This window comes from Devosia sp. LjRoot16 (assembly GCF_964252795.1).
Taxonomy (GTDB): domain Bacteria; phylum Pseudomonadota; class Alphaproteobacteria; order Rhizobiales; family Devosiaceae; genus Devosia_A.
On sequence record NZ_CAXUPH020000002.1, the window covers coordinates 727,451 to 785,121 of the forward strand.

The 57,671-nt window shown below is 64.3% G+C and carries 47 protein-coding genes (2 of these 47 running past the window's edge); 28 read left to right on the plus strand and 19 right to left on the minus strand.

The window, feature by feature from the left end; all coding sequences use genetic code 11:
- From ACSQ23_RS13985 to ACSQ23_RS14010, 6 genes are all read right to left on the minus strand, one after another.
- On the minus strand, positions 1-492 hold the 5' portion of the coding sequence (locus tag ACSQ23_RS13985; protein ID WP_436090979.1) for an aminoglycoside phosphotransferase family protein. 372 nt of this gene lie to the left of the window's left edge; the window shows 492 of its 864 coding nt (coding positions 1-492); its start codon is at positions 490-492; its stop codon lies off the left edge, out of view.
- Positions 493-672: 180 nt separating this feature from the next.
- On the minus strand, positions 673-2,043 hold the full coding sequence (locus tag ACSQ23_RS13990; protein WP_156384582.1) for an alpha-glucosidase/alpha-galactosidase: 1,371 nt from the start codon (positions 2,041-2,043) through the stop codon (positions 673-675).
- A gap of 27 nt (positions 2,044-2,070) precedes the next feature.
- Complete coding sequence (locus tag ACSQ23_RS13995; RefSeq protein ID WP_082533307.1) at positions 2,071-3,741, minus strand: ABC transporter ATP-binding protein; 1,671 nt, start codon at positions 3,739-3,741, stop codon at positions 2,071-2,073.
- A 9-nt stretch (positions 3,742-3,750) separates the two neighbouring features.
- Positions 3,751-4,974, minus strand: coding sequence for an ABC transporter permease (locus ACSQ23_RS14000; protein WP_436090980.1), 1,224 nt, complete (start codon positions 4,972-4,974; stop codon positions 3,751-3,753).
- The gene (locus ACSQ23_RS14005) at positions 4,971-5,984 is read right to left on the minus strand and encodes an ABC transporter permease (RefSeq protein ID WP_055879882.1); all 1,014 of its coding nucleotides are present in this window, start codon (positions 5,982-5,984) and stop codon (positions 4,971-4,973) included. Before ACSQ23_RS14005 ends, ACSQ23_RS14000 begins: the two co-directional genes overlap by 4 nt.
- Positions 5,985-6,061: 77 nt before the next feature.
- Entirely contained in the window at positions 6,062-8,149 is a 2,088-nt protein-coding gene (locus tag ACSQ23_RS14010; RefSeq protein ID WP_055879042.1) for an ABC transporter substrate-binding protein, read from the minus strand.
- Positions 8,150-8,310: 161 nt separating this feature from the next.
- On the opposite strand from ACSQ23_RS14010, the gene ACSQ23_RS14015 reads away from it, so the two are divergent.
- Entirely contained in the window at positions 8,311-9,237 is a 927-nt protein-coding gene (locus tag ACSQ23_RS14015) for a helix-turn-helix domain-containing protein (protein ID WP_055879045.1), read from the plus strand.
- 451 nt (positions 9,238-9,688) lie between these two features.
- Entirely contained in the window at positions 9,689-10,261 is a 573-nt protein-coding gene (locus ACSQ23_RS14020; RefSeq protein WP_436090981.1) for a LysE family translocator, read from the plus strand.
- Here ACSQ23_RS14020 and ACSQ23_RS14025 read toward each other — a convergent pair.
- Positions 10,258-12,114 (minus strand): DUF5054 domain-containing protein, encoded by a 1,857-nt coding sequence (locus ACSQ23_RS14025; RefSeq protein ID WP_436090982.1) that lies wholly within the window; start codon positions 12,112-12,114, stop codon positions 10,258-10,260. The genes ACSQ23_RS14020 and ACSQ23_RS14025 overlap by 4 nt on opposite strands.
- A 153-nt stretch (positions 12,115-12,267) precedes the next feature.
- On the minus strand, positions 12,268-13,305 hold the full coding sequence (locus tag ACSQ23_RS14030; RefSeq protein WP_244488441.1) for a LacI family DNA-binding transcriptional regulator: 1,038 nt from the start codon (positions 13,303-13,305) through the stop codon (positions 12,268-12,270).
- Positions 13,306-13,622: 317 nt separating this feature from the next.
- Between ACSQ23_RS14030 and ACSQ23_RS14035 the strand changes: the two genes are divergently transcribed.
- From ACSQ23_RS14035 to ACSQ23_RS14090, 12 genes are all read left to right on the plus strand, one after another.
- Entirely contained in the window at positions 13,623-14,984 is a 1,362-nt protein-coding gene (locus ACSQ23_RS14035; RefSeq protein ID WP_055879054.1) for an extracellular solute-binding protein, read from the plus strand.
- 298 nt (positions 14,985-15,282) lie between these two features.
- Complete coding sequence (locus ACSQ23_RS14040; protein WP_055879057.1) at positions 15,283-16,200, plus strand: carbohydrate ABC transporter permease; 918 nt, start codon at positions 15,283-15,285, stop codon at positions 16,198-16,200.
- Positions 16,197-17,027 (plus strand): carbohydrate ABC transporter permease, encoded by an 831-nt coding sequence (locus ACSQ23_RS14045; protein ID WP_055879059.1) that lies wholly within the window; start codon positions 16,197-16,199, stop codon positions 17,025-17,027. Before ACSQ23_RS14040 ends, ACSQ23_RS14045 begins: the two co-directional genes overlap by 4 nt.
- Entirely contained in the window at positions 17,027-18,139 is a 1,113-nt protein-coding gene (locus tag ACSQ23_RS14050; RefSeq protein WP_055879062.1) for an ABC transporter ATP-binding protein, read from the plus strand. Before ACSQ23_RS14045 ends, ACSQ23_RS14050 begins: the two co-directional genes overlap by 1 nt.
- Before the next feature lie 148 nt (positions 18,140-18,287).
- The gene (locus ACSQ23_RS14055) at positions 18,288-19,703 is read left to right on the plus strand and encodes a CehA/McbA family metallohydrolase (RefSeq protein ID WP_436090983.1); all 1,416 of its coding nucleotides are present in this window, start codon (positions 18,288-18,290) and stop codon (positions 19,701-19,703) included.
- Positions 19,704-19,706: 3 nt separating this feature from the next.
- Positions 19,707-20,558, plus strand: a complete 852-nt coding sequence (locus tag ACSQ23_RS14060; RefSeq protein ID WP_436090984.1) for a sugar phosphate isomerase/epimerase family protein — start codon at positions 19,707-19,709, stop codon at positions 20,556-20,558.
- Positions 20,558-21,628, plus strand: a complete 1,071-nt coding sequence (locus ACSQ23_RS14065) for a Gfo/Idh/MocA family protein (RefSeq protein WP_436090985.1) — start codon at positions 20,558-20,560, stop codon at positions 21,626-21,628. Before ACSQ23_RS14060 ends, ACSQ23_RS14065 begins: the two co-directional genes overlap by 1 nt.
- 244 nt (positions 21,629-21,872) lie before the next feature.
- Positions 21,873-23,024: an extracellular solute-binding protein gene (locus ACSQ23_RS14070; protein ID WP_436090986.1), complete on the plus strand. Its 1,152-nt coding sequence runs from the start codon at positions 21,873-21,875 to the stop codon at positions 23,022-23,024.
- Positions 23,021-23,899: an ABC transporter permease gene (locus ACSQ23_RS14075; protein WP_436090987.1), complete on the plus strand. Its 879-nt coding sequence runs from the start codon at positions 23,021-23,023 to the stop codon at positions 23,897-23,899. The genes ACSQ23_RS14070 and ACSQ23_RS14075 overlap by 4 nt, the downstream gene beginning before the upstream one ends.
- A gap of 1 nt (position 23,900) precedes the next feature.
- Positions 23,901-24,722 (plus strand): ABC transporter permease, encoded by an 822-nt coding sequence (locus tag ACSQ23_RS14080; RefSeq protein ID WP_436090988.1) that lies wholly within the window; start codon positions 23,901-23,903, stop codon positions 24,720-24,722.
- Between the two features lie 11 nt (positions 24,723-24,733).
- Complete coding sequence (locus ACSQ23_RS14085; RefSeq protein WP_436090989.1) at positions 24,734-25,771, plus strand: ABC transporter ATP-binding protein; 1,038 nt, start codon at positions 24,734-24,736, stop codon at positions 25,769-25,771.
- A 4-nt stretch (positions 25,772-25,775) separates the two neighbouring features.
- Positions 25,776-26,615 carry a glycerophosphodiester phosphodiesterase gene (locus ACSQ23_RS14090; RefSeq protein ID WP_436090990.1) on the plus strand — a complete coding sequence of 280 codons (840 nt, stop codon included), beginning with the start codon at positions 25,776-25,778 and terminating at the stop codon, positions 26,613-26,615.
- 150 nt (positions 26,616-26,765) lie between these two features.
- Here ACSQ23_RS14090 and ACSQ23_RS14095 read toward each other — a convergent pair whose 3' ends face one another.
- From ACSQ23_RS14095 to ACSQ23_RS14105, 3 genes are all read right to left on the minus strand, one after another.
- Complete coding sequence (locus ACSQ23_RS14095; RefSeq protein WP_436090991.1) at positions 26,766-27,593, minus strand: inositol monophosphatase family protein; 828 nt, start codon at positions 27,591-27,593, stop codon at positions 26,766-26,768.
- Positions 27,594-27,654: 61 nt separating this feature from the next.
- The gene (gene galE, locus ACSQ23_RS14100) at positions 27,655-28,626 is read right to left on the minus strand and encodes a UDP-glucose 4-epimerase GalE (protein WP_436090992.1); all 972 of its coding nucleotides are present in this window, start codon (positions 28,624-28,626) and stop codon (positions 27,655-27,657) included.
- 2 nt (positions 28,627-28,628) lie between these two features.
- Positions 28,629-29,582, minus strand: a complete 954-nt coding sequence (locus ACSQ23_RS14105) for a UDP-glucuronic acid decarboxylase family protein (protein ID WP_436090993.1) — start codon at positions 29,580-29,582, stop codon at positions 28,629-28,631.
- A gap of 232 nt (positions 29,583-29,814) precedes the next feature.
- Here ACSQ23_RS14105 and ACSQ23_RS14110 point away from each other — a divergent pair, with 232 nt between their 5' ends.
- The 7 genes from ACSQ23_RS14110 to ACSQ23_RS14140 all read left to right on the plus strand — a co-directional run bounded on the left by ACSQ23_RS14110 (position 29,815) and on the right by ACSQ23_RS14140 (position 41,666).
- The gene (locus ACSQ23_RS14110; RefSeq protein WP_436090994.1) at positions 29,815-33,561 is read left to right on the plus strand and encodes a tetratricopeptide repeat protein; all 3,747 of its coding nucleotides are present in this window, start codon (positions 29,815-29,817) and stop codon (positions 33,559-33,561) included.
- 298 nt (positions 33,562-33,859) lie between these two features.
- Complete coding sequence (locus ACSQ23_RS14115) at positions 33,860-34,933, plus strand: NAD-dependent epimerase/dehydratase family protein (protein WP_436090995.1); 1,074 nt, start codon at positions 33,860-33,862, stop codon at positions 34,931-34,933.
- On the plus strand, positions 34,930-35,730 hold the full coding sequence (locus ACSQ23_RS14120) for a WecB/TagA/CpsF family glycosyltransferase (protein WP_436090996.1): 801 nt from the start codon (positions 34,930-34,932) through the stop codon (positions 35,728-35,730). Before ACSQ23_RS14115 ends, ACSQ23_RS14120 begins: the two co-directional genes overlap by 4 nt.
- A 40-nt stretch (positions 35,731-35,770) precedes the next feature.
- Complete coding sequence (locus ACSQ23_RS14125) at positions 35,771-37,039, plus strand: lipopolysaccharide biosynthesis protein (protein ID WP_436090997.1); 1,269 nt, start codon at positions 35,771-35,773, stop codon at positions 37,037-37,039.
- Complete coding sequence (locus ACSQ23_RS14130) at positions 37,036-38,268, plus strand: glycosyltransferase (RefSeq protein WP_436090998.1); 1,233 nt, start codon at positions 37,036-37,038, stop codon at positions 38,266-38,268. The genes ACSQ23_RS14125 and ACSQ23_RS14130 overlap by 4 nt, the downstream gene beginning before the upstream one ends.
- Entirely contained in the window at positions 38,265-39,428 is a 1,164-nt protein-coding gene (locus ACSQ23_RS14135; protein WP_436090999.1) for an O-antigen ligase family protein, read from the plus strand. Before ACSQ23_RS14130 ends, ACSQ23_RS14135 begins: the two co-directional genes overlap by 4 nt.
- A 117-nt stretch (positions 39,429-39,545) precedes the next feature.
- Positions 39,546-41,666, plus strand: a complete 2,121-nt coding sequence (locus ACSQ23_RS14140) for a tetratricopeptide repeat protein (protein ID WP_436091000.1) — start codon at positions 39,546-39,548, stop codon at positions 41,664-41,666.
- A 73-nt stretch (positions 41,667-41,739) separates the two neighbouring features.
- Here the strand turns inward: ACSQ23_RS14140 and ACSQ23_RS14145 are convergent, their stop codons facing one another.
- The 4 genes from ACSQ23_RS14145 to ACSQ23_RS14160 all read right to left on the minus strand — a co-directional run bounded on the left by ACSQ23_RS14145 (position 41,740) and on the right by ACSQ23_RS14160 (position 46,902).
- Positions 41,740-43,869, minus strand: coding sequence for a GumC family protein (locus ACSQ23_RS14145; protein ID WP_436091001.1), 2,130 nt, complete (start codon positions 43,867-43,869; stop codon positions 41,740-41,742).
- 15 nt (positions 43,870-43,884) lie between these two features.
- Entirely contained in the window at positions 43,885-44,691 is an 807-nt protein-coding gene (locus ACSQ23_RS14150) for a metallophosphoesterase family protein (protein WP_436091002.1), read from the minus strand.
- A gap of 8 nt (positions 44,692-44,699) precedes the next feature.
- Positions 44,700-46,094, minus strand: coding sequence for an O-antigen ligase family protein (locus ACSQ23_RS14155; RefSeq protein WP_436091003.1), 1,395 nt, complete (start codon positions 46,092-46,094; stop codon positions 44,700-44,702).
- 64 nt (positions 46,095-46,158) lie between these two features.
- Positions 46,159-46,902 (minus strand): hypothetical protein, encoded by a 744-nt coding sequence (locus ACSQ23_RS14160; RefSeq protein WP_436091004.1) that lies wholly within the window; start codon positions 46,900-46,902, stop codon positions 46,159-46,161.
- A gap of 316 nt (positions 46,903-47,218) precedes the next feature.
- Here ACSQ23_RS14160 and ACSQ23_RS14165 point away from each other — a divergent pair, with 316 nt between their 5' ends.
- The 6 genes from ACSQ23_RS14165 to ACSQ23_RS14190 all read left to right on the plus strand — a co-directional run bounded on the left by ACSQ23_RS14165 (position 47,219) and on the right by ACSQ23_RS14190 (position 53,222).
- Positions 47,219-48,715: an ABC transporter substrate-binding protein gene (locus ACSQ23_RS14165; RefSeq protein ID WP_436091005.1), complete on the plus strand. Its 1,497-nt coding sequence runs from the start codon at positions 47,219-47,221 to the stop codon at positions 48,713-48,715.
- 189 nt (positions 48,716-48,904) lie between these two features.
- Entirely contained in the window at positions 48,905-49,864 is a 960-nt protein-coding gene (locus tag ACSQ23_RS14170; RefSeq protein WP_156384581.1) for an ABC transporter permease, read from the plus strand.
- Entirely contained in the window at positions 49,861-50,706 is an 846-nt protein-coding gene (locus ACSQ23_RS14175; protein WP_436091006.1) for an ABC transporter permease, read from the plus strand. Before ACSQ23_RS14170 ends, ACSQ23_RS14175 begins: the two co-directional genes overlap by 4 nt.
- Positions 50,707-50,845: 139 nt before the next feature.
- Positions 50,846-51,655, plus strand: coding sequence for an ATP-binding cassette domain-containing protein (locus tag ACSQ23_RS14180; RefSeq protein ID WP_436091007.1), 810 nt, complete (start codon positions 50,846-50,848; stop codon positions 51,653-51,655).
- On the plus strand, positions 51,652-52,398 hold the full coding sequence (locus ACSQ23_RS14185) for an ATP-binding cassette domain-containing protein (protein ID WP_436091008.1): 747 nt from the start codon (positions 51,652-51,654) through the stop codon (positions 52,396-52,398). Before ACSQ23_RS14180 ends, ACSQ23_RS14185 begins: the two co-directional genes overlap by 4 nt.
- 26 nt (positions 52,399-52,424) lie before the next feature.
- Complete coding sequence (locus ACSQ23_RS14190; RefSeq protein ID WP_436091009.1) at positions 52,425-53,222, plus strand: DUF1684 domain-containing protein; 798 nt, start codon at positions 52,425-52,427, stop codon at positions 53,220-53,222.
- 2 nt (positions 53,223-53,224) lie between these two features.
- Here ACSQ23_RS14190 and ACSQ23_RS14195 read toward each other — a convergent pair whose 3' ends face one another.
- The 3 genes from ACSQ23_RS14195 to ACSQ23_RS14205 form a co-directional block, all read right to left on the minus strand.
- The gene (locus ACSQ23_RS14195; protein WP_436091010.1) at positions 53,225-53,671 is read right to left on the minus strand and encodes an RrF2 family transcriptional regulator; all 447 of its coding nucleotides are present in this window, start codon (positions 53,669-53,671) and stop codon (positions 53,225-53,227) included.
- A gap of 97 nt (positions 53,672-53,768) precedes the next feature.
- Complete coding sequence (locus ACSQ23_RS14200; protein ID WP_436091011.1) at positions 53,769-55,160, minus strand: UDP-glucose dehydrogenase family protein; 1,392 nt, start codon at positions 55,158-55,160, stop codon at positions 53,769-53,771.
- A gap of 123 nt (positions 55,161-55,283) precedes the next feature.
- Entirely contained in the window at positions 55,284-56,720 is a 1,437-nt protein-coding gene (locus ACSQ23_RS14205) for a mannose-1-phosphate guanylyltransferase/mannose-6-phosphate isomerase (protein ID WP_436091012.1), read from the minus strand.
- Between the two features lie 310 nt (positions 56,721-57,030).
- Here ACSQ23_RS14205 and ACSQ23_RS14210 point away from each other — a divergent pair, with 310 nt between their 5' ends.
- Positions 57,031-57,636, plus strand: coding sequence for a hypothetical protein (locus ACSQ23_RS14210; protein WP_436091013.1), 606 nt, complete (start codon positions 57,031-57,033; stop codon positions 57,634-57,636).
- 13 nt (positions 57,637-57,649) lie between these two features.
- Here the strand turns inward: ACSQ23_RS14210 and ACSQ23_RS14215 are convergent, their stop codons facing one another.
- Positions 57,650-57,671, minus strand: partial view of a transglutaminase-like cysteine peptidase gene (locus ACSQ23_RS14215; RefSeq protein ID WP_436091014.1) — the end only. 524 nt of this gene lie beyond the right edge of the window; only the last 22 of its 546 coding nucleotides appear in the window; the start codon falls outside the window, past its right edge; its stop codon occupies positions 57,650-57,652.

Consider the following 57,671-nt stretch of genomic DNA (forward strand, 5'->3'; position numbering starts at 1 on the left):
GATGCCAGTGGCGCGGCCGACGAGGTCGCGGGCCTGGCGCGGCCAGGCGCCGGCGCCGACCCGAAACAGCGCTTCGAAGCGCTGGCGCAGCGGGGTGAGGTCGGCTGGTGGGGCCGCATCGCGCCGGGCGTGGAGCTTTTCGACGGTGTCGCAAAGGATCTCGGTGGCTTCGGTGTCACGACCAGCTCGAGCCACGTCGCCCAATGTTTCGCCGTCGGCCAGCTCCATCAGCACGGCGTCGCGGGCGAGGCCGTAGATGGCGGCGGCGCCGTTGCCGGCGTACCAGACCAGGAGGCTGCCGCCGTTGCGCTCGTCCTCGCCGCTGCCGGGCTTCAGCAGTTTCAGCACGGCGGGCGGCTGGCCGGTGCGCTCGACGCGATAGACCAGGCTGGTCGCTGTCTCGGCGATCAGGGTCGGACGCGTCAGCGACCAGCGCGCCAGCGCGCGGCTGAGCATGGTGGCGTCAGGAGTGGGATTGAGCAGGGTGGCCATGCCCTCCCATTAGCCGAGAGGGGTAAAAAAGAAACCCCGCGGGATGCCGCGGGGCCAGGTCAGGGAGGAGAGGTCGTTTGTGGGACGGACCGTGGGATTGGCCGCCCCCTCCACCAGCTTCGCTGGTCCCCCTCCCCCGCCACGCGGGGGAGGATCATGGAGGGGATGGTGCGCTTGCCCTTACGCGACGCGCTGCTTCTTGGCGGGACGGGCCCAGGCCGGGATCCAGTCGCCGTGGGCGGCGAGGAGGTCGTCGGTGAGGTTCCAGATCTGCTCGAGGTCGAGCTCGGCAGCAGTGTGCGGATCCATCATCGCAGCGTGGTAGATGTGCTCCTTGTTCTCGGTCATCAGCGCCGCGACGGTGAGTTCCTGCACGTTGATATTGGTGCGGATGAGCGCCGTCAGCTGCGGCGGCAGGTCGCCGATATAGGTCGGCTGGATGCCTGAGGCATCGACAAGGCAGGGCACTTCGACGGCGGCGTTGTGCGGCAGGTTGGTGATGACGCCGTTGTTGCGCACGTTGCCGTAGATGACGCCCGGCTCACCGGTCCAGACCGAGTTGACGATCTCGGAGGCGTATTCCTTGGATTGCTTGACCTCGATGGTGTTGGCCTTGCGGTACTCGTCGGAAGTGGTCTTCCATTTGGCGATCTGCTCGACACAGCGCTTGGGGTACTCGTCGAGCGGGATGCCGAACTTCTCGATGATGTCCTCGCGGCCTTCCTTGATGAAATACGGAGTGTACTCGGCGAAGTGCTCGGAGCTCTCGGTGACGAAGTAGCCGAGGCGAGTCAGCATCTCGTAGCGCACCTTGTTGGGGCAGCGCGGGTTCCAGGTCGGCTTGGGCGCCCTGCCCTCGCGGTAGGCACGAACCAGGTCCGGGTAGAGATCGCGGTACGACCCGTCGGGCTGGCGATGCTCGAACTTCAGATAGAACGCCATGTGATTGATGCCGGCCGAGCGGTAGCGGATCTCGGAGTACGGGATCTCGAGATCGTGGGCCAATTCCATGGCGGTGCCCTGCACCGAATGGCAGAGGCCGACCTGCTTGATGGTCGGGTACTTCTCGGCGATGGCCCAGGTGTTGATGGCCATCGGGTTGACGTATTGCAGCATCACCGCTTCGGGGGCGACTTCCAGCATGTCCTCGCAGATCGACCACAAATGCGGCACGGTGCGCAGGCCGCGCATGATGCCGCCGACGCCCAGGGTGTCGGCGATGGTCTGACGCAGGTTGTACTTCTTGGGCACCTCGAAATCGACGACGGTCGAGGGCTCGTAGCCACCGATCTGGAAGCAGACGACGACGAAGTTGGTGCCATCAAGCGCTTCACGCTGGTTCGAGAAGGTCTTCACCGTGGCGGGAACGCCCAGGGTGTTCACCAGCTTGCCGGCGATGATGGCGCTTTCTTCGAGGCGCTGCGGGTTGATGTCCATCAGGCGGATCTCGGCGCCGGTGAGCGCCTCGCGCTGCAGGATGTCGCCGACGATGTTCTTCATGAACACGGACGAGCCGGCACCGATGAAGGTGATCTTGGGGTTAGCCATCAAAATGTCTCCGCTAGTATGGCTGGGCCTTTAGGCCGCGATTTCGAAGGCGGCTCGGACGAGCCGCGATGTGTATTCGGTCTTGGGGTTCTCAAGAACCTCGCTGACCGGCCCCTGTTCGACGATCTTGCCGTATTGCATGACCATCACCCGGTGGCACAGGGCTTTGACGACCTTGAGGTCGTGCGAAATGAACAGATAGCTCAGGCCCTTCTCCGCCTGGAGCTTGCGCAGCAGCTCGATGATCTGGGCCTGCACCGAGAGGTCGAGCGCCGAGGTCGGTTCGTCCAGCAGGATGAACTCAGGCTCGAGTGCGATGGCGCGCGCGATGGCGAGGCGCTGGCGCTGGCCGCCCGAGAACTCGTGCGGGAAGCGGTTGAGGATGGTGTCGGGCAGCCCGGCATCGCGCAGCGCCTGGCGGACCCGGTCACCGCGCTCGCGGGAGTTGCCGCCGAGACCGTTGACGATCAGGCCTTCCTCGATGATCTGGCGCACGCTCATGCGCGGGTTCAGCGAGGCGAACGGATCCTGGAAAACGATCTGCATGCGGCTGCGCAACGGCCGCATCGCTTTTCGGTCCTTGGTGTCGATGCGTTCGCCATCGAACAGGATCTCGCCTCCCTGGTTGCCGATCAGGCGGATCAGCGCCTGGCCAAAAGTGGTCTTGCCCGAGCCGGACTCGCCGACGAGGCCGAGGGTCTCGTGCTTCTTCAGGTTCAGCGACAGCTTGTCGACGGCAACCAGCTCGAAGAAATCCGGGCTGAAGAAGCCGCCGCGTTTCAGCGTGAAGGCCACCTTCACGTCCTTGCCCTCCAGCACCGTCGGCGAGTTGGCCTCGATCGGCCTGGCCGAGCCCTTGGGTTCGGAGGCGAGCAGATGCCGGGTGTAGCTGTGGCGCGGATTGGCGAACAGCGCCTCGGTGGTGTTGTGCTCCTGAACCTTGCCGTTCTGCATGACATAGACGTAGTCGGAGAACCGTTTGACGATGGTCAGATCGTGGGTGATGAGGATCACCGCCATGCCGTATTTCGACTTCAGATCCTTGATGAGGTTGAGGATCTGGGCCTGCACGGTGACGTCGAGCGCGGTGGTCGGCTCGTCGGCGATCAGCACGTCGGGGCGGTTGGCGAGCGCCATGGCGATCATGACGCGCTGGCGCTGGCCGCCCGACATCTGGTGCGGATATTGGCGGAGCCGCGCTTCCGGCTCGGGGATCTGCACATCCTCCAGCAGTTGCCGGGCGCGCTTCATCGCTTCGGCACCCGAGATGCGGTTGTGCAGGTGGAGGATTTCGCAGAGCTGGGCACCGACGGTGTAGATCGGGTTCAGCGAGCTCATCGGCTCCTGGAAGATCATCGACATGTCGTTGCCGCGGAGCTTGCGCATCCCGGCATCGGGGAGCTTCAGGATGTCCTTGCCGCCGAGCGTAATGCGGGACTTGCCGCTGATCGTCGCGCGCCTGGTGAGGAGGCGCATCACGGTACGGGCGGTGACAGACTTGCCGGAGCCGCTCTCCCCCACCAGCGCGATAGTCTCGCCCTTGTGGAGCTGGAACGAGACATCGCGCACGGCATTGACGATACCGCCTTCGACCTTGAAATCGACCGCAATGTTGCGGGCGTCGAGGATCAGTTCGCGACCGTGACTGCCCAGGTCGTAGCGCTCGGGCGGAGAGAGATCATTGGTGTCGATGGTGCTCATCTCTTCACCTCAGTAGGGGTCGATAGCGTCGCGGAGGCCGTCGCCGAGCGCATTGAATGCGAACACGGTGATCAGCACGAAGACGACGGGCGAGAGGATCCAGGGATAGGAGCCGATCACCGAGAAGGTGCCGGTATCCTGCAGCATCAGGCCCCAGGAGATCAGCGGTGGCTTCACAGCGAAGCCGAGATAGCCGAGGAAGCTCTCGAGCAGCACGACGCTGGGAATGGCGATGGTCACCGCGACGATCAGGTGGCTCGAGACGTTGGGCAGGATGTGACGCAGGATGATGCGCCAATCGGACGAGCCCACCGCGACAGCGGCGCGCACATACTCGATGCGGGCAAGCGCCAGGGTTTTGGAGCGCACCTCGCGGGCGAGCTGGGCCCAGCCAAGCACCGCCATGACACCGATGACGAAGGCGATGAACACCGGCGAAGGCGCCGTCACCGGGATCAGCGAGGCGAGCGCCAGGTAGAGCGGCAGTTGCGGGAAGGCAAGCACCAGGTCGACGAAGCGCTGCACCCAGGCATCGAGCCGGCCGCCGATATAGCCCGAGGCGATGCCGACGAGCGTGCCGATGGTGGTGGTGAGCAGCACCACGACGAGCGCAATGGTGAGCGAGATCTGCGAGCCGACAATGCCGCGCGAAAGGATGTCGCGGCCGAACTTGTCGGTGCCGAGGAAGTGGATCGGCCGGCCGTCGACCGAGCCGAAGAAGTGGATATTGGCCGGGATGACACCGAGCAGATTGTAGCGGTGGCCGGGGACAAAGAAGCCGAGCGCGGTGGGATTGGTTTTGTCCGGACCGGTCATCGGCTGGAAGGTGATGGGGTCGAACTCCCCGGTCTCCACGATCGGGTAGACGAATGGAATAAGGCTGAAGCCCCCGTCGGGGGCGCTGAACTCGACGTGGTCGGGCGGCGCGAAGGCGATTTCGGCCCGCTTTGGGTCCATCGGCGCGAAGAAATCGCCAAAGATGGCCATGAGGATCAGCGCGACGGTGAGCACCAGCCCGATTATGCCCATGGTTGAGCGACGGAAGCGCCGCCAGACCAGGGCGGCATAGGTCTCGTTGCCGTGGGCAAAGCGTCCGGCGGGCGTGACAGTCTTTCCGTCGGCCAGTGGGTCGGCGGGCGGCAGCTGGTGACCGGTCGGGGTGGCGAGTTCGGCAGAGTTGGCGGCGCCAGTTTCGGTGGTCGAGAGGGTCGGCTTGTCAGCGATGGTGCTCATTCGCGGTTCTCCCCACCAAGTCGGACGCGGGGATCGACTGCGGCGAGCAGCAGATCGGCGACGATGTTGCCGATGATCAGCGTGGCGGCGAGGACAAGCACGAAGGTGGCGGTGACGTAGACGTCGCCCACCGCCATGGAGCCGACAATGGCCGGCCCGACAGTCGCGAGGCCAAAGACGATGGCGACCTCGATCTCGCCGGTGAGCATGTAGGGCAACGCCACACCCTGATAGGCGATCAGCGGATGCAGCGCATTGGGCACAGCATGCTTCATGATCACGGCGCCTTCCGACATGCCCTTGGCTCGGGCCGTCTCGACGTATTGGCTATTGAGCACGTCGAGCAGGTTCGCCCGCATGACGCGCATATTGTAGGCGAGGCCGCCGAACGTGGCGATGAAGACGACCGGCCAGACATGCTGCACCAGGTTGAGGAACTTGTCCCAGCTCCAAGGCGCGCCTCCGTATCTCGAGGAGAAGAAGCTCCCGAGCTCCTGTACGTTCAGCTTGAAGGCGAGGATGTAGATGATGATCAGCGCCAGCAGGAACCGTGGCACGGTCATGCCGAGAAATGAGATGACGCCGAAGGTGGTGTCGATCCAGCTGTATTGTCGGGTGGCAGCGATGATGCCCATACCGATGCCGATGACCGACGCAAAGAAGTGACAGGTCAGCGCCAGGAGGACAGTGCGTGGCAGGCGCTCGGCGACGACGTCGCTGACCGGCTTGTTGTAAAACAGCGAGTGACCGAAATCGAAGCGGGTGACGATGCCCACCATCCAGTTAACGTACTGGACCGGCAGCGGCTCGTTGAGGCCGTTCTGTTCACGATAGATATCGGCCTGCTTTTCGGCCTCTTCCATCGTCGCGCCGCCCTGATTGATCAGCATCGAGCGGATGTAGTCGCCGTAGTCGCCCGGAGGGGCCTGGATGATGGCGAAAGTCACGACGCTGAGAACCAGCAGGACCGGCAGGGCGGCCAGGAGTCGCATCACCAGAAAACGTAGCAAGTGCATATCAGTCTCTCCTCCGGTCAGGTGGCAAGGGGGCGAGTATACCCCCTTGCCGCGGGTTCCGTACGGTGCGGTTAGAGTGAAGCCGCGCCGGCAGAACCCGGCTCACCCGGGAGGGTGTTGGGGTGCAGTTCGTAAGCCTGCTGCTTGTCGGTCGGGACGTAGACGCGTTCGCGGATGATGTTGTCCTCGGCCCACTGGAACATGTAGATCGGCGCGCCGGCCGGGATGTTGGCGAAGCGCTTGTTGATGATCAGCGCACCCGGATACTGGGTGAGACCGATGCCGAACAGGTTCTCGGTGTAGAGCTTCTGGTAGGTCTTCATCAGCTCGCTGCGCTTGGCGGCATCGTCAGTGGCGATGAACGCGTTGACGCTGTCGACCAGTTCCTGCTCCCACGGCAAGAGATCCAGCGTGCCGTCAGTGCCGGCGCGGTGCGATCCGTTGACCTGCGGACCGGTTGGCGCCAGAGCCGACGTGTTCTGGACCACCGAGATGAGCTCGGAGCCGTTACGGGCAACGCGCCAGTCGAACTTGCCCGACTGGTAAGTCGCATCGTGCTGCGTACCGGTCAGGAAGTTGGCGATGACGCGAATGCCGAGCGGCTCCATCATGGCGATGACGCCTTCGGCAAGGTTCTTGTCGGTCTGGTAGTCGGCGTTGGCGAGCAGCGTGATCTCGACATCGGCGCCACCAGCGGTGCCGGCGGGGAAGTTCACCACGCCATTGCCGTCGGTATCGACGAGACCGGCCTTGGCCAGCTCTTCCTTGGCGGACTCGAGGGAGAACGGATAGTAGACCGTCGAATCCTTGTCGTAATAGGTCGTGCCGGCATAGAGGCCGCCCGGATAAATGGCCGTGAACGGCCCCTTCACCAGAGCTTCGCCGAGACGCTGACGGTCAATCGCGTAGGTGATCGCCTTGCGGAAATCCTCATTGCGGTTGAGTTCGCGGATTGCCTGTCCACGCGCATCCGGTTCGCCCCAGCCATTGCCGGAGAGGTTCGGGTAGAGCGTGTAGCCGATGGTGCGGGCACCGAAGGCGAGACGGGCGGGGGCGTTGGGATCGGCAGAGCGCTTCAGCGCCTCGACATAGCTTTCGGCCTGTTCGAGGTTGGAGAAGTCGCCGGTGCCGGCCACGGCCTGCACGTCGCGATCCGCCCAGGTCGAGAGGCGGAAATGCACTTCGTTCAGGTAGGGCAGCTGGTTACCCTTGTCGTCGACCTTCCAGTAATAGGGGTTGCGGCGCAGCACGATGATATCGTCCGGACGGTACTCGACCGGCACCCAGGCGCCCATCACCGGGATGTTCATGTAGGTGGGCGGAATTGCGTTCTTGTACTCGTCGTAGGTCGCGCCAGCCTTGTACTTGGGGTGGAGCGGCTTGAAGATATGCGCCGGGCCCGGACAGAAATTGCCGTGCGCCATCTGGTAGAGGTACTGCTTGGGGAACGCTTCCTTGAAGGTCCAGAGCAGGGTGTACTTGTCCAGCGCTTCGAGCGTGGTGCCCTCGCCGAACATCTCGGGCGAGGCGCCGTTGAGCGGCGTCACGTTCGGATCGATGACGTTGTCTTCCCAGTAGAAGATCGCGTCCTCGGTGGTGAATTCCACGCCGTCCGACCACTTGGCGCCCTCGACGAGGTGCATGGTCAGCTTGTGGCCGTCTTCGGACCATTCCCAGCTCTTGGCGAGGTTGGGCAGCGGCGCCAGTTCCTCGGCCTTGACCTCGAACAGCGGCCCGGTACGGGTCAGACATTCCATGGTGGAATTGTCCACACCACCCCAGCCCTGTGACTGGCCGCCCATGTAGTTCCAGCCTTCCGGCCGGCCGCCGATGACGTGACGCATCACGTCGCCGTAGACGCCGATGCCGTCGGGCATGTTCGACGCCTTGAAGATCAACGGTTCCTTGGGCAGGCGCTCGGCGACCGGCGGGAGCTTCCCGGCGTCGACAAAGGCCTTCACGAAATCCGGCTCGTGGTATTCCGGCAGCGTGCCGTACTCATAGATATCCTTGGCACCGACGAAGACAGGCGTTCCCTGTGCATCGAATTTCGGCGGATCAGGTGGGGTCGTCGGCGGAACGATCTGGGCCTGCGCAGCGAAAATCGAAACGCCAAGCAGAAGCCCTGCCCCGCCAAGGGCAAATAGGTGTTTACGCATGTTTCCTCCCTAGGCTCGAGACCGGCACAACACGCACCCGGCAGCAGGCCTCCAACCCGCCACCACTTGTCCCAGCCTCAAAAGGGTAGACCTTGCGCCAACGCGAACAATCCGATTATCTGAATGAGTATTTCCGGTTTTTACAGATTGCTACAGGACCGATGAACGAGCAGCCGCAGCACTTCCTGCCGGGCAAGCCGCGAGAGAAAGCCACCGCCCCGGTGCCGCGTCCGGACCGGCGGTTTTACGCCCAGACGCAGGCGTTTGGACGCTTCGGCATCCGCTGGTTCGATCCGCAGATCATGCCGGAAGAGCACTTCCACGGTCATATCGAGCTGAACTGGCTGACCACCGGCAGCATGGACTACGTCATCGACGGACGGCCGCTGCGCATTCCATCGGGCCGGCTGGTGCTGTTCTGGGCGGGTATCCCGCACCAGACCACGGCGATCGACTATGGGGTGAACCACGACAGCCGGCAGTGCAATGTCTACCTGCCGCTCGACAGTTTTCTGCACATGCCGAACCTGGGGCAGCTCACCGAGACGATGATGGGCGGCGGAGTGGTGATGCTGCCGCCCGAGACGATCGGCGCCGATACGCTGACGCGCTGGTACCAGGATTACCGCTCGGGCGATGCGGAGCGGACAGACATCCTCAAGGAAGAAATCGCGCTGATGCTGCGACGGGCGGCGGTGACCGGCTGGGATGTCCTGATGGAGCCGTGGATCGAGAGCGTCGGTTCGACGATGCGGGCGGCCTCGCCGCTGCGCTACGTGGTGGCGATGATCCGCCACATCCTCGAGAACCTTTCGGAGCCGCTCAGGGCCGAAGATGTGGCCAAGGTGGTCGGACTGCATCCCAACTATGCGCTCAACCTGTTCACCGAGGTGATGCGGGTGCCGATGCACAAGTTCGTGGTGCGGATGCGGCTGATCCGGGCACGTTCGCTGCTGTTCGAGGGGAGCCTGTCGATCGAGAACGTAGCGTTCGAGAGCGGCTTTTCGGCGCTGAGCCAGTTCTACGTGCAGTTCCGCAACGCCTACGGGCTGACGCCGCGGCAGATGCGGGCGCACTACCTCAGGTGAGACTGGCTACAGTCAGATGAGCCGGTGGCTGTGGCCCCCACCCCTGTCCCCTCCCCGCAAGGGGCAGGGCTATCGCATATGGCGGCGATGGGCACCTCTAGCCTTCTCCCCTTGTGGGAGGAGGTGCCCGAAGGGCGGATGAGGGGTCCGCGCAACGAAGCGTAGCGCGGCCGGAGCGAAGCGACGGACGATGAGTACGCGGAGAGAACCCCTCATCCGGCCTTCGGCCACCTTCTCCCACAAGGGGAGAAGGCCATCCAACTACTGTCAGTGCTCCATATGCGATAGCCCTGCCGCAAGGGGGAGAGAGACCCCAACACTGACATCTCGGCACTGTCGCCTCCCTCCCCCTTGCGGGGAGGGATCAAGCGTGGGGGTCAGCTCGCACCGGGTCTTGCGTTCGCCCCCGGTCCCGCGCTTCACTCGCGCGTAACGCGTACGAAGGCCCCCGATGACCGACCCGATCCTGTTCATGCTTGCGGTGCTGACCTTGCTTGGCACGCCCGGACCGACCAATACGCTCTTGGCGACATCCGGCGCCACGGTGGGGGTACAGCGGTCGGTGCGGCTGCTGGTGGGTGAGTTGGCCGGCTACCTGATCGCCGTCGGCACGATCCGCATCGTCCTGGGACCGGTGATCCACAGCTACCCGCTGGTGGGGATCGCGCTCAAGGCGGCAGTAGTGCTGTACCTGATCTGGACGGCGATCAAGCTCTGGCGCCACAATGCCAGTCTGACGCAGAGCCAAACGACGATCGGCATGCAGTCGGTGTTCGTCACCACGCTGCTCAACCCCAAGGCGCTGATCTTCTCGCTCAGCATTATCCCGACCAACCATCCGCAGATGGGCTGGTACGTGCTCGGCTTCGCCCTGCTGGTGCCGCTGGTGGGATTCGCCTGGATCCTCGTGGGCCGGGCGATCGGCGCGGCAGCCGGCGACCGGCACACCGGCGTGGTGCGCAAGGTCGCCTCGGTGGCGCTGGTCGGCTTTGCCGGGGTGATCGCGGCCTCGGTGCTGGGCTAGAGTTCCAGCACGAACCGCGCCTCAAACCGCTCGGCGCCCCACCACATGGGGAAGTTGGTGCCCCATTTGTTGTTGTGGAGATTGAAGCGCAGGCCGGAGGAGAAATCCGGCGGGCTGGGGTTGAACGGCATGAACTTCGTCGCGGTCGGCGCGACCAGCGGCGTGTCGAGCGGTCGGAGTTCGACACCGGCAGTGCGCACGGCGGCGACGGCCTGGAGCTGACCACCGCCCTTGTGCGCAATGCGGTTCGCGGGCAGCCACTGCCCCATCTTGAGGAACTGCCAGTCGTGCACATCTGCCGGCGTGAAAGTAACAAAGCTCGCCTCGGGCATGCGGTTTGCCGGCTTGTCGAGCAGCTCGACGGTGATTTCGAGGTGGCGGCTGTCGAGCGCGCGGAAACGGCAGGCGACGCGTGCGGGAGCGCCGAGAGTGGCGTGCGCAGCAGCGTCGAGGGTCGCGGCGCCGTCCACCAGTTTCGGGGTGAAGCTCAGGGAGCGCGCCGAGGCGGCCTGATCGAGGCCGGGCTTGATGTGGTCGAGGATGGCCCACTGAGCGCGGTGCGTCAGGTAGGTGTCCATGTGGGCGGCGACGTCGGAGGCGTCGTAGCTCTCGTAGCGATAGCCGAGGAGGCAGCCCCCCTCGCCGCGCAGCTCGACGCCGGCGGGGGAGCGAATGAGGATCACGTCACCGGTGTTGGGATCGGTTTCGACGAACCAGCCGGTGCCCTCGATCGCCGGATCCTCGGCGGCTTCGGCCAGCGCACGATCAGCAGGCTCAAGCTCGGCGACAGCAGCGTCGAGATAGGCGCGCTGCTCGGCCCAGGAGGCCTCGGAATACTGGAAGCGGTAGTCGGCGACGCGAGCGGCTTCGAAGGCCGGGCGGTCCCAGGCCTGGTCGTCGCGCAGGTATGACTTGATGTCGACGCCCCAGGTGTGCTCGGCGACCATGGTGAGGCCGCGACCGAAAGCCCGACGGCTGGGAGTGAGCGCTTCGTCGGCAAAGCCATCATAAAGGCGCTGCAGGTGCAGGAAGCGCTTGATCTTGTCCGGATCGGTGCCGGCGCCGTGGATCCAGTTGTCGCCGAGCTCGAGGTCGACAACCGGGAACTGCTCGCGGCGGGCCCAGAGAATTTCGCCATAGGCATCGAGGGTAGAGGCAACGATCTCAGTCCCCGGGTTATGGCCCTGCAGCTCGCGCCAGGCGTCGACGGTCTGCGGGACGCTTTGCGGGCCCATGTTGTCGTTGGTGTGGGCGAAGCCGAGGCCCTCGTCAAAGCCCTCGGGGAACGAGGTTTCGCCGTAGGATTTTTGATACAGCACGACGATCTCGGCGCCGTCCGGGGCGCGCCAGCGGAAGACGTCGGGGACATCGGGCGGCGGCGAGGCGGAGTTGACGCCAAGGTGCAGGAACTTGACTCCGGCCTCGGCGAGCAGCGGCACGATGCCGATGGTGTGGCCCGGGACGTCGGTCATCTTGCTGGCAATCGTCTGTTTGCCGAAACGCTTGTCGAGTTCCTGGCTGTAGCTCAAGCCGGCGCGGAACACGGACGGCGACATCAGTTCGGAATGGGTGGTGAAGGGCAGCGCGTGCCAACGGATCAGGCCGCGATCGATGGCGCGCTCGAGCCGCTGCACCCGCTCCGGGCTTTGCGAGTTCAGGTGATCCCAGATCAGCCAGGCCCCGGTGGTCCAGATGAACTTGGGATGCTCAGAGTCCTCGGCGAAGAAGTGCTCGCCGGTATCGATCGCCTGCGGGATGAAGCGCTCGTGGTACTGGGCGCGCACCTTCGTTGCGTGGTCGGTGAAGCCGATATCGAGGTGGGTCTTGAAGACCAGATGGATCTTTTTGGTCACTGGGGATCTCGTGTGTCGATATTCAGGTGATGCCGGCCTGCAAATGGCGGCCTTCTGCGCTTCCGGTACTCACGTACCCAAACGTACGCTCCGTTCCGGTTCTCGAAGTCCACCATTTTCGACTCGGCCTGACCTGAATCTCGACACACGAGGTCAGCCCACGGTGCCGCGGACGACCAGGCGGGTCGACACGGTTTCGGTGAGCGAGGGTGAGGTGGGGTTCTTGAGGCGGCGGAGGATCAGGCGCAGCAGCGCCTGGGTGCGCTCGGCGAGGTCGAGCTTCACCGTGGTGAGGTTGTAGCTCTTCCAGTGCGACTGGTGGATGTCGTCAAAGCCAACGACCTTGACGTCCTGCGGCACGCGCAGGCCGAGTTCGGTGCGCAGCGCATCGATAGCGCCGAACGCGCCGACGTCGTTGGCGGCGAAGATCGCGTCGACCGGCTCGCCTAGGCGAAACTGGTTCACTGTCTCGCGATAGGCGGTATCGTACATGTAGTCGCCCTGAATGCGGATCGGTGGCGGCAGGCCGCGCTCGGCGATCACCTTGCGCACCATACGCTCACGTGACTGGGTGGCGAGCGAGTTGGACTTGCCGGCGAGGAAGGCGAAGCGGCGGGCGCCATAGCCCTGCATCAGCGCCACGGCCTGCTCGATGCCCTCGCGCTGCAGCACGTCGAGCCGATCGAACAGTGGCGCAGCTTCCTCCTCCGCCGCTTCCTCGTCGGGGTACCCAATATAGATCGGCACGGCGCGATCGAGCACCCGGGCAAGCGTGGTGGGGCGGACGTTCTCGGCATAGGCGATCACCGAATCCGGGTTGAAGCCCTTCATGTAGGTGAGGAGCGTCTCGTCGAGCGAGAGATCATCGCGGGTGCGGAACAATAATGTCGCGAAGCCCTCGGCCTGCAGCGCCGTGGTCATGGCGTCGAGCTCCTGGCTCTCCCAGGGGCCGGAGATATCGGGCACGATGATGCCGACGAGATGCGAGCGGCCGGTGACCATCGAGCGGGCGGCCATATCCGGAGTGTAGTTCAGCTCCTGCGCCACCTTCAAAATCAGGTCGCGCTTTTCCGGCTTGATCGAAGCATGCGGGTTGAAGGCACGGCTGACGGCGACGCGCGAAACGTTGGCGGTGCGCGCCACCATGTCGGCGGTCGCGCGGCTGCGGTTGCGGGTGACCGGATCGCTCAAAGGGTCCGCCTTGCTGCCCTACAGTGAAATCGTGTGCAAAACTGTTCTGCCGGTTCATTTCGAGCGCTGTCAAGCCGATCCGGCAACGAAACAACCTAACTCACTGATGTTACGGAACAATGACCGACGTCCGGCGGAATAGAACAAACATTCTATTGCGACGTCATCACGCTGTCATTCGCAACAGGCATTCTACGGCTTGACGATGAATGAAAGCGTGTTCATTCTGAGATCGTGAGCTGCGGCGGGGAGGATTGACCGTCGCTATCGCCAATTCGGCGCCCGCAATGCGGCGCCACCAAGGGAGGAATTTCGCGATGAGCAATCGCCTGCGCGCCCTGTATCTGGGGCTTGCAACTGCCACTACGATGATCACGCCCGCCTTCGCGGTCGACCTGACGGTGATCTGCCGCTGCGTCGTCGGCGGGGTGAACAGCGAGACCGCCACCTGGATCAAGGACAGCGTGATCCCCGGCTTTACCGCGAAGATGAAGGCCGAGGGCAAGGACGTCACCGTGTCGCTGAACGAGTTCGGCGGCAAGGACGAGCAGATGACCCAGCAGCTGGCGCTCGATTTCTCGACCGGCGCCGGTGCCGACGTCGCAGCGTTCGACGGCTTCCTGATCCCCTCGTTCGTCGAAGGCGGGCTGCTGAAGCCGCTCGATGAAGTGGCTGGCGCCGACGTCAACAGCTGGGAAGGCTGGAGCCACATTTCGGAAGGCGCCAAGTCGCTGATGAGCTATGGCGGCAAGGCCTATGGCCTGGCGCTCGGCACCGACGTGCGCGCCATTTTCGTGCGCAAGGAATTGCTGAAGTCGGCCGGGCTCGACCCCGACAGCTTCCAGCCCAAGTCGTGGGCCGAACTGCTCGACGCCGCCCGCGCCATCAAGAAGGCGAACCCCGACTCGTTCCCGCTGCAGCTCAATGCCGGCGTGAACATGGGCGAAGCCACCACCATGCAGGGCTACTACATGGCGATCCTCGGGACGGGCGAAAGCGTCGTCGACGAGAACGGCAAATACATCGTGGCCAGCCAGGGCATCCTCGATACCCTCAACCTCTACAAGACCATCTATGTGGATGAGCAGCTCGGCGACCAGCGGGCGCAGCTGCTCGGCGACGGTCGCAACCGCACCTTCACCAACTTCCGCGACGGCAAGACGGCGCTCCTCGTCGAAGGCGACTGGTTCTTCAACTCGGTGATGGCGCCCGGCGCCGAATTCGGTCTCGAGAACCGCGACGCCGAAGTCACCTGGGCCTCGATGCCGGCGCAGGAGCCGGGCAAGGGCTATCGCGGGCAGGACTACGTGACGGTTTCAGGCGGCACGGGCTTCGTGCTGAACCCCGCCACCAAGAACCCGGCCGAGGCCTGGGCGCTCCTGAGCTACATGAACAGCCAGGAATCGCTGACCGCCTTCCAGGGCTTCCGTGAGGCGCGCCGCATCCGCGACGACGTGGCGACGCCGAACAATGTCTACCTGCAGAAGACGCAGGAGAGCCTGTTGCCGCTGACCACCGCGCGCCCGAACGACCCCAACTACAACAAGGTGTCGGCCGAGATTCAGCGCATGACCGAAAGCGTGGTTTCGGGCGAAGCCAGCCCGGCAGACGCGATGGCCGCCTACAAGGCAGCGGTGATCGCGATCGTCGGCGAAGCCAATACGGTTTCGAAGCTTTAGCTTCGAAGGACGTCCTCCCACGCCCGGCCCTCCCTGAGCCGGGCGCTCCCTGGGAACGCCTCCCCGGCACCCTGTCTGCGGCCGGGGAGGTTCCTTTTTTTCGATTGGGGTTTGTCACATTGACACGGTTACTGGCGACTGAGGCATCCGGGCTCGCCGCCCCCCTCCCCAACCCTCCCCGCGAGGGGGAGGGTGCCGTTCAGTGTACCTGGCAGGATCGCGCCAATTCCACCGGCGGGCACCTCCCCCCTTGCGGGGGAGGTTGGGAGGGGGGAGCCGCGCGCTCCAGGTTCTCAGCATGAAAAAGAAGAACTTCTCGCTTCTCTCCCACCGCGCCGGCGCTGCCTTCCTTGCCCCCGCCGCGGCACTGGTGGGGGTGTTTGTGCTGCTGCCGTTCTTCTGGGTGATCTTCGTTTCGTTCACCAACCGGACGCTGTTGGGCAAGACCGCGCTCAGCCCGGAGTTCGTCGGGCTCACGAACTATTTCCAGCTGTTCGACCCGGCGACATTCTTCACGCGCGGGCAGTTCGGCTTTTCGCTGATCCTCACCACGCAATTCGTGCTGCTGTCGGCGCTGGTCGGGCAGGCGCTGCTCGGGCTGCTGCTGGCGTGGCTGATGCAGACCATCCCCCCTGCCCTCAAGCGGATCGTCGAGACCGCTGTGATCGCGGCCTGGATCCTGCCGGAAGTGGTGATCGGCTTCGCCTGGTTCGCCTTCCTCGATTACGACAACGGCACGCTGAACATGATCCTCAGGGGGCTCGGGCTGCCGGCGGGCGACTTCCTGCTGCAGCAGCCGTTCTGGGTGATCGTCATCTTCAACACCTGGCGCGGCGCGGCCTTCTCGATGATGCTGTTCAACTCGGCCTTCGCGTCGATCCCGCCGAGCTATTTCCAGGCGGCGGATGTGGCCGGCGCTTCGAGCTGGCAGAAGTTCCGAGATATCGGGCTGCCGTTGATCCGCGGCCACGTGGTCACCGACCTGATCCTCATCACCATGTGGACGTTCAACGTGTTCACGCCGTTCATCCTGACCAATGGCGGGCCGAGCTACCGCACGGAACTCCTGTCGATCTACAATTACCGCATCGCCTTCCGGGAGTTCGATTTCGGCAAGGGCGCGGCAGTGGGCGTGATCATCATGCTGATCAACCTCATCTTCGCGCTGATCTACCTGTCGTTCGGAAGGAAGAAAGCCAAGGCGGTGGAAGAATGAGGCTGAGCTTTCCGCAACTGCTCGCCCGCATCGGCTTTTCGGCGCTGGCGGCCATTATCGGCATCCTGTTCGCGCTGCCGCTGATCTGGTTCATCTTCGCGCCGTTCAACGCCCGGGCCGAGCTTGGCATCGCCATTCCCGACCCATGGACGCTGCAGAACTTCCTCACCGTGTTCGGCAATGGCTTTGCCATGCGTGGGCTGCTCAACAGCCTGATCCAGAGTGTCGGCGGGGTGATCCTCGTCGCGGCCGCAGCGACGCTGGCGGCCTACGCGCTTTCCCGCTCTTCGATCCCCGGCAAGGGCATGATCACCTATGTGCTGCTGCTGTTCTCCTCGGTGGTGTCGGGGACGGCGGCGATGGTGCCGATCTTCCTGATCGTCTCGTCGGTGGGGCTGATGGACACCCATATCGCTGTCATTCTGGTGTTCGCCGGCGGGCTGCTGCCGACGGCGATGTTCATCCTGCGCGATTTCATCGACGGCATTCCCAAGACCTATGAGGAAAGCGCCATGGTGGCCGGCGCGTCACCGGTGCAGGCGTTCTTCGATGTGGCGCTGCCGGTGATCCGGCCGGGCATCGTGGTCGTGGTGGTGTGGGCCTTCGTCAACATCTGGGGCTCGTTTCTGATCCCCTTCATCCTGTTGCGCTCGGATGACCTGATGCCGTCGTCGGTCGCCATCTACTCGTTCTACTCGGAGGCGGGGACGCCGATCGTGACGCTGCTCGCAGCCTATTCGCTGATCTACTCCCTGCCCGTCGTCGCCCTCTATCTCTTCGTCAGCTGGAAGTTCGGCTTCCGCTTCTTCGGTGGAATCAAAGCGTAATGGCCTCGGTCGAATTCCAGAACGTCACCAAGAGCTTCGGCACCTTCAATGCCGTCTCGGACATCAGCTTCAAGGTCGCGGACGGGGAGTTCATCTGCCTGCTCGGCCCATCTGGCTGCGGCAAGACCACCAGCCTGAGGATGATCGCCGGGCTCGAAACCCCGAGTTCGGGCAAGATCATGATCGGGCCCGATGACGTAACCCACCTCCACCCCAAGGATCGGCAGATCTCGATGGTGTTCCAGGATTACGCGCTCTACCCGCACATGAACCTCGCCGACAACATCGCTTACCCACTGAAGGTGCGCGGCGAGAGCGTCGAGAAGCGGCACAAGCGGGCCAAGGAAGTGGCAGACGTCTTGAAGATCGGCGACCTGCTCAACCGGCTGCCGAGCCAGATCTCGGGCGGGCAGCAGCAGCGCACTTCGCTGGCGCGAGCGCTGGTCTATCCGAGCCGGGTGTACCTGTTCGACGAACCGCTCTCCAACCTCGATGCGAAGCTGCGGCTCGAAGCGCGCGGCTTCCTCAACCACCTGCAGCGCGACATGGGGATGACGGCAGTCTACGTGACGCACGACCAGGCGGAAGCCATGGCGCTGGCGACGCGAATTGCGGTGATGGATCGCGGCCGGATCGTGCAGTTCGCGCCGCCGATCGAGATCTATCGCCGGCCGGCGACAACGTTCGTGGCGAATTTCGTCGGCAACCCGCCGATGAACATGATCCCGGTCGAAGGGACAATCGAGGGCGAGCGGCTGCAGCTGCGCGCACACGGAGTGCTGGTGCGGAATCTGCCGATTTCCCAGGGGATCAAGGCGGCGCTCGGCAAGGGCGCCGGGCTGACGCTGGGAGTGCGGCCCGAGCACCTGAGCATGGGCACGATCAACGACGTGAACATGGTCAGCGGCAAGCTGTTCGCCAACGAAAATATGGGCCCCGAAAAGCTGGTGACCTTCGAGCGCCAGGACGGCGGTCGGGTGACGGCGCGGATCTTCACCGACGACGCGGTGGAGACGAGCGAGAACGTGGCCTTCACCTTCGACGGCGCGCACGCGACGCTGTTCGATGCGGAGGGCAAGCGCATCCCGGCGGATGGGGAGATGCCGCTGTGAGGGTGGCACTGCTGACTGAGAGAGACTCCCCCCTCCCATCCTCCCCCACAAGGGGGGAGGTGCCGCATCGAGTGTCCGGCATTATCGCGCCACAGCCCCGACTCTTCACCTCCCCCCTTGTGGGGGAGGCCGGGAGGGGGGTGGCCGCATGACCCAGATCGTAAGGGTCAATGTCACTCGCGCCGACCAGGCGAAAGACCCCTATTTCTACATCCCGGTCACCGTCCCTGCAGGCACCACGCGGATCGATGTGACGCTGGCCTATCCCAAGGCGGATGACTGCGTGATCGACCTCGGGATGTTCGATCCCGGGATGACCGCCTATCCGTCCGAGGGCGGGTTCCGAGGGTGGTCGGGCGGGTTTCGCGATCGGTTCCATGTGGCGACCGACAGCGCCACCCCGGGCTATGTGCATGGGCCGATGCCGGCGGGTGAGTGGAACGTCATCCTCGGGCTCTACAAGGTGCCGGTCGATGGCGCCGAGGTGACGGTGACGGTCGAGCTCGACAGCGCCGCGCGCCCCACCAATCCGCAGCCGGAGCGGACGTTTCCGGTGCGCGCCGGAGCGGGGTGGTATCGCGGCGACCTCCACTGCCACACCTTCCATTCCGATGCGGCAGGGTCGCCCGAGACACTGCACAAGGCGGCGCTGCAGGCCGGGCTCGATTTCCTCGCCATTGCCGACCACAACACCATCACGCAGCGACGCTATTTCCATCCGGCCTCGTCGCCCGACCTGGTGTTCGTGCGCGGCATGGAGGTGACCACCGCCGTCGGGCACGCCAATGTCTATGGGGTCGATGAGTGGATCGACTTCCGCATGACCAAGCCGTCGGACGCGCATGTGCTGGCCGACATGGTGCACCGCAAGGGCGGGCTCTTATCGATCAACCACGACAAGCCGACCATCCCCTGGGATTACGAGTTTCCGGCGGCCGACTGCCAGGAGGTCTGGCAGTCGACCTGGATGGCGTGGAACTGGGTGTCGCTGGCGCGCTGGCAACAACGGCTGGCGTCGGGTTTGCGGATCTCGGCCATCGGCGGCAGCGACTTCCATCAGCCGGCGAAGCTCCAGCCGGAGGGGCCGCTGGTGCTGGCGCGGCCAACCACGGTGCTGTGGCTGCCGGAACTCAGCGAAGACGCGGTGCTCGCGGCCATGAAGGCCGGGCGCGGCTATGTCACCGAAGGGCCGAAGGGGCCGCATCTCGAGATCACCGTCAACGGCCAGCCAATGGGCTCGGCGGTGACGGCGCCGCTCCACTGCGAGGCGATCGTCCGCGGCGCGCGCGGCGACGTGCTGCAGTGGATCGATGCGCGCGGCACCATCACGGAGCAGGAGATCACCAGCGGCGACTGGCTGGGTGAGCTGGCGCTGCTCGACGGCGCCGAAAAGTTCGTGCGCGCCGAGATCATCGCCAAAGCCAGCAGGCCTTGGCTGATCGAAGAGTTCACCAAGGCGGCGAGCGAGCGCGGCGAGTTGCCGTGGCAGCTCAAGGGGTCGCACCTCACGGACGAGCCGATCCGGCGCGCCATCTCCAACCCAATCTACATCGATCAGGACTAGCTCATGTTTATCGGCAATGCCCCGTGTTCCTGGGGCATCAACTATCCCACCGGCAACGCCTACAGCTGGCAGGAATATCTCGATCAGGTGGCGGCCTCGGGCTATCGCGGCACCGAGCTCGGGCCGTTCGGATTCCTGCCCAAGGACAAGGCAGTGCTGGGGCCGGAGCTCGACAAGCGCGGGCTGACGCTGATCGGCGCGACGCATGTGCACACCTTCGGCGACCGTGCTTCCGCACCGGTGCTGATGGCGACGCTGCGCGAGTTGGCGCCGCTGCTGAAGGACCTGGGCGCGAAACACCTCGTCATCATGGATGAAAGCAACTGGTACCCCGAGGGCCAGGAAGGCGTGCTCGATCGCGAGGGCTGGACCGGGCTCACCGCCACGGTGCGCGAGGCGCAAGCGGTGATCGAGGGCGAGTTCGGACTGAAGGCGAGCTTCCACCCGCATATCGGTACAGCAGTGGAGTTCGAACGGCAGATCGACCGGCTGCTCGAGGAGACCGAAATCGACCTCTGCTTCGATACCGGACACCATGCCTTCTGGGACCAGGATCCGCTGGCCTATATGGAAAAGGTGTGGGGGCGGATCGCCTACATGCATCTGAAGAACGTCGATGCGGCGGTGCGCCAGCGCGTGCTCGACAGCAAGCTCTCGGTGGCAGCGTCCTATGGCGCCGGGGTGATGGCCCCCCTGCCCGATGGCGCCGTCGACATCCAGGCAGTGATGCGCTTCCTCGACCAGAAAGGCTTCGACGGCCCGATCGTCGTCGAACAGGATATCGCCGAGCATGCAGCGGAGACACCGCTCGAACTGGCAAAGCGCAACTACGTCTACATGCAGGCGATCGCGTGATGGCAAAGCTCAGAGTCGGCCTGATCGGCCTCGGCGAAGTCGCGCAGCTGATGCACCTGCCGCTGCTGGCGGACGACCAGCGCTTCGAGATCGCGGCGGTGACCGATGTCTCCCCCAGCCTCGTCGCTCACGTGGCGGAGCGCTATGGAGTGAAGACCCGGCATGCGAGCGTCGAGGCGCTGATCGCCGATCCCGCAATCGACGCGGTGTTCATCCTGACGCCGGATTTCCTCCATGCGCCGCTCTTGGAAAAATCCATACGCGCCGGCAAGCATGTGTTCATCGAGAAGCCGGCGGCGCTGACCGCGGCGGAACTGAAGCCGTTGCTGGAGCTCGACAAGACCAACACCAAGACAGTGTTCGTCGGCTATATGCGACGCTTTGCGCCAGCGTTCACCGCCCTCAAGGAACGGCTGCCGCCGCGGGAGGAAATCCGGCACGTGCGAATCCGTGACCTGATCCGCGAGAGCCAGTTCTTCGTCGACCAGTCGCGCAATATCTTCCGGCCCACCGACGTGCCGGCGGAGGCGATTGCCGATGGCCGGACGCAGACGCAGGCGCTGCTGAAATCAGTGATGGGCGAGGCGCGGCCGGATCAGCTGCGGGCCTACCAGGTGCTGACCGGACTCTCGTCGCACAGCTTTTCTGCGATGCGCGAACTTTTCGGGGTGCCGAATTCGGTTGCGGCGGCGCGGCAGCATCGCGGCGAGAACGTGCTGGTGATGTTCGACTACGGCACGTTCACCGCACTCTACGAGGCGGTGATCCATGACGTGGCGCGGTTCGACGCCGGCATCGAAGTGCTGACGCTGAACCAGCACTTCAAGATCAACTACGACACCCCCTACGTGCGGAACCTGCCCACCCGGCTGGAGATCACCACCTCGGATCTGCACTCCACCGGCACCGAGATCATCGGGCCGTTCTACGAGGATGCTTTCCGCGTGGAGCTCGGCGCCTTCCACCATGCGGTGACAACTGGGGAAAAGCCCAAGACGTTGCTGACAGACTCTCTCAAAGACCTCGAGTTGTTCGCGGAAGTCGGCCGTCACTTCTTGTCGCAAAACTGACGTCGTCAACGCCCTGAAAGCCCCGGAAACCGGGGCTCTCCCACTGTCATCCTGATGTCATGGGAGTGCGGTTTAAGCGGCTGGAACACGCGCGCGGAATAAATCAGGCGCGCGCTGTCACAATGGAATTTCCGTTCCATTTTTCGCTTGCCAGCGGGCCCACCGAGATTAGTCTGGTCCCTACGGTCGGCGTCAGATTGACCTGCCGCGGGATGGCCCGCAGGCGAACCTGGGAGAGACAACGATGAAACGTCGTGCGTTTATGCTTTCGGTCGGCGGCGCAGCCGCCGGTATGGTGCTGCTGCCGCGGATGGCCTTTGCCGAAGCCGGCAAGATCGACTGGTACACCTCGTCGGACCAGAACATTCTCGACTTCTGGACCAACGTGGTGAAGCCGAAGTTCGAGGCTGCCAACCCGGGCGTCACCCTGAACCTCGTGGATGCCGGCGACGCAGCCGGGCAGACCGCGATCGGCGAACGCGCGCTGGCCGCGATGCAGACCAAGACCGACCCGCAGGCCGACTATTTCGAATCCGCCGACTGGCGCCTGCCGGCCGGGGCGGCCGACGCCGGGCTCTATGTGAACATCAAGGAAGCCGGGCTCTCGAACTATTCCAAGATCAACCCGCTGGCCTTCGACGGTGACTACTCGGTGCCGTATCGCGGTTCGCAGGTGCTGCTCGCCTATGACACGACCAAGCTCGATCCGGCCAACGCGCCCAAGAGCTTTGCCGACCTCGTCACCTGGATCAAGGCCAACCCCGGCCAGTTCATCTACAACCGTCCCGACAAGGGCGGTTCGGGTGGCAACTTCGTCCGCCGCGCCATCCTCGAGGCGAACGGCAAGGACCTCGGCAAGTTCAAGATCGACAACTTCACGCAGGAAGCCGGCGACGCCGCGCTGAACCCGGCCTGGGAGATCCTCAAGGACCTTTCCGGTTCGCTGTTCGATAACGGCGCCTATACCTCGGGCAACACCCAGTCGATCCAGCTGCTGGGCCAGTCGGCGGTCACCATGATCCCGGCCTGGTCGGACCAGGCGATCCAGGCGATCAACACCGGCGTACTGCCCGAGACCACCGGCCTCGTGCAGTTGCAGGACCTGGCGCTGCCGGGCGGCTTCTCGCGCTCGGTCGTCTTGTCGAACGGCGTCAACAAGGATGCCGCGCTGAAGCTCGCCGACTTCATCCTCACCGAGGAAGTGCAGTCGGCCGTGCTGAGCGAACTCGGCGGCTTCCCCGGCGTTGCCTGGGACTATGTCAGCCAGGACCTGCGCGAGAAGTACAAGGACGTGATCCCGACGACCATTCCGGCGTTCCCGGGGGGTGACTGGGAAAAGGCCATCAATGATGGCTGGTATCGCAACGTTGCTCCCAACGTGGATCGCAACGCGTGAGCCTTTCGGCCACGAGCGACATCGTCGGAACCAAGACTCGCAGGGGGCTCACGGGCCTCCTGCTGGTCGCCATTCCGGTATTCCTGGTCGTCTGGATGATCATCTGGCCGATCATTTCGGCCATCGGACGGACCATCTGGCTGCCCAATGACGGCGGGGCGGGCAGGAGCTTCTCGCTCGAGACCTACAAGTTCTTCTTCACCGATCAGTACAGCCTCAACAACCTCAGCGTAACGCTGTGGACCACGGGCATCTGCGCCCTGCTGCTGGTGCTGATCTGCCTGCCGATCGCGCTCTACCTGCGCTTCGCCAAGGGGCGGCTTGCGGCCTACGTGCAGGGCCTCGCGATCTTTCCGATGTTCGTGCCCTCGATCATCCTGAGCTACGCGATCATCCGTGTGCTGGGACCCAACGGCACGGTGGACCTGCTGCTCAATTCGGTCGGGCTGCCGCATATCCGCTCGCCCTACCTGACGCCGTGGGGGCCGGTGATCGGTTTGGTGTGGGACAATATCCCGCTGACGGTACTGATCCTGCTCTCGGGACTGGGCAACGTTTCCAACCAGTCGATCGAGGCAGCGCGCGATGTCGGCGCCGGGCGGCTGGCGGTGCTGTGGCACATCATCCTGCCGCGCATCTCCAATTCCATCCTGGTGGCGGTGAGCTTTACCGTCTTGGGGATCTTCTCGGCTTTCACCCTGCCCTATGTGCTGGGGCCTGCGGCGCCGGAAATGATGGGGCCGTTCATGCAGCGCACCTTCCGCGACCTGAACGATCCGACCAACGCCATCACCCAGGCAGTGATCGCCTTCTGCTTCTGCATCGTGTTCGGGCTGTTCTACGTCCGCTCCGTCGCCAAAAACCGGAATCCGTGAGATGGCGCGCACCCTCGTAGAAAAACGCATCGACTGGACCGGCATCTTCTTTGCCGTGGCGCTGACCATCGTCATCGTCTTCCCGTTGCTGGTGGTGGGGACCTGGGCCTTCACCAATGTGTGGCGCTACCCCTCGGTGATCCCGCAGGAGTTCGGCCTGAAGTTCTGGCAGCAGACGCTGGCGCGAGCCGACGTGTGGAGCTCGATCACCATGAGCCTCAGCCTCGCGACCATGGTGACGCTGCTTTCGGCGATCATCTGCCTGCCGGCCGCCTACGCTTTCGCGCGGATGGATTTTCCGGGGCGCAGCATCCTGTTCTTCTCGTTCCTCGCCGGGCATGCCTTCCCCAAGTTCGGCCTGCTCGTCGCCATCGCCGGCATCTTCCTGCAGCTCAACCTGATCGGCACGTTCTGGGGGGTGGTGCTGATCCAGCTGGTGGGCACGCTCCTGTTCATGATCTGGATTCCGGTAGCGGCGTTCCAGGCGGTGGACCGGCGGATGGAAGAGGCGGCGCGCGACGTCGGCGCCGGACCATTCCGGGTGTTCTGGTCGATCACCCTGCCCCAGGCCGGACCAACCATTGCGGCGGCGGTGCTGCTGAGCTTTGTCGGCACGTTCTATGAGACCGAGGGCGCCTGGCTGATCGGCGCACCGCAGATCCGCACCCTGCCGGTGCTGATGATCAGCTTCATCAACAACCAGCCGGTGATCCAGTATGGCGCGGTGCTTTCCGTGCTGCTCTGGGTGCCGAGCTTCATCGCGCTGCTGTTTGCGCGCCGCGTCATCAGCTCGGGCAGTTTTGCCAAGGGCTTTGGCGGTTAAGGAATTCTCGCATGTCCGTGCTCGAAATCAGAGATGTGACCAAGGCTTTCGGCGCCACCAAGGCGGTGGACAGCTTCAGCCTGACCGTCGGCGACGGCGAACTGGTGTGCCTGCTCGGCCCCTCCGGTTCCGGCAAGTCGACACTGCTGCGGATGATCGGCGGCTTCGAGACGCCGACGTCGGGGCATGTGGCGATTGACGGTGAGGACGTGACGCGCGTGACGCCCGAGAAGCGGCCGACCGGCATGGTATTCCAGAGCCATGCGCTGTGGACGCATATGAACGTGTTCAAGAACCTGGCATTCGGACTGAAGCTCAGGCGGCTGCCGGAGGCCGAGATCAAGCGCAGGGTCGAAGCGGTGCTGGAACTGGTGGGGCTCGGCGGTTTCGGCCACCGCGCGACGACGCAGCTTTCGGGCGGCCAGCAGCAGCGCGTGGCGCTGGCGCGCTCGCTGGTGCTGGAGCCGAAAATCCTGCTGCTCGACGAACCTTTCGCGAGTCTCGACCAACACTTGCGCGAACGACTTCGCGAAGAGGTTCGGGACATCCAGCAGCGGCTGAAGATCACCACGCTGTTCGTGACGCACGGGCAGGATGAAGCGCTGGCGCTGGCCGATCGGATCGTGGTGATGCGCGATGGACGGACCGAGCAGGCGGCGCGGCCGGACGTGGTCTATCGCGAACCGGCGACACCGTTCGTCGCAGGCTTCATCGGCACGATGAACCTGGTCGAGGGCGCAGTGGCCAATGGCACGTTCACGCACTCGGGTTTCACCGTGCCGCTGCCGGTGGGCGACGGCGCGGCGACGCTGGCGGTGCGGCCGGAGGCGCTCGAGATCGTCTCGGCCAATGGCGGCGGCATGGCCAAAATCCACCGCGTCACCGATTACGGCACCCATGCCATCGTCGATATCGAGTTACCCGATGGCACACGTCTCAAGTCGATGACCAGCGAGGCGCGCGACTGGTCGCATGGCCAGCCGATCGATCTGAAGCCGAGGGCGTTTGCCGCCTATCGCGACAACGCGGCAATCCACCGGAGCAACTGAGACCATGGCCGACGCGATTTCGGTGACCCGCGAGGGTCATCGCACGTTCTTCAAGTGGCACCGTGGACGTCGCAGAGGCTCCGATCCGGTGTTCACCGGGCGACGGATCATCGAGGGAATGCAGCTCGGCGCCAGCGTCGAGGTGGACCTGGTGATCCATGCCGATGACGGCATGGCGGTGCTGCACAACCTGTCGCTGGAGCGCGAAACCACCGGCAGCGGATTGGTGCGGCAGACCTCAGCGGAGACGCTGCGCGGCTTGCATCTCAGGGACAATGACGGGCAGCCGATCGATGACAAGGTGATGCTGCTCGAGGACCTCGCGGCGCTGATTGTGCGCGACGGCGCGCATCCGGAGGGGTTGCTGCAACTCGACTACAAGGAAGACGCGGCGGCGCTCAACCCGCGGGTGATCGCCAGCTTCGCCGCAGCGCTCAAGCCAGTGGCGCGGCACTTCATCCTGTCGTCGGGCGACGCGGAGTCGGTTCGGATGCTGACCGACAGCACGCCAGGGCTGAGGATCGGCTACGACCCCTGCCACAAGGGCGCGATGGAGCGGCTGATGGCGACGCGCGACTACGCGACGTTCGTTGCCGACGCCGTGGCAGCTTCGCCGAAATCGGAACTCGACTATCTCGAGTATCGCCTGGTGCTGGAAGCCGACCGCGATGGGTACGACCTCATCGGCGCATTCCATGCACATGGGCGGCGGATCGATGCCTATACGGTGCGACGGGCCGATGACGAGGGGATGGCGGTGATCGAGCGCCTGCTCGAGCTGAAGGTGGATCAGATCACGACGGACGATCCGGAAGGGGTCGCGGCGGCGCTGGCTGCTGACTGAAGCAGACGGCCCCCTCCCGGCCTCCCCCGTGAAGGGGGAGGTGAAGAGTCGAGGCTCTGTCTACGATCGTGCCAAGCACACCGGCAGGGCACCTCCCCCTTCATGGGGGAGGACGGGAGGGGGCCGTCTCTCTCAGTGGGACTCCGCCCCCTACACCCCCTTCGGATGCTTCGCTTCTTTCTTCGGCACATCCTTCAGCTTGTCGATCAGATACGCGTGCGTCGCCTTGTTGGCGACGATCATGGCGCCGGTCTGCTCGTAGTACTCCGGCCCCCTGCCCCACCAGTCGGTGACGATGCCGCCGGCCTCCTGGACGAACAGGATGCCCGCGGCTGTGTCGGTGAAGCCGGTCTCTTCATAGTAGCCGGTGAGGCGCCCCATCGCGACATAGGCGCAGGAATTGGCGGCGCTGCCGACGATGCGGACAGCCCCAACCGGGGCCCGGATAGCATCGAGGCGCTCATAGGCGCCGGGATAAAGCGAGAGGCCCGGTGTGGGCAGCCCGGTGCCGATGTTCATCAGCCCGATATCGGTCTGCTCGGAGACCTCGAGCCGCTCGCCGTTGAGGAAGCTGCCCTCTCCTGCAATGGCGGTGAACATCTCGTCGGCGGGCGGATTGTAGAGCACCCCGACCACTGTCTCGCTGCCCCGGCGGAGCGCGATCGAGATGGTGTAGTGCATGCCGTTGATGAAATTGGTGGTGCCGTCGATCGGGTCGACCAGCCAGCGATACTCCTGGTCGGCCTTGTCGACGGGCGGGAACTCCTCGCCGGTAAAGCTCCAGTCCGGATAGCGCTCGAACAGGAACTTGCGGATCAGCAGCTCGGATTCCTTGTCGGCATCGGAGACGAAATCCGCCGGTCCCTTGATGCCGATCTCGATGTCGCGGAAGCGCTTGAAATAGCCCAGCGTCAGGGCTCCCGCCTCGCGTGCAACAGTGACCATGTCGGCAAGGATGGCGTCGTAGGAAAGGCTCATTTGAATCACTCGCTCGGATAGAGCGAGAGCTTAGCGCGAGCGACGCGTGAATGCAGGAAAATCAGCGCTTTCCAGCTGCCCATGCCCAGGCTGTTTCGACCATCTGGTCGAGCCTTGGATAGCGCGGCGCCCAGCCCAGCAGCGAACGGGCAAGGCTGGCATCGGCCCAGAGCTCGGGGGGGTCGCCCGGCCGGCGATCGGCCATCTCGTGTGGCAACGCCCGGCCGGTAACCGCCTCGACGGTCCGCATCACTTCGAGGACGCTGTTGGGCGTTCCGGTGCCGAGATTGACCGCTTGCGGCGCGCCCCCGCCGGCGAGATGTTGCAGCGCCAGAACGTGAGCGCTCGCCAGATCGCAGACGTGCACATAGTCTCGCATCGCCGTGCCATCCGGAGTTGGATAGTCCGTGCCCATGACCCGGAGCGGCGCCCCGGTGCCCGCGGCGGCGCGCAGCGCCAGGGGGATCAGGTGCGGCTCGGGCTCGTGTGTTTCGCCGATCTCACCATCCGGATCGGCACCTGCCGCATTGAAATAGCGCAGCGCCATCCACCGCAGATCATGGGCGAGTCCGGCCCAATGCAACAGCCGCTCGCAGGCGAGCTTGGTTTCGCCGTAAGGGTTGGCTGGGCGCTGGGGGGTGGCCTCGGTAATCGGCAGGCGATCGGGGATGCCGTAGGTGGCGCAGGAGGAGGAGAAGACAATCAGGGGGCAATCAACGGCCCGCATGGCCTCGAGCAGCGAGAGCGTGCCCGCTACGTTGGTGTCGTAGTAGCCGAGCGGATCGCGCATCGAGTCCCCGACATAGGCAAGGGCAGCAAAGTGCATGACCGCCGCAGGGCGAATGGAGGCGAAAACGGCGCCAAGGGCTGCCCGGTCGCGGATATCGACCTCGTGCAACGGACCCCAGCGAACCGCTTCGCGGTGGCCGGTCGAGAGGTTATCGATGACGACCGGTTCGTGACCGGCCTGGGCGAGCGCCTTGGCGGTGTGACTGCCGATATAGCCGGCTCCACCGATGACAGCGACCCGCATGCTCAGGCCGCGACCACGGTGCGGAAGTAATCGATGGTCCGCGCCATGCCCTCTTCAAGCGCCACGGTCGGTGTCCAGCCGAGCTTCTCGCGCGCCAGCGAAATGTCAGGGCGGCGCTGACGCGGATCGTCCGAAGGCAAGGGCATGTAAACGATCGGCGATTTGCTGCCGGTCTGGCGAACAACCATCTCGGCCAATTCCCGCATGGTGAACTCGCCGGGGTTGCCGATGTTGATCGGGCCGGGGAGCTCGGGGCCCGTTTCCATCAGGCGCAGCATGCCCTCGATCAGGTCGTCGACGTAGCAGAAGCTGCGCGTCTGGTTGCCATCGCCGTAGATGGTGATCGGCTCGCCCTTCAGGGCCTGAACGATGAAGTTCGACACGACGCGACCGTCGTCGGGCTGCATGCGGGGGCCGTAGGTATTGAAGATGCGCATCACCTTGATTTCGAGGCGGTGCTGGCGGTGATAGTCGAAAAACAGCGTTTCGGCGCAGCGCTTGCCTTCGTCATAGCAGGCGCGGGTGCCGATCGGGTTGACCCTGCCCCAATAATCCTCGGTCTGAGGGTGAACCTCGGGATCGCCATAGACCTCGCTGGTAGAGGCCTGAAGGATCCGGGCGCGCAAACGCTTGGCGAGGCCGAGCATGTTGATGGCGCCGTGCACGCTGGTCTTGGTGGTCTGCACCGGGTCGCGCTGGTAGTGGACCGGCGAGGCCGGACAGGCCAGGTTGAAGATCCGATCGACCTCGACATAGAGCGGAAACGTCACGTCGTGCCGGAGCAGTTCAAAACGCGGATTGCCGATGAGGTGGCGGATATTGTCCTTGCTGCCGGTATAGAAGTTGTCGACGCAAATGACGTCGTGCCCGGCGGCAATAAGCCGATCGCAAAGGTGACTGCCCAGGAACCCGGCGCCGCCGGTGACCAGTACACGCTGCACAGAACTGTTCCTCATAGATCCTCCGCCAGTACCGAAATCATCGCCTCAGCAAAAGCTTAGTACATCCGGCGGCCGAGCGCTCGCGGATCCGCACGAGATAGATAACGGCCGCCCGGATGTCGACCACGAGGCCCCGCCGGTCGTCGCGACAGGAGGAATGGCCTGTCCGGCAGGGCTCCTCGTACAGCACGTTGAACTGGCATCGCGGTCTGATAGGCTGACGCTCAGCGAGTAGTTCAGGTGTCCGATGGCAAAGTCCTGGGTAAGCCTTGTGGTCGGGGTCAGCATCGTTGTCGGTCTGACGTTTGCGACCTTGTCGCAGGCTGCCGAACTAGCGGATCCGAGCCAACTGCGCCCACGATGCGTGCCTGCATCGCCCGTCGATCCACTCCCGGCGTTGCCGGACCTGAAGGACTCCTTGTCCGCGAACGCGGATGGAGCAGCGCGGTGCTCAGCCCTCGACCAACTCGAAGCGCTGGCCATTCGACAGGGCGACGTCGAAGCCGCAATGCTGGTGGGGAATAGCTTTGCCGGCGGCGTCCTGGTGGATCGCGATCTTAAACGCAGCGAAGCCGCCTACCTGCTGGCTTTCGACCTGGGGAGCGCCGAAGCCGCCCTGAAGCTGGGAGATCTGCGCCGATCGATCGGAGACGCGACAAGCGTGGCGGCAGCTACGGCCTATTATGAGGACGCCCGTTCACTTGGCGCCGTCGAGGCCGCGCTGCGGCTCGGCGACTACTTCGTCACCGCGAACGATGGAGCGATGGCGGCAGCAAGCTACGCCGAAGCGGCTGATGCCGGGGTTGCCGAGGCAAACCTGCGGCTCGCCGAGCTTTACCAGGAAGGTCGACTGGTGCCTCGCGACCTTGGCCTGGCCAGATCTCACCTGCAACAGGCCGTCGATGCCGGGAGCGACGAGGCGGTGGTGGCGCTCGCTCTGCTGCAGCTCGATTCCGGCGATGCGGGTGGCGCCGTGGCGGCCCTGAAGGCCGCGGCCAGTGCAAATCCCCGCGCTGCGCTGGCCTTGGGCGACCTGTACCGCGACGGTCGCCTGGGTGTCCCGGAAGTGGAGGAGGCGATCGCCAGCTACCAATTGGCCGCTACGGCGGGCAGTACGGAAGCCTGGTTGCGCATCGGCGATCTGCAGCGCGACGCCCGATCCGACGCGCCCGGTGCAGCGCAGGCGTATCAGGAGGCCTTGGCCAAGGGCGATGCGACCGCGGGACTGCGGCTTGGCGACCTCTACGCTGCTCAACCGGCATCGGCCCCTGACGGGGATGCGGCGCTGGAAAGCTATGTTGCCGCCTTTGCGCTCGGAGCGGATGGTGCCGCGGCACGTATCGGTCAGCATCTGCTGGAACAGGGAGATGTTGCTGGCGCAGCTGCATATTTTCAGTATGCGCCCGAGGACGTTCCGGCGGAAGCGGCGTTACCCATCGCGGAAGCGATGTCCACCCTTGAGGGGGCCGATCGGCAAGGGCCGGCAATCGTCGAGATCTATCACCGGGCCTACCAGGCCGGGCAGTATGTAGCCGCGGTTCGACTGGGTGACATCTATTTTGACGGCAAGCTCGTTGCACGCGATGTTGCTGCCGCTGAGCGATTTTATCAGCTCGCTGGCGCGGCCGTCCCGCCACAGACGCTCCTGAGCCTGGCCGACGCGCGTCTTGAAGGGACCGGCGTTCCGGTCGATCGAAGCGCCGCCCTCGACTACTATCGGCGGGCATTGAGCGGCGGGGTGGCCGTTGCCGGCCTCAAGCTTGGCACTGCACTCGCTGCTAGCCCCCAAGCCGGAGATGAGGCGGTAGAGGCCTTCGTGCGCGCCGCCGAACTCGGCGAGGTCAGCGGATACCTGCTGGCCGGCGAGCTCCAGCAGGAACACGAGCCGGCGGCGGCCGCCGCGCTGTACGAGGAGGCTCTTGCCGCCGGCATTTCAGAAGCGGCGGGGCATCTGGGCGATATGCAGCTCGATGGCGTTCTCGGTGCACCCGATGTCCTGCGGGCGTCCGCTTACTACCAGCAATCACCCGCCGGAATACCTTCGCGCGCCCTGCTGCCGATCGCAGATGCACTGGCGTCACTGGACGATGCGGACGCACTGGATCACGCGGTCGAGCTGTACGAGCGATCGCTCGCGGAAGGTAATGCCGATGCCGCCGGCCGGCTCGGCGCCCTCTATCTGTCGGAAGCGTTGGGGCCAAGCGATCCCGCCAAGGCGGAGCAGTATTTCGAGCAGGCGCCGACCGGCGCGCCGGTGAATGCACTGATTGCCTTGGGCAACGCGTATCGTGACGGCAGCAATGTGGAGGTGAACGGTTTGCGCGCCTCGCAGTACTATCGCAGCGCGGTCGCAGCGGGCGATGTCGCGGCCAACCAATTGCTCGGCGATCTCTACTTCGAGGGCAAGCTGCTGCCGGCCGATCCTGTGCAGGCGACGCAATACTACGAGGCCGCGGGGTCGGTCCCCGACAAGGCGTTGCTGACAGCGGGCGATGTCTACCGCGACGGCGCTATCGGATCTCCGGATGGGAGCAAGGCGCTCGATTATTATGCGAGGGCGGACCAGGCCGGCCTTGTCGAGGCCTCGACCCGCATGGCGGAACTCTACTTCTCGGGGGCGCTTGTTCCGCGGGACATCGGCAAGGCGACCGAGCTTTTCGAACGGTCGCCCAAAGGCGTCCCGGACGGCGCCCTGCTGGAAATCGCCGACTACCTCCAAGGCCGCACGGGCGACGAGCCCAAGGCCCGTCACTATTACGAAGCGGCACTCGAGCGCGGCCAGGGAGCGGCCGCTGGTCGGCTCGGAGATATCTTCTTTTATGGGCGAGGAACCGGAAGCGACCTGGCGCAGGCGGAGCACTACTATGAGCTTTCGCCGTCAGGCGTTCCGGACGAGGCTAACCTGGTCTTCGGCGACGCCTACCGCGACGGAACAGGCGTCGCTGCCGATGGGCAACGGGCCCGGCGCTACTACGAAGCTGCCCTTGTCACGCATCCACAGGAGGCTGCCGAGCGGCTGGCGAGCATGCTGTACTCCGGCGAGTTGGTGCCTCGCGACCTGGCAGCCGCGGCGGGATACTATGATCGCTGGACAAGTGAGCCGCCGACCGCCGTCCTGGCGGACTTAGGCAACGCCTTCGTCACCGGAGCAGATGTTCCCGCAGACGTGGCGCGCGGCGTCACCTATCTGTCGCGTGCCGCGGATGCCGGAGACGTGGGATCGCTTGTCCGCCTCGGCGGACTTCTGCGCGATGGTGTGGTCGTACCGAAAGATCTGCAGCGTGCGGCCGGCTATCTTCTTCGCGCGGCCAGAGCCGGGGAGGCGGAGCCGTTACTGGCGCTCGCGGACGATTACCTCGATCAACCGGCTGGTGCCGCTGAACTGAACCCCGGCGTCGAACTGCTGAGAGAAGCCGCTTCGGCAGACGTTCCGGGGGCCGCGGTATCGCTCGCAGAGGCACTGGTCACCGGTCGCGGGACGCTCCCCGACGGAGCGGCTGCGGCCGCCGTACTGGAGGTTGCGGTCGGCCGGGGAGACGCGGGAGCCGGGCTGGCATTGATCCAGCTTTATCGCAGGGGTGCGACCGGGCTTCCCCCACAACCCAAAGAAGCGCAGCGCGTGTACGACACCGTTGCGACGTCCCTGCCGGCTCAACAGGCGATTGCCGAAAAGCTGATGCTGACCGTCGGCTCAAGCGGGCTGCCCCGCTCATCCAGCGACCTCGCCGAGAGCTTTGCTCTGCTGGAACCTGCCGTCAAAGCGGATGTGCTGCTGGAGATGCGTGGACTCAATGAGAACGGCTACGTCTTTCTGCTGCAGTCCGAAATGCGGGACCGAGGTCTGCTCGTTGACGAAGACCCGTCGGGGCAACTCACCAAGAAAACCATTCGGGCGATGATGACCCTGTGCACCCAAGCGGGTGGCGAGGACGCCTGCCTTGCGGGGCCCATGTCGGAAGCGTCGGGTAAGGTTATCACCAGTGCCCTGCGCTAGTACTTCCCGACGGACACGGCACCAGTTCGCGCTCACCAACTGCCGGATGTCGCCCCGCTTCGTCTCAAAGACTTTACTCGTTGCGCCTGCTGATTCACGATACTGGGGTAAAGAGCGTGCAAGGGCGCTCGGTTGCGAGTCACAATTGCGTCGATGGCTTCTTATTTGGCCCCGTTGTGAACATAGATCTAGGGATCGACGTGCCCGAGGCCGCCGATCTCGACCGGACCGATGTTGCAGCTGTGCTCACAGTAAGCGACATTGTTTGCCATATTGAAGTCGAGCGAGCGCGAGTTACATGAGCATAGCAGTCGTTACTGGTGCCGGTGGGCTGATCGGATCCGAGGCGGTCACCTTTCTGGTGGCGCAGGGCCTCGACGTTGTCGGCATCGACAACGACATGAGATCTTACTTCTTCGGTCCTGAGGCTTCGACCACATGGCGGGTAGAAGAACTTCGCCGCCAGCACAGCCGCTATCAGCACCGCAGCGTGGACGTCCGCGATAAGGATGGCTTAAACGCATTGTTCGCCGATCTCGGCGACGACGTGATGATGGTGTTGCACGCAGCGGCGCAACCCTCGCACGACTGGGCGGCTCGCGAGCCCTTCACGGATTTCGGGGTGAACGCGCTCGGCACCCTCAATATGCTTGAAGCGACGCGCCATCACGCGCCGCAGGCGGCCTTTCTCTACATGTCGACCAACAAAGTGTATGGCGACACACCAAACCGGCTCCCTCTCGTCGAGCATGAAACCCGACTGGAAGTCGCCACCGAGCACCCGTTTTTCGCGCGCGGCATCGATGAGAGCATGAGCATCGACCAGTCGACGCACAGCCTGTTCGGCGTATCCAAGCTGTCGGCGGATACGCTGGTGCAGGAATACGGGCGCTATTTCGACATGAAGACCGGCTGTTTTCGTGGCGGTTGCCTGACCGGCGGCGGCCACTCGAGCACCGAACTGCACGGCTTTCTCGCCTACCTGATGAAGTGCACGGTCACCGGTCGCCCCTATACGATCTATGGCTATGGCGGCAAGCAGGTGCGGGACAACATTCACTCTCACGATCTGGTGCAGGCGCTGTGGCGGTTCGCCCAGGCTCCGGGTTCCGGCAAGGTCTACAATGTCGGTGGCGGCCGCACGGCCAACTGCTCCATGCTGGAGGCGATCGAACTTTGCCAGGCCATCGCGGGCCGCAAGCTCAACATGACCTACTCGGACCAGAACCGGATCGGTGACCACATGTGGTGGATCAGCGACATGTCGCGCTTTGAAGCCGACTATCCTGGCTACCGGTTGACCTATGACCTCGAGGCAACATTGCAGGACATCCACGAGATGGGCCGCGGTCGCTGGTTGATGGACGCATGATCCACCGGGGCAAGCGCGACATACTTGGCGTCGGAATCAGCGTCGTCGACTACGAAGGCGCCGCCGCCCAGGTGATCGAGACTGCCCAGGCCCGACTTCCCTTGGCTGTCAGCGCCCTCGCCGTACACGGGGTGATGACTGGCGCGCTCGACCCCGAGCACCGTTACCGGCTCAATCGCTTCGGCCTTGTCGTACCCGATGGCCAGCCCGTGCGCTGGGCGCTTCGCTGGCTGCACGGTGAAGTGCTTCCCGACCGCGTCACCGGCCCGCAACTGACTGTCGAGATTTTCCGGCGAGCCGAGGAACTTGGACTTTCGATCTTCCTCTTTGGAAGCCATGCCGACGTGCTTGACGCCATGCGGGCGCGTCTGACGCTGGAGTTCCCCACCCTGCGCATCGCCGGCGCCGAGCCGTCGGCCTTCCGACAACTGAGCGAGAGCGAGAACCGGGCGCTCGACGACCGCATCCGCGCCTCGGGCGCCGATATCGTACTGGTAGGGCTTGGCTGCCCGCGGCAGGAAGTGTTCGCCTACGAACATGCTGAAGCGCTCGCGCGGCCGACGATCGCTGTGGGGGCGGCGTATGATTACTATGCGGGCCGGTTGTCCCGGGCGCCGCGCTGGGTCCAATCGGCTGGCCTCGAGTGGGTGGTCCGCCTGCTGCAGGAGCCGCGGCGGCTGTGGAAGCGTTACCTGCTGCTGAACCCCCTCTATCTCACCCTGCTCGCCCGCCAGAAACTCGGTTTACTGCATCCTGAGGCAGAGCGCGCGCCGAGCCAGGAACTGCGCTACGGTTGAGCAAGGAGCCGCACTCGATCCGTCCGTGGAGCCGCTGGTGATGGCCGGGAAGCTGAGATCATTGGCTGCGCGCCCTGCCCTCGTGAAGCTGGGCCTGGTCGTTGCCAACCAATTCTTCAATAGCGCAGCAAACTTCGTGGTAACGATCGCGCTCGTCCGGATTCTCGGCCTCGCTGAGTTCGGGCACTTTTCGGTCTATTACGTAATTGCCATCAGTGCCATGAGCGCGATTGGTGCTCTAATAGTCGCACCGGCGGCTTCAATTGCGGCGGCGGCCTCGGAGAAGGTTCGCCGCGAACTTTTCTCCGCGTCTGGGCTGATGGCATTGGTCGCAACCGGCGTAGTCGCTTTGCTGGCTGCCATAGTTCAATGGGCGCTGTTCGTGGCGAACGTCCACATTTCGGCCTTGCCGTTCGCTTTGCTTGTGGGTGCAATGGCACTGAACGATCTCGTGCGACGGCAGATGCTGTTTGCGGGTGCGATACGCAAAACTTGGGCCTATGACATTGCGCGCTTTTCAATCCTCGGCGCACTCCTGTTTTGGGAAGCTGTTCACTCTTCTCGAACCGCCGAAACAACCATGCTCGTCCTGTCCGCCGCCTACGGACTTGCTCTGTTGCTGCTGATCCCGCTCTCCATTTCGGCGCTTCGCCTAGTCTCTGTTTCTCACGTCGGTCTGCACGGGAAGCGGATACTAGCGACCGGCTCGTGGCTGTCGCTCTCCTCTCTGTTGCAGTTGGTCGGCGACAATGTCTTCGTTGTCGCTGGCTCCGTTGTGGCGGGTACTGCAGCAGTTGGCATTTTCAGGGTCGCCCAAACGCTGCTCGGTGTCGTGAACCCGCTCTTCCTTGCGCTGGAGCACATCCTTCCACGCCGCATTGGGGAGTGGTCCAGGGCGTGGGGATGGCCGACGGCGCTTCGCCGGTACACTAAAACCGCGCTCCTGATCGGAGCTGCGATCACAGCAGCGATTGTCACGATGGGAGTTTTCGGCGAGCCGCTGATGATCATTGCGGGCGGTGCCGATGCGGCGGGGTTTGGTTGGGTTGTGCTCGGGTTGGGCCTTGTCTGGGTGCCGTATCTGGTCTTCATCATGATCGCGTTCCCGCTGCGTGCCATCGAACGCACTCGGGCGATCGCATTGAGCCAGGCGGTCTCGGCGGTCGTGGCATTGTTGATCGCCGTGCCGCTTGTTGGTCAGTTCGGTCTGGCCGGCATGATCCTGGGCATGTTCACAAGCTACGCGGTAGGCGCCGGCGTATTACTCACACAGTACAGACGCCTGCGGACGGCAGAGTACATGCAATGATCGAAGCGAACAATATCGACAGCTCTCCGCCTCTCCCCTGGCGAATTCTGGTGCTTCATAACCTCTATCAGCAGGCGGGCGGCGAAGATGTACAAATGCGGGCGGAGGTGGAGCTTCTTCGCCGGGCGGGGCACACTGTTCGCTTGGAGATCGTAAACAACGATACGATTTCTGGCGCGGGCGCAAAGATAGAGACCTTCCTTAACGCACCCTACAACCCCGCCCGCTACGACTTCATCGTTGACGTGATACGGGACTTTCGCCCCGACATTGTGCACGTCCACAACTTCTTCCCTCTATTTACTCCTGCTGTTCATGAAGGAGCGCGCGCGGCTGGAGTAGCAGTGGTGCAAACACTCCAAAATTACCGCTTGTTCTGCGCGGGTGCGTTCTTTCTGCGTGAAGGCCGCGTGTGCGAGAAATGTCTTCATGGATCGCGCTACTGGGGCGTAGTACATCGATGCTACCGCAAATCGCTGCCGGGCTCCGTCGCGGTTGTCCGCATGCAAAATCGAGCATTCTCACATCATACGTGGGACGGCGTCGACCAGTTTATCGCTCTGACCGAGTTTGCCCGCGAGAAGTGCGTCGAAGCTGGTTTGTCGGCTGACCAGATCTCAGTCAAACCTAACACACTGCCGCTCGACTGGCAGGCCCCACCCAAGCCGTCTGGCAGTCGAACGGGCGCCCTCTATGTGGGACGGCTGTCGCGTGAGAAGGGTGTCGACGTCCTGCTTGAGGCCTGGCGGCAACTCCCCGATATTCCACTGACGATAGTTGGGTCGGGACCGGAGGAAGCGGCTCTGAAGTCATCCGCGCCCACGGGCGTCCGGTTCGTGGGAGCGCTTCCACCCGACGGCGTACGTCAGCAGATGCACGCGGCGGCCTGCCTAATCATGCCCTCTAGATGGTATGAAGGACTGCCTCTAACCGCCATTGAGGCATTCTCCTTAGGCCTGCCGATCATCTGCTCACGTATCGGTTCGCTCTCAGAGATTGTCGAACATGACAGCAATGGATGGCATTTCGAAACCAACAATGCAGTCGAACTCGCAGCGAGAGCCCGTCGTTGCTTCTCCCACCCCGAACTGCTGAGCAAAGCGGGCGACGAAGCTCGCGCTTCGTTTGAGCGGACCTACACCGGAGAGCGGAACCTGGAGATGCTTTCTCGTATCTACAAGAAAGCTATCGCATCCGCGAAGTCGCGGTCCGCGGCCGGCAGCAAATGAGTATGCTCGACACTACACAAAGTGCGATCAAAACGCTCAGCGCTCAGGCTCCAAGCAGGGTGTTCGTCGCGCTTCTGGCGACGATCACCTTATGGCCATACCCCCTGCTGGGCTCGACCACGAACCTCATCTTTCTCGTGGGCGTATCCTTCGTTGCAACGGTGGTTCAACCGACGATTGTTCCTAGGCTTTCATGGCAAATCGTCGCAACGCTCGCTTACTTTGGAGCAGCATTGCTCATATTGATCTCTTCTCGGGAGGTCAACGCCTACATCGCCTCCCAGATCAATCACTACATCCAGTTCGCCTTATACTACTATGCATTTAGCAAAATGGTGCAGCACTGTGACTGGGCAAGTCTCCTTGCGTCCAGATCAATGCTGATGCTTTTGTCGGCAGCCGTTGTTGTCCAATACATAATATACAAAGAAGACGACATCAATATATCTCTTATGTCGCTACTTGTTGGTATGTTCATCGCAGGGCAGCGCGGGCGACGGCCGACCTACTTCTTGATTATGTTGGTGACAATAGTCATAGCCGCGTGGTCAATCGACAGAGTCAGCGTTCAGTTTGTTTCACTGCTCTTCGTTGCGTTGTACTGGATACGTCCGCCCGATCGAGTCACAATATTACTGTCGGCGGTAATTTTGATATTCCCGATCGCATTTTATCTCTTCTGCGAGCCAGACACGGTCCGATGGCTATACAGGATAGATCCGAACACCGGTATTAGGGCCGAGTTCATTCGCGGCGCGAGCAGCCTGCTCCAGCAGTCACCCATCCTCGGAACAGGATTCGGCGGCCCCTACCGACCTCCGAACTTCACGTACGTGCGTGAGCACAATCTCCTCAACGATATGGTCGAAGTGCACATCGTCTCTAACCACAACTCACTGTTCGATGTGGCCCTGCGGCTCGGCGTGCCTGTCTCCATTATGTTTGCCTGGGGCATCTTCAGCGTGTCCAAGCAAGCGCGCCTGAGCTCCACTTTTCCGCTGCTCTGCATCGTGGTGGCCGCAGGGTTGTCGTTCAATGCCTGGTTCGAGAACCAAGCCCAGCTGCCACAGTTGGTCCTGGCGCTTGTGTTCATGCATGCGGGGCAGGCCATCGGCCGGAACCATGCAGTTAGGCCAGGCAATGGTATCTCGTCGATATAGCGAGGGTGTTGCGAGAAGAATTGTCGACCGGCGCAGCCTACGATAAAACTCATCGACGTGGCTGACGCTGACCATCCTACAATGCTGAAACGCCGCGGCAGATCTGGAGGTTAGGTCTTGCGTTGGCAGTTGGTTTCGGGAGTGGTGGGCATACTTTTGCTCACCTCGTTCGGCGGTACTTTGGGGACACGTTCCTCTGCCCTCGAGAGTTCTTCGTTCGTCGACAGTTTTTGGGCTGGGGACCCAAAAGCGGCCATCGAGGGGGCCGAAGATGGAGACATCGACGCACAGTTGTTTCTTGCGGAGCGCTATCGACGCGGTGAAGGCGTCCAGCAATCTGCAACGGAAGCCATTCGCTGGTACCGCGCCGCCGCTGACCAGGGTTCTCTGAGCGCCCAGATTGCGCTTGCCGACATCTACTTCGCTGGGGAGGGTGTGCCGAAGGACTTAGTAGAGTGGGCCAAGTGGGTACGTGCCGGGGCGGAGAATGGCGACTTGCATTTCATGGCGACGCTGGGCTGGATTTATGGCGACGGGCTTGGCGTCAACGCCGATCTCAGTGAATCGCTGAGGTGGTATCGGCGGGCGGCTGACCTCGGCGACCCCGATGCGCAGTTCAGCATTGGAGCAGCGTATGAGTCCGGCAAGATCGGGACTGCGGACAAGGTCGCCGCGGCGCGCTGGTATGAACTGGCAGCCGAACAGGATCACACGTCAGCGCAGGTAGCACTGGCCGATCTGATGCTCGCCGGTGTTGATATTGAACCCGATCCCATGCGTGTGGCTGGCTGGTTGACGGTGGCCGTCAAGAAGGATGACGCGGGAGCGAAACTGCGGCTGGCGCGCCTATATCGCGATGGACTAGGCGTGCCGCAGGACTTCAGCAGGGCGACCGAGTTGTTCGAGGCGGCGGCTCAGCAAGGCCAGACGGGCGCCTATTTCGAGGTCGGCCAGATGTTCGAGACGGCGCGTGGCCTGCAGGACCTCGACAAGGCGATGAGCAACTACCGGCAAGGCGCCGAGGCCGGGGAACTCAGGGCTCAATTGCGGCTTGCCAGCCTCTATTCCGAAGGCGAGATCGTCAGCCGGGACGACCGACTGGCCGCGCGCTGGTACCAGGCGGCGGCGGAACAGGGCGACCCTGGCGCCCAATACGAAATGGGCAGGCGCTACCTGGATGGGACCGGGCTGGACCGCAATGCCAACACGGCGGCCGACTGGTTCCGTAAAGCCTCAGACCAAGGGATGGCGCAGGCCGCCAACGATCTCGGCGTGCTGTACCGCGATGGAGCTCTCGGTATCGCCGACCATGCCGCAGCCGCGGATCTGTTCCGACGCGCCGCGGCGGAGTTACCTGTTGCACAGTTCAACCTGGGCAACCTCTACCGCGATGGGCTTGGCGTGGATCGCGACCATGCAGCGGCGGCGCAATGGTATCAGGGTGCCGCCGAGGCCGGGCTCGCGTTGGCGCAGACTGAGCTCGGCAAACTGCTCGCCGACGGCGATGGCGTAGCAAAGGACTGCACTGGCGCCGCGCGCTGGCTGCTGGCGGCCGCCGTTCAGGCCATTCCCGAAGCCCGCTTCCGCCTCGGCAAGCTCTACTCGGACGGATGCGACGGGTCTGTCGAACCCCAGGAGGCGTTCCGATGGTTCGAGCTCGCAGCCGACCAGGGATATCCGGCGGCCCAGTTCGAATTGGCGAACCTATATGGAACGGGCAAGGGAACCGAGCAGGATCAGGCGCTCGCCGCCACGTGGTTCGAAAAGGCCGCTCGCGCTGGCTACACCAAGGCGCAGGTCGCTTTGGCCGACGCATACGCCTCGGGGGCCGGCCTTGCCGTGAACCAACAGCAGGCAGTGTATTGGTATGGGGCAGCCGCAAACCAGGGAGATCCGGGAGCGGCGCTGGCCCTGGCGGACATGCTCGCGGCCGGCAAGGGCGTCGAACGCGATCTTGACCGCGCGGTCGCCCTCTACCGACAGGCGGCGCTCCAGGCCAATGCCGAGGCGCAGCTGGCGCTCGGATGGATGTTGTTTGGCGGTCGCGGGCTGGAACAGAACCTGGTGCAGTCGCACAAGTGGCTCAATCTGGCAGGCGCCCATATAGCGCCGAAGAAGGCAGCCGAAGCGCTGCGAAAACGCGACCTGGTGGCAACCTCGATGACCTCGGAGGAACTGCTGGAGGCGCAACGCCTAGCGCGGCTTTGCGCTGACACGGCCTATGCCGACTGCGACTGATAGGCAGCAGATGCCAGGCGCGAGGACCTCCGCCCATCGTGGGGGCAGCGCGTGCGGGTAGGCGCTGAAGGGCCTAGGAGGCGTCCGAGTAGTACGAGTACCCGTAGCTGCTCTTGTACCGGGCGCTGGCGCGTTCCTGGCCATTGAGTACGGCCAGAACCGGTTCGTCGCCGCGGCGGGCGGCTCGCAGGTGGGCCAGCGCAAGGCGGGCCTCCGTCTGGGAGGTGCGACCCGACATCACGACAAACAGGATGAGATCGGCATAGCCGACCAGGTAAAGGCCGTCGGCGACCGGTCCCACCGGCGGCGTATCCAGGATGACGACGTCGAACCGGGCGCGTGCCTGGGTCAGCAGGCGGGCAAAGTTGGGGCCACCGATCAGGTGATCCGTCGGGACGTCCGCCCGCTCCCCCGCACCGATAATGTACACGCCCGGTTGCTTGTCACGGACCACCAGTTCGGCGGTGCCAATGACCGGCTGTTCTTCCGACAAGTACGTGACGAGGCGGTCCGACGACGGCAGCCCCGCCATGGCCTCGATGCTCGGGCGACGCAGATCGCAATCGATGAGGCATACATTCTTGTGCGAGGCGCCATATGCACGCGCCAATGACAGGGCGACGGTGCTTTTGCCCTCGCTGGCGGTGGACGAGGTCACCATCACGACGATAGCGCCGGTCTGCCCTTCCGCCTGTACGCCGAAACGCCGCAGCCGCTGATCGATGGTGACACGAATTCGGCGGATGGCCTCAGGCAGTTGGGATAGGGGCGAGGTGAGTATCAGGTCGGCCAGCGAGCCCTGCGCCGGACTGCGCAGCCGTGGCGCCGCCGCCGCGACGGGGATTTTCAGCACGGCTTCAGTCTGGTCCTCGGTCAGCAGCCCGCCGACGAGATTTTCGCGGAGGAAGGCCAAGCCAATCCCTAAGGCCAGCGAAATGATGCCGGCGCCGGCGAGAGAGAGCAACGTATTGGGGAACGCCGGTTGTTCCGGCGCCAGCGCAGGCGAGATGATGCGGCTGTCGGCGATCTGCAGCGTTGCCTGCGCATCGAGGTCCTGGGTGCGCGACATCAGCGTCTGGTACTGCTGCCGACCAAGCTCGGCACCCTGCTGCATCTCGAAGATCTCACCCAACATGTCAGCGGGCAGCGAACTCGACAGCACTGCCGTACGCAGGCGCTGACGAAGGTCGGTTTCGCGCGATTGATTGTCGGAAACAGCACGACGCAGGTCCGCGACCGCCTCGTCTGCAACCCGCCCCAGCCGCTCCTCGATGCCGGCCAGCTCGGCGCGCAGGTTGACTGCAGGGCCTTCGGCGGCTTTCTCGAGAGTTGCCGCCACCTGTTCGCGCTGCCGCTCGAGTTCGCGAAGCGCGTCTGACTGGAGGGTGTTGGTCAGCAGTTCCCAGTTCTTCTGCCGCAGCCCCAGCTCGGCCTGGCTGAAGCGGCCGGACAGCACGTTCTTTTCGGCGAGCAGATCGTGCAGGTTGCCGCCAAGATCGGCCACATCTGCTCGACCTGTCTCGCCAACGATGCGGGCGAGGTTGCTGTCGATATAGGTGTCGAGCGACTGTTCGGCGGCAACCATGGCAGCGCGTGCCTGCCCGAGTCGCGCCTGCAGGATGTTGCGGGCGTTGAGAGTGCTGTCGATCTTGGCGGAAACCTGCGCATCGATATAGGTCTGAGCCCAGGAGTTGGCGATTTGCGCGGCACGGTTGCGATCGGTGGATCGGACCGACATGGAAATGATGCTCGACAGCCCTATCTGGCTGACAGCGGACGCGCGCTCGAAGTTCTGCAGCACGCGGCGCAGCGCTGCGTCGCCGTCGGGCAGCGTGGGTTGGCGGATCTGCAGGAAGGCCAGCACGCGGTCAAGCAACCCGATCCGGGGCCCGAACTCGGCGTCAGAGACCAGTGCCTCCTTTTTGATGACGCCAAGCATCGTAGCGTCGGAGCGCATGATTTCGAGCTCGCTGGCGATGCGGGTCATATCGCTGGCGCCGGTGTCGAAATCGCCGCTCGGATCAAGCAGGTTGCGATCGCGCGGCTGCACCTCGACCAGCGCCGAGGCCTGGTAGATCGGGGTAAGCGAAAACACCACGAGCGCCGTGCCACCAAGGCCCACGACGAGCGTGATGAGGATCAGGCGCAGCTGCCGCTGCAGCAGCCCGACCACCCGACGAAGTTCGAAATCGGTCTCTTCCATCGCCTGGCGATACCCTTAGTCGGTTCTGGGCGCCGTCTGGGCGGCCAATGGGTTAGCGGGACGGCTGGCAAGAAAACTGATCCTGCCCCCGGCATCTATACGGGCCGACGTCAGCCTGCCGGTCGCAAACGCGGCAGTGTCGATACCGACGCGCCACGATCTTAGCACTGGCTCGGTTTCCGGAGTGTGGCCATGCACGACGACGATGCCGGGAGCACCGGGACCATCAAGAAACGGTTCGCGGATCCACAGCAGGTCGTTCTCGTCCTGCTCTGCCAATGGCTGCCCTGGCCGGAGGCCGGCGTGGACGAAGACAAAACCAGGGAGTTCGAGGCTGACCGGCAACTGGCGCAACCACTCGAGGTGCGATCGCGGCATCCGCGCTTCGAGCGCCATTGCCGCCGCCGCGGCCCCCATCATGCCATCTCGCGCATCGATGCCGTAGGACGCCAGGGTCTCCAGCCCCCCGTAGGCAAGCCAATCGGTGTGGCGGCGAGGCGAAGCAAGAAAGTCGAGCAGCATCTGCTCGTGGTTGCCGGCCAGCGTGAAGCGGCGGAAACCATCCGGCGGTGGCGCAAGCAGGTGGTCAATCACCCGCGCCGACTGGGGCCCTCGGTCGATATAATCGCCGAGCAGCACGATCCACTTCTCGCCTTCGACCCCAGCGGCATCGGCTCGAATCAACTGCTCGAGCTGGCGCAACTCGTCGAGGCAGCCATGCACGTCGCCGATCGCGTAGACGACGGCCGGGCGGATGTCAGCACTCAGCCGTTGCCTGCCCCCCGAATGCGGAGGTTGGCGGTTGCCAAACAGGGCAGCCATGGCGCGCATCACGAGTGGGCATTCCGTCTGCTCATCCTGGCGGCGGTGCCGACGCCGAGCAGAATAACGAACAGAATGGTGTTGGCCTGAATCTCGAGGCTGAAGTCGGCAAGCGAGTGGGTTGCGGCTACGACGACTGCGCCAGTCGCGGCAACCCGTCCCGTCCAGCCCGAGCCGGCACGGGAACTGTTCCAGGCCAGCCGGACTGCGGCCGTGCCAACCAGCAGGATCGGGACAGACCCGGCTACCAGGCCCAGCTCGGCCCAGAGGGCGAGGTACGTGTTGTGGGCGCGATCCCACACCAGATCCGGGCTTACCGGCAGGTGGTGGAACAAGTGGAAGGCCTGCTCAAACGCCCCTCCCCCATAGCCCAACAGCGGCCGGGCACGGATCATCTCGATCACCTGAACATAGAGATCGAGACGAACGTCGGCCGCCTCCGCCTGGGAGCCAAGGCGCTCCACCAGGCCCTGTCCGTAGAGGTAGACCGCGGCGCCAAGGACAACCAGCGCCGCCGGGACCCAGAGCAGGTACCAGCCACGGCGCCAACGCAGGCGTCGCTGGGTAAGGAGCACGACGCTCAGGCATCCCATGGCGCCGGCAAATGCGCCCATGCGAGACTCGGTGGCGAGCAGTGCGGCGACGATCGCAGCCAGCGCCAGAAGGTAGACAAACACAATCGGGTCGACCCGCAGCCGCCGATCGTCTCCGACCTCCTCGCCCTCGTCCTGACGCACAAAACTGCCCGCCAGCATCGTGACGGTCACCACTGCACCGAAGCTGAGGAAGGTCGCAAAGGAGTTGCGATTGACGAAGGTGCCGGTGGCGCTGCCCTCATAAGCCCATTTCGGCATGCTCAGGAGCGTGTCGCCGAACTGCAGCAATGAGGCGAGACCGAAAATCGCGTAGCTGGCGACGATCGCGACAATGACGTTCAGCATCAAATCCCGACGGTGCGCCCGCGTTCCGACCTGCAGGACAAGCAGAAACAGCACGCCACACGTCACCCAGCGCATCAGCATCAGCCAGGTCGAGTTGGGCGAGAGGCTGATCGCACCGGCGGCCAGGGCGATGCCGGCGCCGGTAGGAACAGCCAGCAGCTCCGACACCGCGATACCGCCAGGCGCCAGTTGGCCGAGCGGCAGCGCCTGCAGGACGAGGTAGATCGCCACCGCCGCATAGAGGGCAGCCGAGGGCCACAAGCGGCCAAGGCCGATGCGGAATGGTTCGCGGGCGCCCCGCAGGGTCGCGACGTAGACGAGGCCGACCAATCCGATGATCAGCGCATTGACTGCCCAGAAGAACGGCCGGTTGCTCCCCAGTGGAATCGGCGCCAGCGCCGCAATAACCAGGATCACCCGGGCAAGCAGGTCGTTGAGCCCCGACTGCCGACTGGTTCTCACACCGGCTTCGTGGCGTGCGCCACGGGAGGACGGGCGTGTGGCGGTGACTTCAATTCCCGACATATCAGCCCCCCGTTGCCTGATTTGCCGCGCCGCGGACGTAATCGAGGAAGCGCTGCTGGTCCTCGGCCGGGAGTTTTTCCACCAGCGCGGTGATGCGTTCGCGGAAGCCTGCCTGCCGAACGTAACGCTGGGCGATGGATGAGACGCCGCGCTGGCTCTGGGCCAGCAATGTCAGGTCGCCGTCATGGCCGGCCAGAGCGTCAGGTGAGAGGGCGGCCAGATGATCCTCGGCAAGGTTGACCCTGAGTTCGACGATCCACTGCTCGCTGGGTCCAGCGAGCTGCGACATGCGCAGGCGTTGCGTCATGCCCGGGATATCGCCGGTTTCAGCTGCGGCCAGCGCGGCAATGTACCAGGCGAAGGAATTTGCCGGCTCTTCGGCGCTGATCCGATCAGCTGTTGCCACGCAATTTGCGGCGACTGCGCTACGGCGGACCGTAGGCTGAAGGCGGGAAGAAACAGAAGTCATCGCCTCGTAGCAGTTGCGGAGGATGAGCGTGTGCGACGCACTCGACAGGCCGATGTCGATATCGTCGGCCACAAGCGCGTCGAAACGCTCCCGCGGAACGATCCCCGCGGACAAGTAAGCCTTAGCCTCGATATAGGCGACCGCGGCTCCCGAGGTTGCGAGCGCCAAGGTCACAAACAGCATGGCGCCTTGCGCAACACGCGGTGACCCCTTCACCCAATACCTCCTCAGATCGACTTCGATCCGCACCACCAGAACACTTGCGGCGGTACGCAAGCTATTCGAAGATCATAGCGTACTACCGCCGGTCAGTCGACAAACTGCTGGAATTGCTACGACTCTGGTTAACCTTCGGGAGCGCCGGCCCGCATCGACATGCCGCCCTGCCCTGCCTCGCGTGCTTTCCCCCGGGGCTCGCGGAACGGGATTTCGCCTTCCGCGCCGACACAGCAAAGTCCGTTCGCTGTGGCCGCGGCTGCGCAGCATTATTAGTACACTGGAATCCTAGGCTTCTTCGCCGCCGCGGGGTATTTATGCCGCCAGTGAAAGCGGTTTCGACCGCCGCACCGACCACGAACAAGGAGTTCCCCGAATGAACCAGATTTCCATCCGCCGCGCGCTGGTCGCCGCTGCGCTGCTGGGCAGCGTTGCTGTGGCGCCGCTTGCGATGGCGCAGGACTACGACGCCAATGCGACGATCCGCATTGGGTCGCTCTATGAGCCGCAGAACCTCGACAACACCGCCGGCGCCGGCCAGGGCATCAACGAGGCGTTCAATGGCAACGTCTATGAGGCGCTGTTCCAGCTGACCGATGCGGGCGCCGTCGAGCCCAAGCTCGTCGACAGCTACAGCGCCAGCGAAGACGGGCTGACCTATACCTTCAAGCTGAAGCCGGGCGTGACCTTCCACTCGGGCGATCCGCTCACTGCGGCCGACGTCAAATACTCGATCGAGCGCGTCACCGCCGAGGCGTCGAAGAGCTCGCGCAAGAAGAGCCTGTCGACCATTACCGGCATCGAGACGCCTGACGATCAGACGGTGGTGATCACGCTGTCGGCCCGCTCGATCTCGCTGCCCTACAACCTCAGCTATGTGTGGATCGTCAACGACAAGGCGACCGATATCACCGCGGCCGAAGACGGCACCGGGCCCTATACGCTGGGCGAATGGCGCCGTGGCTCGGCGCTGGCACTGGCTCGCAACGACAAATACTGGGGTACCGCCCCGACCAACGGCGAAGTGATCTACACTTATTTCACCGACGCGACGGCGCTGAACAACGCACTGCTGACCAACGCAGTCGACGTGATCACCTCGGTGCAGAGCCCGGATTCGCTGGCGCAGTTCAGCGGCAACCCGGCTTACACGGTGACCGAGGGTGCCTCGACGACCAAGGAACTGCTGGCCTGGAACGATCGCGTCGCGCCGTTCGACAATGTGAAGGTGCGCAAGGCTCTGGCCAAGGCCACCGACAAGGCGAAGCTGCTCAACTCGATCTGGGGCGACTATGGCACGCTGATCGGCTCGTTCGTGCCGCCGACCGACCCGTGGTACGTCGACCTGACCGGCGTCGATGCCTATGACGTGGAGGCTGCCAAGGCGCTGCTGGCGGAAGCCGGCTACCCCGATGGCTTCGAGTTCACCCTCGACACGCCCGATTACGACCCGCACCCGATCGTCGCGCAGTTCCTGCAGGCCGAGTATGCCAAGGTCGGCGTGACGGTGAACATCAACATCATCACGGCCAACGAGTGGTACGAGAAGATCTATAAGGCGCACGACTTCCAGGCGACCCTGCAGGAGCACGTCAACCACCGCGATATCGTGTTCTACGGCAACCCGGACTTCTACTGGGGCTACAACAACCCTGAAGTGGTGAAGCTGATCGCCGACTCGGAAGCCGCGGCGACGATCGACGAGCAGACCGCCAAGCTGACGGAAGCCAACAAGCTCATCGCCGAAGACGCGGCCAGCAACTGGCTCTATCTCTACCCGCAGATCGTGGTGTCAGCCGCCAATGTCACCGGCTACCCGGTGAACGGGCTGAACTCGCAGTTCTTCGCCTACGGAATCCAGAAGGCGAAGTAAGCGCTGGGTGCGGCGCGCGTCGCCGCCCTCATCCAGCCTGTCATCAACCTCGGTGTCATCCCCGCGAAAGCGGGGATATCTGTTTTCTGCTGCGGCATCGCAAACAGAGATTCCCGCTTTCGCGGGAATGACCCGGTGGGTGGGGCACGGTATGGTGGAAACATCCAAGATATCGAAGGCCGCACTCCCATTCTCACCTACCTCCTCCGCCGTCTTGCCATCCTGCTGCTGTCGCTGCTGATCGCGGCGGTCGTGTTGTTCGTGCTGCTCAGGCTGCTGCCGGGCGATCCGGCAAATGCACTGCTCGGTGTCGGCGCGACCGAAGCGCAGATCGCGGCGGCGCGAACGCAGGTCGGCTCCGACCAGCCGCTGCTGACCCAGTTCGTGAGCTTCGTCGGCAACCTGGCGCGTTTCGACCTCGGCACCTCGTTCGTCAGCAAGGCGAGCGTGCTCAGCGAGATCGGCAACCGGCTGAGCGTGACGGTACCGCTGACCATCCTGGGGTTCCTGCTGGCCATCGTCATTGCGCTGCCGCTCGGGATCATCGCGGCAGTGAAGGCGGACCGCTGGTACGGGGCGGCGATCTCGATCGTCAGCCAGTTAGGGATCGCCATTCCGGTGTTCTGGCTGGGGATCCTCATCGTCACGATCTTCGCCATCAACCTCAGGTTGTTCCCCTCGGGCGGCTTCCCGCTGAAGGGCTGGGCGAATTTCGGCGAAGCTGCCGTTGCGCTGGCTTTGCCGGTGCTGACAGTGGCGCTGGTGATCGCGGCATCGCTGCTACGCTATGTGCGGTCAGCGACGCAGGACGTCATCGGCAGCGACTACATCCGCACGGCGCGGGCACTGGGTTCGGGTTTCGTCGAGGCACTGGTCCGACATGGCATCCGCAATGGCGCCGTGCCGGTGATCTCGATCCTCGGGATTGAGCTGGCGACGACCTTCCTCGGCGCCGTGGTGGTGGAAAAGGTGTTCGCGCTGCCGGGGCTCGGCTCGATGCTGCTGCTCGCCATCCAGCAGCGCGACTATCCCAATGTGCAGGGCGTGCTGTTCATTTCGACGCTGCTGGTGCTGCTGATCGGCTTTGCCGCCGACCTCTTGCAGCGCTTCATCGATCCGCGGTTGCGCGGACGGGCGGGGGTGTCATGAGCGCGGTGGTTGCAAGCACGCGGCGCTCGCGCAGCTCGCTGACGCTGTGGCTCGGGCTGCTGCTGGTCGGCCTCCACGTCGCAGTAGCGCTGCTCACGCTGGTGTGGCTGCCCTACGATCCGACGGCGCTGACCGGCGGCCGACTGGCGCCACCGTCCTGGGAGCACTGGGCAGGGACCGACCGGCTGGGCCGGGACTTCTTCACCCAGATCATGATCGGCTCGCGCATTGCGCTGATTGTCGGGATCTCCGCGGTGGCGATCGGCGGGTTGATCGGGGTGACGCTCGGGGTGCTGGCGGCGTTCGCGACGCGGCTGCTGGATGACGCGTTGGCAGCGACACTCGACATCCTCATCGCCTTCCCGACACTGCTGATCGCCATGCTGGTGGTGGCGGCAAGCGACACGGCGAGCCTCGGTACGGCGGTGCTGGCGCTCGGTATTGCGCTGTCGGCGATCGTCGCGCGCCTGACGCGCATCCTCGCCAAGCGGGTGCTGCTGATGGATTACATCACGGCGGCGCGCACGTCGGGCACTTCGTGGCTCGGCATCGTGTTCCAGCATGTGCTGCCCAATATCTGGCCGACACTGTCGGTGAATTTTGCGCTGCAGTTCGGGCTGGCGGTGATCGCCGAGGCGTCGCTCAGCTATCTCGGGCTGGGCGCCCCACCGCCGAACGCCTCGTGGGGCCGGCTGCTGCAGGAGGCGCAAGGCACGGTCTATACCGCACCGATCGGCGCCATCGCGCCGGGCATCGCGCTGGTGTCGCTGGTGATCGGGGTGAACCTGCTCGCCGATGGGTTGCGCGACATCGGCGATCCGACGCGGAGGGTTTCGCGATGAGCCTCCGGCTATTTGTCGTCACCATTGCTGCCCCACCCACCGGTGTCATCCCGGCGAAAGCTGGGACCCAACTCACAGCCCGCGCCAGCGGCAAGATGTATCCCAGCTTTTGCTGGGATGACATCGAGGGGGTGGCGTGATGGTGCCACTTCTCGACATCAAGAACCTGAACCTAGCCGTCGACGGCAAGCCGCTGGTTTCCGACCTGTCCTTCTCGATCGCTCCCGGCGAGCGGCTTGGGCTGATCGGCGAGAGCGGCTCAGGCAAATCGCTCACCGCAATGGCGGCGACCGGGCTGTTGCCGCGGGCCATCAAGGCAAGCGGCTCGGTGATGCTGGGCGGACAGCAGGTGATCGGGGCGCCGGACCGGGTGCTGAACGGCTTGCGCGGCACGGTGGCGGCGTTTGTGTTCCAGGAGCCGCTGACGGCGCTCGACCCATTGCTGCCGGTGGCACAACAGGTGGCCGAGCCGCTGCAGCGGCGAGCCCGGCGCGATGGGCGCGAGCTCTCAGGCAGCACGCTCCAGCGCGAGATGCTGGCGCTGCTCGAGCAGGTCGCCCTGCCCCAGCCGGAACGCATCTCCCGATCCTATCCGCACGAGATTTCTGGCGGACAGCGGCAGCGGGTGGCGATTGCCATGGCGCTGGCCTGCCGGCCGCAATTGCTGATCGCCGACGAGCCGACGACGGCGCTCGATGTGACGACGCAGGCGGAGATCCTGAAGCTGCTCGACGGGCTGGTGCGGGAGCGCGGCATGGCGCTGCTGTTCATCAGTCACGACCTGCCGGTGGTGGCCGAAATCGTCGAGCGCGTGGTGGTGATGAAACGGGGTATCGCGGTGGAGGCCGGACCGGTGCGCGAGGTATTCGGCGCGCCGCAGCACGACTACACGCGCTCGCTGGTGGCGGCCGCCAAGGCGTTCGACGACGCGCTGGAGGGTACAGCATGAGCCTCGTCAGCGTCGAGAATGTCAGCTTCGGCTATGCCCGCGATCGGCTGGTGCTCGATGGGGTGTCGCTGGAGGTCCGTGCCGGCGCCAGCGTCGGTCTGGTCGGGGAATCCGGGTCGGGCAAGACCACCCTGCTCCGGCTGCTGCTGGGCTTGACCCGGCCGAGCTCGGGGCAGATCCGCTTTGACGGCACGGCTCTCGACACGCATAGCGGCGGCTTCATGCGGGGTTATCGCCGGCAGGTGCAGGCGGTGTTCCAGGATCCCTACTCTTCGCTCGATCCGCGCCAGAGCGTGCTCGGCATCGTCTCGGAGCCGTTGCGCTCGCTGGGCATTCCAGGCGATCGGCGGATGCTGGTCGAGGCGGCACTGGTTTCGGTGGGACTGGAGCCGGACATCCTCGGGCGCTACCCGCATGAGTTCTCGGGCGGGCAGCGGCAGCGCATCGCCATTGCCCGCGCCATCGTCGCCAAGCCGAAACTGCTGCTGGCCGACGAGGCGGTCAGCGCGCTCGATCTCTCGACCCGCATCCGCATCGTCGAGCTGCTGCAGAAGCTGGCGGCCGATATGACACTGGTCTTCGTGTCACACGACCTCGGCGTCGTCGCCGCGCTTTGCGACGAGATGGTGATCCTCGAGAAGGGCCGGATCGTCGAGGCCGGCGCCACTCGCAAAATTCTCGCCGACCCCCAACATCAGTACACCCGGAAGCTGCTCGGCAGCGTGCCGCGCATGCCTGCCTGATCTGCCTGACTCAAGGATGACTCCACATGACCACGACTGCCGACTATCTCGCCGCACTCGACGCCTGGAAGGCGAAGCGCCTCAACAACCTCAAGGCGCCGAACGGCTGGCTCAACATCATCGGCCGCTTTGTGCTCGACCCCGGCACCGCCAGTGTCGGGACCGCCGAGGACAACGACATCGTCCTCTCCGCCGGCCCGGCGCATCTGGGGGCGGTGACGCAGGAGCCTGACGGCACTGTGACGTTCAAGCCGACCGACGGCGAGCCGATCCACATCACGCCGAACAAGAAGCATCCGCCGAAGTTCCAGCTCGGCAACCTGCTCTGCGAGATCACCACGGTGAACGGCGACAATGCGCTGCGCATCCGCGACACCGCTTCAGCGGCGCCGGGTGCGTTCCCGGGGATCGAGTATTTTCCAGCCCAACAGGACTGGCGGATCACCGCCGAGTGGGTGCCGTTCGAGGCGCCCCTGGAGATGGATGTCGATACCACCGGCAATATCCGCACCGGCGTCGCGGTGACGCACAAGGCGGTGTTCACCCACGACGGCAAGACCTACGAGCTGATCGCCACGCACGGCACGCCGGAGGCGCCGCAATTCGTGATCCGCGACCCGACCTCACAGGATTCGACCTATCCTGCCTCACGCTTCCTCTATGGCGAGGAGGTGACTGAGAACAGCATCGTCCTCGACTTCAACAAGGCGATCAACCCGCCCTGCGCCTTCACCGAGTTCGCGGTATGCCCGCTGCCGCCGCCGGAAAACGTGCTGCCGTTCCGCATCGAGGCGGGCGAGAAGCGGCTAACCGAGCTGCACTAGACTTAAGCGGTCTGCAGCTCGATCGGCAGGACCTCGCCATTGGCGTCGCGCATTTGCGCAAGCGTCGTGCGATCGAGCACTTCGGCGATGGCGTTACGGACGTTGAGCATGGTGTGGCGGACCTGGCAGGTCGCCACATCGCAGTCGTCGCAGGCTTCGTAGCGGGTGTGGCTGGCGCAGGGGATCGGCGCCAGCGGGCCATCGAGCACGCGTACGATGGAGCCGACCTTGATCTCCTCGGGCGGCCGGGCCAGGCGATAGCCGCCGCCCTTGCCCTTGCGGCTCTGCACGATGCCGGCATTGCGAAGATCGCCGAGGATGGCATCGAGGAACTTCTTCGGAATCTTGTTCGCCGACGCGATGTCGGCGACCAGCGCCAACTCCCCTGGAGGGAACTGCGCCAGATGCACCAGCGCCTTCAGGCCGTATTTTCCCTTGGCAGTCAGCATCGCCGAAAATCATCCCAGGCAGCAAAAAGCGCACGAGATATAATTTCCAGCGACTAGCTATACAAGTAGAGCTTTGCGTCGTCGTATCGATGGAGGCTCAGGACACCTGACGCCGGCCGATGGGGAAATAGGCCAACCCGGCGTCCTCGACGATCGAGGGTTCGTAGAGGTTGCGGCCATCGAAAATCGCCTTTCGCCCGAGCCCCCTGGCCAAGGCCGCAAAGTCGGGGTTCCGGAACACCTTCCACTCGGTGACGATCACCAGGGCATCGGCCCCCGTCACGGCCGCCATCGCGGTTTCGACGAAATCGATCCGCCCCATCCCGCCATCGAGATCGAACGCCAGAACGCGTTTCGCTTCCTCCATCGCCACGGGGTCATAGGCTCGGATCGCGGCGCCGCGGCGGAGGAGATCGGCGATCAGCACGCGGCTGGGCGCATCGCGCATGTCATCGGTGTTGGGCTTGAATGACAGGCCCCAGACAGCGAAGGTCAGGCCGGTGAGGTCTTCGCCAAAGCGGGTGCGAATCTTGCCGCCCAGCACGTCTTTCTGCGCCGTGTTCGCTTCCTCGACGGCGGCTAGAATGCGCAATTCGCGCCCCTGCTCCGCCGCGCTGTGACGCAGCGCGCTCACATCCTTGGGGAAGCAACTGCCGCCATAGCCGGTGCCGGCATACAGGAAGCTGTAGCCAATGCGCGGATCGGAGCCGATGCCACGACGGACCAGCTCGATATCGGCGCCCAGATCTTCTGCCAGATTGGCCAGCTCGTTCATGAACGAGATGCGCGTCGCCAGCATGGCGTTGGCGGCATACTTGGTGAGTTCGGCCGAACGAACGTCCATTATCATGGTGCGATCGTGGTTGAGGGTGAACGGCGCGTAGAGCTGGCGCATCAGCTCGAGGCCGCGCCGACCGGCCGGCGTGCCGTCCGCACCGATGATGATGCGGTCCGGGCGGTTGAAATCGGTGACCGCCGCGCCCTCCTTGAGGAACTCGGGGTTGGAGATGACGGTGAAATCGGGCTGGCCGAGGCGGACCCGTTCCGCCGGGTCGGCGGCAAAGCCGCGCTTCACCAGCTCGGCGGTGATGGCCTCGGCAACGCGGTCGCCAGTCCCAACCGGCACGGTGGACTTGTCGGCCACGACCTTGAAGCCGGTGACGTGCTCGCCGATGCTGCGCGCCACAGCGAGCACATATTTGAGATCGGCCGACCCGGTTTCGTCAGGCGGGGTGCCAACCGCGATGAACAGCGCTTCACCGTGTTCGACACCGGCTGCAATGTCGGTGGTGAAGGAGAGCCGCCGCGCGGCACGGTTGCCGGTGACGATCGCCTCGAGCCCCGGCTCGTAGATCGGGACATGGCCGCTGTTGAGCAACGCCACCTTTGCCGCATCGATATCGACACAGACAACCTGGTTGCCTGCATCGGCGAGGCAGGCGCCGGTGACGAGGCCGACATAGCCCGAGCCGAATATCGTGATCTTCATTCAGAGCCCCGAAGAGAACGCGCAGCCTATATGCGCGGCAATTACGGCGCCTAGCAACCACCAGCGCGACACGGGCAGCACCGATGGCCGGATCAGCGTCTCTGCCTCGAAGCGCAAGTCCGGTCAGGCGCGACCGAACTCGTCCTCAATGCGGATGATGTCGTCCTCGCCCAGATAGGAGCCGGTTTGCACCTCGATCAGCTCGAGCAGGATCTTGCCGGGGTTGGCGAGCCGGTGCACGCAGCCAAGCGGCAGGTAGATGGACTCATTCTCGGTCAGCATCGTCACCTTGCCGTCGACGGTCACTTCGGCGGTGCCACTGACCACCACCCAGTGCTCGGCCCGATGGTGGTGCTTCTGCAGGCTGAGCTTCTTGCCGGGCTTGACGAACAGGCGCTTCACCTGGAAGCGGTCGCCGTTCAGCACCGAGGAGTAGCCACCCCAGGGACGGTAGGCCGTGCGATGGATCTCGGTGAGGCCCTGGGTAGCGGGATTGGCCCGCAATGCCTTGACCATCGGCCCAACCCGCTGCGCGTCTGACAGGCGGCCGACATAGATGGCGTCTTCCGACGCGATGATGGCGACATCCTCCAGCCCTTCGACGGCGATATGCGCCCGCTCCGACACGATCAGCGAGTTGCGCGTGTTGGACAGCGTGGCGTTGCCGTTGCTGACGACGTTGCCGGCGGCGTCCTTGCCGGACACCTTCCACACGGCATCCCAGGCACCCAGATCCGACCAGGGGAAGGTCACCGGAACCAGGGCGACCTGCTTCGATTTTTCGAAGATGGCGTAGTCCACCGAGATGTTGGGCGCCGTGCTGAAACCCGCTTCGTCGAGGCGGATGAAATCGAGGTCGGTCCTGGCAGCGGAAACAGCGGCCGCAGCGGCGCTGAAAGTCTCGGGCGCCAGCGCCTCCACCTCGCTGAGGAAGCTCGCGACCCCGAGCATGAAGGTGCCGGAGTTCCAGTAATAGCCGCCGGTGGCCAGCATCTTCTCGGCGGTGTCGTGGTCGGGCTTTTCGACGAAGCGCGCCACGGCGCGAACACCGGTGCCGAGCTCGGCACCTGCCTCGATGTAACCGTAACCGGTTTCGGGGGCCGATGGGGTGATACCGAAGGTGACGAGCCGGCCGGCCCGGGCGGCCGCAGCTGCGGTGGCGACGCTCCACCAATAGTTGTCATCAGCGTCGACGGCATGATCGGAGGCAAGAACGTGGATGACCGCATCGTCGCCGAAGGCCTGCTGCACATGCAGCGCTGCCGCGGCGATGGCAGCGGCGGTATTGCGGGCCATCGGCTCGAGCAGCACGGCGGACGTCGGCACGCCCGCCTCCTGTGCCTGCTCGGCGACGAGGAAGCGATACTCGGCATTGGTGACGATGACAGCGGGATGATAGCGCGCCGGGTCGGCAACACGCAGCAGCGTCTGCTGATAGAGCGAGGTCGGGCCGGTCAGCGGCAGGAATTGCTTGGGGCGAGCCGCACGAGACATCGGCCAGAGCCGGGTCCCCTGCCCGCCTGCAAGGATCACCGGTACGATCAAATTGGCTTCAGTCATCGGTTCTAGGCCTCGGCGTAATAGCCCGCATGCTTGCCGCGAAGTCATGCGAGGTGGTGGTTGACTGCTGATTCAGCTGGGTGAAGACGCCGTCCGCCCTGGCGTAAGCAACGATGCCATGGCCGTCCTGCGTCGGCGTGATGGAGAATTGTACCATGAACGCGATAGCATCCGTCAGCCCCGCCAGATAGAGGCGATCGCCTGCCGGCTCGCTCGCTTTGGCGCGGAAATTATCCTTACCAAGCGGTTACCGACCACCTCAAGGGTGCTAGCTGATAGGGATGCGCTATTGCATCGCGTGAGGTTGAAGTTGCGTTTCGCGTCGAGACTATTGCCACTGGCTGGAGCCCTGCTGCTGAGCCTGTCGGTTGCCGCGTTGCCGCTGCAGGCGGCAGACCTCGGCCCTACCCCTTCCGAACAGGTGGCGCCAGCCGCGCTGCCGCTGCGCGAGGCGCTGTCGCGCTACCTGTCGCTGGAAATGATCCGCGCGACGTTCGACGTCGTGCCGCGGGAGGAACTGGGAGCGGCGCTCGAGGAGCAGGCGCTGCGCTGGGGCAAGGCGACCCCGCCGGCCGAGGCGCTGGCCGAACTTGACCAGCAACTGCTCAGCGAAGCGAGCTACTACCTGGTGTCGCTCAGCTATCTGGTGCAGGTGGGCGGCGCGGCGTTCCCTGCCGATCGTGCCGAGATGGTCTATGCCAACGACACGATTTCGAAGCTTGACGATCTGCGCCGGCAGCTGTTCGAAGCCATCGAGACCGGTGGCGACGTGCTGCCGGTGCTGGTTGAAGCCGAACGCATCCGGGCGCTGACGGAAGGCCATGCCAGCGCACCGGACGATTTTGGGGTATTTGCCGAGCATGACGCGCTGCTCGACCGCGTCCTCAACAAGCTCAAGCGCGGCACGCCGACCTGAGCCGGCTTGCCGATCAGCTCCAGCTGCGCGGGTTG

What these genes read in the sequence shown, in the direction of transcription:
- ACSQ23_RS14095 (WP_436090991.1), bottom strand. Translation starts at nt 27,593, where the DNA reads ATGAGCCTTTCCTACGACGCCATCCTTGCCGACATGGTCACTGTTGCA.
- ACSQ23_RS14180 (WP_436091007.1), top strand. Translation starts at nt 50,846, where the DNA reads ATGGTGCCACTTCTCGACATCAAGAACCTGAACCTAGCCGTCGACGGC.
- ACSQ23_RS14110 (WP_436090994.1), top strand. Translation starts at nt 29,815, where the DNA reads ATGGCAAAGTCCTGGGTAAGCCTTGTGGTCGGGGTCAGCATCGTTGTC.
- ACSQ23_RS14115 (WP_436090995.1), top strand. Translation starts at nt 33,860, where the DNA reads ATGAGCATAGCAGTCGTTACTGGTGCCGGTGGGCTGATCGGATCCGAG.
- ACSQ23_RS14085 (WP_436090989.1), top strand. Translation starts at nt 24,734, where the DNA reads ATGTCCGTGCTCGAAATCAGAGATGTGACCAAGGCTTTCGGCGCCACC.
- ACSQ23_RS14070 (WP_436090986.1), top strand. Translation starts at nt 21,873, where the DNA reads ATGAAACGTCGTGCGTTTATGCTTTCGGTCGGCGGCGCAGCCGCCGGT.
- ACSQ23_RS14175 (WP_436091006.1), top strand. Translation starts at nt 49,861, where the DNA reads ATGAGCGCGGTGGTTGCAAGCACGCGGCGCTCGCGCAGCTCGCTGACG.
- ACSQ23_RS14130 (WP_436090998.1), top strand. Translation starts at nt 37,036, where the DNA reads ATGATCGAAGCGAACAATATCGACAGCTCTCCGCCTCTCCCCTGGCGA.
- ACSQ23_RS14065 (WP_436090985.1), top strand. Translation starts at nt 20,558, where the DNA reads ATGGCAAAGCTCAGAGTCGGCCTGATCGGCCTCGGCGAAGTCGCGCAG.
- ACSQ23_RS14145 (WP_436091001.1), bottom strand. Translation starts at nt 43,869, where the DNA reads ATGGAAGAGACCGATTTCGAACTTCGTCGGGTGGTCGGGCTGCTGCAG.
- ACSQ23_RS14195 (WP_436091010.1), bottom strand. Translation starts at nt 53,671, where the DNA reads ATGCTGACTGCCAAGGGAAAATACGGCCTGAAGGCGCTGGTGCATCTG.
- ACSQ23_RS13995 (WP_082533307.1), bottom strand. Translation starts at nt 3,741, where the DNA reads ATGAGCACCATCGACACCAATGATCTCTCTCCGCCCGAGCGCTACGAC.
- ACSQ23_RS14015 (WP_055879045.1), top strand. Translation starts at nt 8,311, where the DNA reads ATGAACGAGCAGCCGCAGCACTTCCTGCCGGGCAAGCCGCGAGAGAAA.
- ACSQ23_RS14035 (WP_055879054.1), top strand. Translation starts at nt 13,623, where the DNA reads ATGAGCAATCGCCTGCGCGCCCTGTATCTGGGGCTTGCAACTGCCACT.
- ACSQ23_RS14105 (WP_436090993.1), bottom strand. Translation starts at nt 29,582, where the DNA reads ATGAGGAACAGTTCTGTGCAGCGTGTACTGGTCACCGGCGGCGCCGGG.
- ACSQ23_RS14090 (WP_436090990.1), top strand. Translation starts at nt 25,776, where the DNA reads ATGGCCGACGCGATTTCGGTGACCCGCGAGGGTCATCGCACGTTCTTC.
- ACSQ23_RS14010 (WP_055879042.1), bottom strand. Translation starts at nt 8,149, where the DNA reads ATGCGTAAACACCTATTTGCCCTTGGCGGGGCAGGGCTTCTGCTTGGC.
- ACSQ23_RS14045 (WP_055879059.1), top strand. Translation starts at nt 16,197, where the DNA reads ATGAGGCTGAGCTTTCCGCAACTGCTCGCCCGCATCGGCTTTTCGGCG.
- ACSQ23_RS14185 (WP_436091008.1), top strand. Translation starts at nt 51,652, where the DNA reads ATGAGCCTCGTCAGCGTCGAGAATGTCAGCTTCGGCTATGCCCGCGAT.
- ACSQ23_RS14125 (WP_436090997.1), top strand. Translation starts at nt 35,771, where the DNA reads ATGGCCGGGAAGCTGAGATCATTGGCTGCGCGCCCTGCCCTCGTGAAG.
- galE (WP_436090992.1), bottom strand. Translation starts at nt 28,626, where the DNA reads ATGCGGGTCGCTGTCATCGGTGGAGCCGGCTATATCGGCAGTCACACC.
- ACSQ23_RS14200 (WP_436091011.1), bottom strand. Translation starts at nt 55,160, where the DNA reads ATGAAGATCACGATATTCGGCTCGGGCTATGTCGGCCTCGTCACCGGC.
- ACSQ23_RS14190 (WP_436091009.1), top strand. Translation starts at nt 52,425, where the DNA reads ATGACCACGACTGCCGACTATCTCGCCGCACTCGACGCCTGGAAGGCG.
- ACSQ23_RS14165 (WP_436091005.1), top strand. Translation starts at nt 47,219, where the DNA reads ATGAACCAGATTTCCATCCGCCGCGCGCTGGTCGCCGCTGCGCTGCTG.
- ACSQ23_RS14040 (WP_055879057.1), top strand. Translation starts at nt 15,283, where the DNA reads ATGAAAAAGAAGAACTTCTCGCTTCTCTCCCACCGCGCCGGCGCTGCC.
- ACSQ23_RS14120 (WP_436090996.1), top strand. Translation starts at nt 34,930, where the DNA reads ATGATCCACCGGGGCAAGCGCGACATACTTGGCGTCGGAATCAGCGTC.
- ACSQ23_RS14060 (WP_436090984.1), top strand. Translation starts at nt 19,707, where the DNA reads ATGTTTATCGGCAATGCCCCGTGTTCCTGGGGCATCAACTATCCCACC.
- ACSQ23_RS14020 (WP_436090981.1), top strand. Translation starts at nt 9,689, where the DNA reads ATGACCGACCCGATCCTGTTCATGCTTGCGGTGCTGACCTTGCTTGGC.
- ACSQ23_RS14055 (WP_436090983.1), top strand. Translation starts at nt 18,288, where the DNA reads ATGACCCAGATCGTAAGGGTCAATGTCACTCGCGCCGACCAGGCGAAA.
- ACSQ23_RS14000 (WP_436090980.1), bottom strand. Translation starts at nt 4,974, where the DNA reads ATGAGCACCATCGCTGACAAGCCGACCCTCTCGACCACCGAAACTGGC.
- ACSQ23_RS14205 (WP_436091012.1), bottom strand. Translation starts at nt 56,720, where the DNA reads ATGACTGAAGCCAATTTGATCGTACCGGTGATCCTTGCAGGCGGGCAG.
- ACSQ23_RS14135 (WP_436090999.1), top strand. Translation starts at nt 38,265, where the DNA reads ATGAGTATGCTCGACACTACACAAAGTGCGATCAAAACGCTCAGCGCT.
- ACSQ23_RS14050 (WP_055879062.1), top strand. Translation starts at nt 17,027, where the DNA reads ATGGCCTCGGTCGAATTCCAGAACGTCACCAAGAGCTTCGGCACCTTC.
- ACSQ23_RS14080 (WP_436090988.1), top strand. Translation starts at nt 23,901, where the DNA reads ATGGCGCGCACCCTCGTAGAAAAACGCATCGACTGGACCGGCATCTTC.
- ACSQ23_RS14150 (WP_436091002.1), bottom strand. Translation starts at nt 44,691, where the DNA reads ATGGCTGCCCTGTTTGGCAACCGCCAACCTCCGCATTCGGGGGGCAGG.